Raw genomic sequence first — 40690 nt, forward strand, 5'->3', positions numbered from 1 at the left:
ACTCCGGCCGAAACCAGGATTCCGCTTCCTAGCAAGAAGAGCGGCAAAGTTGCCCCGGTCTGCGGTAGTTGCTTACCGTCCGACTTGTTGGCAATCACAGTTTTCTTAACGATCTTAGAATTATGCTTGTCCGCTGCCGGAGCTGGTACTGGTCGTGTTTGCGATCCCGGTTGCGGTTGTGTGTCCGGCGCAGGTTGCGGCTCGGGTGCCGGCGTAGCCTCCGTCATCACTTGCACGGCGGGCACTTGTGCTAAATCGCCGGCGGTCAAAGAATTACCGCTGACCACCGTAATCGTTGGTGCGGCGCTAACGGTTTCCCCGCCAACCTGGGAAGGCTTTACTTTGTAGGTAAACACTCCTTCCCATTTTCCGTCTTTCACCGTGCCGGTTAGCGCCTGTGCCTGTACCTCACCGGCGCTAGCGGTGTGGGTTATTTGCAAATTCTGGTCAACGCTTGGCGCCTGCGGGCGGGGTTGCGAATTCAAATCCCACCTGGCATACATGTCTTGAATACCGGGGTCGGCATGCCACAGCTCCAGCTTGTTGGCCTCCGCCACCATCGGGCAGCTCACTATTGCCTTACCCTGTGCGGGTATTGTTTCCGGCGTCATAGTGCACTGCGCCTCTACCGGTGCGCCGTCTTTGGTGAGTAATACGCGATAAGCTTTCGCCGTATAGTCTTCGGTGGATATTTGTACACTAAAACGCGGGGGAGTAACTGGTAATTGCGTCGCGCTCACGCGATAAGTGAATTCTACTTCCGCCGTATTTGCAGGAACCTTCTTAATGCTTTCCCCAACTACCTCTGCGCTAACTTCTCCCCACGGCTTTGCTGCACCGTCGTTTTGGGTGGGAACATAGGTCGCCTGCACTTTGTAGAACGAAGATGGTCCACATTTGATGCCGCTATCGCATTTCAGCGGATTCTCTACCGCTGACGCTGTAGTCACACCGAGCGGGAACAGCAGTGCGCTCAAACCCAGTGCAGTCAATATTCTAGGCAGTTTTTTCATCTACAGAAGTCCTTCGGTCTACTTAGGTTAGGCTTACCTAAATAGACTAAAAAAGAAAGGCCTATTTGTCCAGTAATGGTAGTCATAAAACTCTAAGCGAGTTGCTTGTGGGGCGCCAAAATAATGGCTCGGTAGCCGATTTGGCTGGTAGTTATTTATGACGATGCCGTCAGCGCGATTCCCAAATACGCCAAGATGCAGGAACCGCACGAGGTGGTTAGCGCGTAGGCTAATCCGCTAGCCGCGTCCTCATTTTTCTCAGTTCCACAACAGCTTGGCTGGCGGTGGAAAGAGTAGTGAACCCGCCGCGAATCCGGTTCCAAGTAGCTGGTCTACCAGCTGATTGGCTGCATTTGCGCACTCGGGAAGTGGGGTGCTGGCGGGCAGATTAAGGCTTCTTCGGGCGAATGGAAAACGAAATGTACTACGGATACAAATGGACAAGCGCGGTGGGACTAAACCTATATCTATCAGCGGAGATGGAGGGATTCGAACCCTCGAGGGGCTATCCACCCCAACTCCCTTAGCAGGGGAGCGCACTAGGCCACTATGCGACATCTCCAATGTCAAAGCACCTCCATAGTTTAACGGACAGCAAGGTTAGCGGCAAAAACTGTTCGCGTGCATCCGGTCACTAGCTCCTCGATGCCAAGGTTGCTCAAAACTTCCAGAGATTCCGCTCCCGACTGGCAAAACACCAATTCTGGAGGGAGTATCTCGCCTCTGTCCCATTTCCAGGGTTTAAGACCCCCGGCGTACAAAAATCCGAAATGCCTAACATGATGAACATGCACAATGACCACCAGCCGCCTGACCGGCAATCGCGAGGAGGAGTGCCAATACCTGCGCCCTCACCGCGATCAGCGCTAAAGCAAGCCGCGCGGCTAACCGGTCCCGTGGGCATGGGGTATCTGCCGCTGGGAATAGCTTTCGGTGCTTTTGCGGTTACCCAAGGATTCCCTATTTGGCTGACTATTTTATCGGCTGCCATTATCTATGCCGGCTCGATGGAGTTCACTGCGGTCTCCCTCATCCTAGGCGGGATTGATTTATTCCAAATCGCCCTCACCACCCTGTTCGTGAATTTTAGGCATGTGTTTTACGGACTAAGTTTCCCGCTACGCAAAATAAAATCCGGCCCCGGGCGCCTTTATGTAATCCACTCCCTAACCGATGAAGCCTATGCGCTCAACGCCTCCCACCTGACAGATAAGCGCCTAACCGGCCCGGTAGTGCTCTCAATCAATCTGCTCTGCCACTTTTACTGGGTAGGCGGGGTAACCGTGGGTGCCTTCGTGGGCAAAGCTCTACCCTTCGACACCGATTTCCTAGGGTTCGCCCTGCCCGCCCTGTTTGTCACCTTGGCAATAGATGCCTACCGGCAAAGCGACTATCCGCTGCTAGGGTTAGCCGCGCTGGCATGTGGTTTAATCGGCGCGATCTGGTGCGGAAAATATATGCTCATCACCGCGCTTTCGCTTTTCACCGTGGTCGTTTTGCTGCATTGCGTCTGGGTAATGCGCCGCACTCCTTCCGGGAAAGAGGGTGCCTAACATGAACCCTGCAACCTACCCCTACGCCCTCGGTGCTATCGCCGTGATCTGGGCAGTGACCTACGCTTTGCGAGCTTTCCCCTTCGTGGCACTGCGCGGGAAAGAAGAATCGCCGCTGGTACGCTTGGTCGCCACCAGTATGCCGCTGGGAGTAATGGTAATCCTGGTGGTTTATGCGCTAATGGACACGGATATTCACTCGGTAGCCTCCTGGGTGCCCGCGGCTGGCGGCATTCTAATAACCGCTGCTATCCACTGGAAATGGTCAAACGCGATGGCATCTATCGTGGCAGGTGTCGCCAGCTATTGGGCATTAGGGATGCTGCTGGCATGAGGGCGCGACTGGGTTAAAACACCGGGGACAGCCTCCGAAACTCGCCCCTAAACTCGCCCTCGCCGGCGCGGCTACGCTTAAAGCGTGGAAAGGTGCCGACCAGAACTCAAGGGGACTAGGGTAAAAATACGCGGGGTTTTAAGCAGCAAGGTTTGAGGAGGTAGATTTGTCGCGCACATTTACCTCCTTCAAATACCACAACTATCGGCTCTGGTGGATGTCCAATATATTCGCCTCCACCGGCCTGTGGATGCAGCGGGTAGCCCAAGACTGGGTGGTGCTGATGGTACTCACCGACCAATCCGGTTTTGCGGTCGGGGTGGTCACTGCGCTCCAGTTCCTGCCCCAATTGTTGCTGTCGATACCTGCCGGAATGGTGGCAGACCGGTTTAATCGGCGCCGCATCATCCAAATCTGCCAATGCATAGTTGCCCTTAGCGGGCTCATAACCGGGATTTTGCTGCTCACGGGAGTCGCTGCCCTCTGGCATATCTATCTAATCGCTCTGGTAACCGGAGTTGCAGACTGTTTAACTTCGCCCGCGCGGCAGGCTTTCGTCTCCGAACTGGTCACTAAGGAAGATCTGCCCAATGCGGTGGGGTTAAACTCGACCGCCTTTAACTCGGCGCGCTTGATCGGGCCAGGTTTGGCCGGTTTCATGATCGCCGGAATCGGTCCGGGCTGGGTTTTTATTGCCAACTGCGTGCTGTTTATCGTGCCAGTTCTGGGCCTGGCGTTTATGGACACCACCAGGCTGTTTAGCCGGGAAAAAACCTCTCGCACCCAAGGAATGATGCGCGAAGGGCTGCGCTACGTGCAAAACCGTACCGATATTAAAGCCATCATCGCGATCCTTACGGTAGTGGGTGCATTGGGGATGAACTTCCAGCTCACCCAAGCGGTAATGGCCACCCGAGTATTCGGTAAAGGTGCAGGTGAATACGGTCTACTAGGGTCGATTATGGCGATCGGCGCCTTGGCGGGAGCTCTACAAGCTGCCCGGCGGCGTCAGCCACGCGTTTTTACCGTGGTGGTCTCGGCGGTGCTATTTGGAATCTTAGAGGGCGCGCTCGCGTTAGCTCCCACCTACGAAATCTTCGCCCTCCTGCTGATTCCCACCGGATTCGTGATGCTGAACCTGCTTACCAGCGCTAACGCCACTATCCAAGTTTCTACCGATGAAGAAATCCGAGGACGAGTACTTTCTATCTATTTCCTCTTCTTCCTGGGAACCACCCCGATTGGGGCGCCAATAATTGGCTGGGTAGCCGAACATTGGGGGCCGCGGTGGTCACTAGGAGTCGGTGCCCTCGCTTCGCTGCTGATAGCGATAGTAGTAGGGATTTGGCTGTGGCGACATTGGAAGGTTGATGTTACTGTCCGCGCCTCTCGCCCCTTCCTCACCATTGAAGGGCCGCGCGAGCGGGCAATGAGGCGCCGGGAGGAACGCGCCGAACGCCAGCGGATAATGGATCATCAGTCACGCGACACCGGAAACTAGGGAGCAGGGGACGCGCGGACGGAGATAATACAACGCCGCTGACTTCCTATACCCCCCAAAAAACTGAGGGGATCCGCGCCAGCGGAGAAAAATTGAGGAAAAGTACGCGAAAACCTCATAAGTTTAGGATTTTCATACTCTAATTTCAGTTTTCCTGCCGGTTGCGCTTTGTTAACCCGCCGGTAACTTTAGATTGTTAGCTTCCAGGTGAAAGTTAAAAATTCTCATCTGAAGGGAGCTAATCCCGTGACAAAAACTGATATGCCTCTGCAAGAAGAAGCACCGCTGGGGCAGCTAACTTTTTTCCAAAAACTGGCGAAAAGAGATGTGTATTGGCATTTGGCTTTCGGCGGTCTGCTCCTGGGAAGCGCCATTTGGTTTATTTTTTGGGCTTTCGATTATGTAGGGGAAACCGATCAGGCGTTACTACTGGTGATCACTATTGCGTTTGCGGTGTTCATGGCTTTTAACATCGGCGGTAACGATGTGGCTAACTCCTTCGGCACTTCGGTCGGTGCCGGAACCCTATCGATGAAACAAGCCCTGGTGGTAGCCGCCATCTTCGAGGTTTCGGGAGCGGTAATCGCCGGGGGAGAAGTAACCGACACGGTGCGTTCGGGAATCGTAGACCTTTCTGCCATCTCGAATCTGCAAGCTATGGACTTTGCGTTAATAATGACATCTTCGCTGCTAGGGGCGGCAGTGTGGCTGTTAGGGGCAACTCGCATGGGATGGCCTGTTTCTACCACCCACTCGATTGTAGGAGGAATCGTCGGCGCCGCCCTGACCGTGGGCTTTACCACCCACACCGGGGGCTGGAACATGGTGCAGTGGGGAGGCATCGGGAAAATTGCGATCTCTTGGGTACTATCTCCGTTGCTGGGTGGGGTAGTTGCCTACATTTTGTTTAAGGCAATTAAATCTTCGATCCTGGTTTACAATGAACGCGCTGATCAGCGCTTACGTGAAATCAAGCAGGAACGTGCGGATCTGCGTACTCGCCACAAGGCCTGGTTCGAGCGGCTCAATGAAATCCAGCAGGTTTCCTACACCAACGCGATGGTGCGCGATGCCACCACCATGAATCTGGGTGACTACGATCCTTCCGACCTGGAATCTGACTACTTCAAAGAATTAGAACGTATCAACCGCGAAAAAGATGACGTCAATGCTCATAAGGCGCTAGATACCTGGGTTCCGTTGCTGGCCGCGTTCGGCGCCATCATTATCGGCTCCTTGATGCTGTTCAAAGGGCTAGGAAATCTGCATATTAACTTCCCGATGCTTGGAAATCTCCTGATCCTGGCAATGCTGGCAGCGGCAGTTTGGATGGCAGTATTTATCCTTGCGCGTTCCCTCAAGCGGCGAGATCTCTCCCGCTCAACCTTCCTGTTGTTCTCTTGGATGCAGGTCTTTACCGCATCCGCGTTCGCCTTCTCCCATGGATCGAACGATATTGCCAACGCTATCGGCCCCTTCATCGCGGTACTCGATGTGCTGCGCACCAATGGTATTTCTACTGAAAGCGCAGTTCCCGGCGCGGTTATGCTTACCTTGGGAATCGCGCTGATTGCGGGACTATGGTTCATCGGACGCTACGTGATTAAGACCGTGGGGTCCGGGCTCACTGAAATGCACCCAGCCTCAGGATTTGCGGCAGAACTGTCTGCTGCGGCGGTAGTTATGGGCTCCTCGCTGCTGGGGCTACCGGTTTCCTCTACCCACATCTTGATTGGCGCGGTGCTGGGAATCGGGATTGTTAATAGGGCAGCCAACTGGTCTTTGATGAAGCCTATTGCTCTGGCCTGGGTAATCACCCTGCCGGCTGCCGCGATTATCTCCGCGATTACAGTCAGCGTATTGCGAGTGATTTTCTAAGCCGGAATCTGACCCTAATCGACCAGGCACACCTGAGGCTCGCCCTTTAGGTTGTACCTGGTCGAAGCGGTTTTTGGGCGAGGTGCAGATAAAGAATAACGCGAAAAAGTGCCCCCGAGACGATTCGAACGTCCGACACCCGCTTTAGGAGAGCGGTGCTCTATCCCCTGAGCTACGAGGGCGCAAGGCGGCCGTCAGCGCCTCAGCCAGTCTAGGATAACACTGGTTAAGCAGCCTCAAAACTGGCGCCAGGTTCCATCAGAAATAAAAAGGACGTGATTAATGTCGTTTTCGGCCTATTAGGGCATGGCAACCAGGGCAAACCCCGCCTGTCGCGTATGGTGGCATCGTGAGCTATAACCCGGAAACAGAGATGACCACAGCGGAAAACGTCAATAGCGAAGTAGAAGTGGATCAAACTGCCTCTAAAGGCCGTAAACAGCTGGTAGAAGAAATGCTATCGCGCTGGAATGACAGGCTGGAGCATACGATCGCAGAGGAGACCGCCTCCGGATATTTAGAGCTGTCTGCCGCCCACCCCGGTGGCTTGGCGCAGCTATACGGAGGGCGACCGACTCGGTTATCTAATCTGGTGCGGGAACCGCGGGCCCTGTCTCATTGTCGGATTCGCGCCCGCGAAGTGCTCTCTGCCTCCCGTGATCGAGAGTCCCGGTACGGTAGCGCCCCCGTTTATCTAGCGATTGGCACTGCCTCGTGGCGGCAGGGGGGAACTTTGGGGGCAGCTTGGGAGCGTGCCTCCAGCAAAGCGGAATCCTCGGCGACGAAATTGTCAGCCACCGCCGCCACCGCATTGGATATTGAAAATACCGCTTCTAGCAGTGAAGATCCTAGCGAGGAACCTGGCGCAGATAACGCGGTTTACGATATTGAAAAAGTACGAGCCAGCGAGCCGCGCACTATCACTGGCCCGGCGTTACTTTGTCCAGTGGAGCTTTCTCTTACCGCTGATGAGGACGTGTTGATCACTCTGGATAGCGCGGTAGCGGTGTGGCCACCCCTGGAAGCGGCACTGCGAGAAAAAGGTGAACAGGCAGAAATCGTATCTATTTTGCAAAGCCTGCAGTCAGAGGTAGCGTTTAGTCCCACTAACGCTCTGCACGAATTGCGGCGCCTGGGATTGCGGCATCTGCTGGGATTTGACCTCTATGATTCGCTCACCGTAGGGCAATACTTGCATCCTCTATCCAACCTGGTAAAAGACTTTTCGCTCAATCAGGACTTGCTGGAACAATCTGAGGTGACTGCGGCGCTTTGCGGAGATGTAGCGGCTGCGGGCGCGGTGCTATCGCCGCTTCCAGAACCGGTATTGACCGACCGGGATCCCCTGGCTGAACATGGGGTGGGCGACCTTGACCCCGCACAGCATAACATTCTCGATGCGGTCGCTTCCGGGGCGAACCTGCTGCTAGATGCGCCGCCAGAATCAGAAAAAACCTCCACCGTGGCCGCGATTTTAGCTGATGCTGCCAGCGCGGGACGCACTATTGCCTATGTGCCGGGGGCAGGGCGGCGCCTGCATCAGGTATTGGGATATTTGAACCGGTTGGGACTAGAGAGTCTCACCCTGGATTTGTCGAACCGGAGCCGTTGGCGCGATATAGTACCGGCCAAGTTGCTGGAATCCTTGCATGCTCCCGAACAATCACCGGATCCAGCAGCCGATGAGGCCACCCTGAAGATGCGCGAGGAACTGACGCAAGTACGTTCCCAATTGGGTGGATATATGGAACAGCTACATCGCAAACGCGATCCCTGGCAGGTGTCCGCCTATGATGCTTTGCAGGTGCTGGCCGATTTAACCTCCATGAAGCCCGGGCCACGCACCAAAGTGCGCTTTGATCTGGAAACTTTGCATCACATCGCCTCCGACGGCGCTAAACGTGCCCAAGAATTGCTCAGCCAAGCCCAAAAAGAAGGGATTTTTTCGCAAACGCGAGCGACCAATCCCTGGCATTCGGTGGTGATTTCCTCCCCGGAAATGGTTGATACCGCAGTTGAGGGGGTTAGCCAACTAGCGGGGCGAACGTTGCCACAGGTGCGGACAGATATTGACCGCGCTCAGAAGGAAACCGGGTTGCGACGGGCCGAAAATCTTAACCAGTGGCATGACCAGTTACGGATGCTGGATGGCTTGCGCGAAGCTATGGACGTGTTTAAGCCCCAGATTTTTGAGCGTTCGGCTGCCGATATGGTGATCGCTACCGCCACCAAAAAATGGCGTAAAGAGCGCGCCCTTAACATGAAAGAATCCCAGCGGCGCCGGTTAATAAAACAGGCTAAAGATCTGGTGCGTCCGGGCCGCAAGGTAGAGGACCTACATCGCGAACTAATCCGGGTGCAGCAGCAGCGGCGCATATGGCGAGAATATTCTCCCGGTGGGGGTTGGCCGGTGCTTCCGGGACGTCTCGACCAGATGCAAAAGGCCGAGGAGGCGCTGCGCACCCATATCAATCGTCTGCAGCCCTTCTTCTCTACCGGTTTCGGTGATTTAACCGAAATGCCTCTCGACGAGCTCGCCAGTTTGATGGATAGCCTGTCTAAAGATGAAAAGGGCGCAGAGCGCCTGCCCCAGCGAGTATCGCTGCTAAAAGAACTACACGATTTAGGGCTAGACGAACTGGTAGAAGACCTGCGTGAAAGGCGGGTTCCTTTCGATCTAATCCCTACGGAACTAGATCTTGCCTGGTGGGCATCAGCGTTGGCAGAAATGCTGCGTTTAGATGACCGCCTGGCCCATTTCGATGGGGAACGTCTCAGCGAGCTTTCGACGCGACTGCGTGAACTCGACCTCGCCCAAGTCAACTCCTTGTCGGCGCAAGTGTTGCACCAGGTACGCCAGCAGATAGCCAAACTAGTAGAATCGCAGGCGGAAACGGCCTCGGACCTGGAGCAAGTACTGGACGCGGCGCGCACCGACCTGCCAGAAGTTATCGGGCAGTTCCCGATTGTGGAGCGGCTGCGGCCTATTCGCGCGATTCCCCCCGTACTGGTGCCCGCGATACTTGGTAATGACCATCCCGTGGATTTGCTGGTATTAGACGGAGTGGAAAATACCGACTTAGCGGAAGTCATTCCCGCGATTGCGCGCGCAAAACAAGTGGTAGTCGTAGGGGATGTTCGCCGCAGCGAGCAAGGAACCATCTCCGAGTTCGCGGGAATATTCCCGCAGTTAACTGCACCTCCTACCCGGTCACGGGTAAATGAGTGGGTGGCTTCTTTCCTAGCAGATCACGACTATGGCCGGGACGTAATGCCGGTGACGGTACCGCGCCCGTCCCGCCCGGTAACTTTGACCGTAGTAGATGGGCGAGGAATGCCTGCCCCGGGAGCGCACTGTGTCGAAACCTCTCCGCAAGAAGTCGAGGAGGTAGTGCGGCAAGTCTGCCTGCATGCTCAGTCCCAAAGCAAGGAGTCTTTGGGGGTGGTAGCTTTGACGGTCAAACACGCCCGGCGGATCAGCGCCGCGATCATGAGTGAAGTTGCCCAGAACCCGCAGCTAGACAAATTCTTGGGTAGTAATCAAGAGGAACCGTTTGTGATTGTAGATGCGGCCGGGGCGGCTGGTTTGCGCCGCGATCACGTGATTTTATCGGTAGGGTTTGCTAAGACTCCTCACGGCCAGGTCCTACATGACTTCGGAGTTATTTCCGCAGCCGAAGGGACAGCGCTACTGGTAGACGCAGTTTCTATGGTACGTAAAGAGCTGTCACTGGTTTCGTCAATGGATCCGGAAGCTATCGACCCGCAGCGACTACATCATCCTGGCTCGCAGATGCTCTACGATTTGCTGCAGGCGGCCCGGGCCGAGGCGCAAACCGTGGGACCGGTCGAGGCCGCGCAGGCGATGGATGAGGAAGAATCCCAGCCTGATCGGCTGTTACTCGATTTAGCGGAACGGCTCTACTCGGTGGGGCTAACCGTGATTCCCAACTTGGGGCCCAAGAACGGTATGCGGATTCCGCTAGCCATCGGACATCCTGACTATCCCGATGAACTACTAGTGGCAGTCCTGACCGATAACCCCGACTATGTAGCCGAGAAATCTTTGCGGCGGCGCGAACGTCATTGGCTGCAGCGGCTGAAAGAATATGGATGGGTGGTAAGTATCGTTTATTCCACCGCGGTGTTCATGGATCCTGCCGCGCAGGCGCAACACCTGCTTGACCTGGTCGTTGACGTAGTAGAAGAACGTAAAAAAGCACTGGCAAGACGGCAGGCAGCAGCAGCTCCCGCGCCTGCTCCCGCTTCTGCGCCCGAGCCGACAGCAGCGCCCCTTCCTGCTGCCTCCCCGGTTTCTGCGGAAGAGGAGCGCATGGAAGAACGTGGCGTAAAACGTCCAGCAATATCACGAGGTTTGCCGTTAACTGCCTATGGTGATGACCAGCTAGATGACCTGCTCGCCTGGATCCGTTCCGACGGCAAACAGCGCGACGTGGATGAGGAAGTAGATTTGCTCTTCGGAGAGCTAGGTTTGCGGCGCCGCGACAGCCAAGTGGACACGATCCTGAAGAACGTAGTTAACCGGAACCATTAATCATGAAACATCCGGCGGTACGCACCTACTCGCAGGTGGATCGGTGGCGCCTCCGCGAAGGCAAACCCACCTCCTGGCAGGAAAGCGCAGACCCCATCCCGGATCAAAGTGATCGTCACGAAACTGCAGATCAGGGCCCCGAAGTAGATTACCTATCCGAACTCCCGCCCCACTGGCGCGAACATAACCAATAACCCCGATCCAGATTTTTCTTCGGGGCCACCGGGGTACGCGGGGGAGAAGTTTTTCCTCCCGCCCAAGAATTCGGAAAACGTAGCGGCGTTTTCCGAATTCTTATGCCCACCGCGCCTGCTCGGATAAAACTTCTCCCCCGCGCAAGGGTCGCGGCCGGGAAAAGATACGAGAGGGGCTTGACCTGCGCAGCAGGTCATGGGGTCCCCGGAGTGCTTTTACCGAGCCAGACCCGTGCCGGATTAACTATTTTGCGAGGCGGATTTTTCGGATTGTAGCAGGTCGCGGATTTCGGTTAGCAGTTCTACTTGGGGATCTGCTTTGGGGGCTTCTGCCTCCTCATCGGCCTTAGCTTTAGCGTCGCGTACGCGCATTAGTTTATTCATCGGCACAATGATGCAGGTGTAAATCGCTAGGGCTACTAGCAGGAAGTTCACTAAGGCAGTGATAATTGCACCCGGCTGCACGGTGGCGCTGCCCAGGTGGAACTCCAAAACGTTATCGAAATTGGGCTTGCCCACCAGTCCGGCGATCAGGGGATTAATGAACTTATCGACAATGGCGGTGACTACCGCCCCGAAAGCAGCACCGATAACCACCCCTACTGCCAGGTCAATCGCATTACCCCGGGAAATAAATTCTTTAAAGCCAGCAATGAAACCAGTGTTTTCTTTACTCATTAGTCCTCACCTATTTGTATTAACCAGTCCTGGCCAATTGTAGCGGTTCTGCTTTGCTGGCTTGAACCAGGCGCCCAGCCTCTGTAGGTTGAACCGCAACCTCAATGGTGGCAGCGGTCTGACCCCCCGTCAAAGACCCGCTAGCGGCACTGACCGATAACACTCGCGCGGTGATTTGAGTGGAGTCTCCTTGGTTCTCCGTAGCTTTTTGCGTCTCGCTACCGGGAATGCTTTTATCGGTGTTTGCGCTGTTAGTAGCGCTAGGAGAGCTCGCTTGATCATCTGTGAGGAAGAAAATCACTTCATCACCGGCGCTTGCCAGGCTTTGATCACTTTCTCGCAAAGGCAGCGCCAATATCACTTGCCCTTTATAGGCATGGCGCGAAAATGGGGAGGTAGACAACAGCGCTGGAAAGAGGACGGTACCGGATGCGATCGGGACAGCGCTCCGCTGTCCGATTACTTGGGAAGGTTTCTGGTAAGCCCGGGGTGGTAGTGCCGCTATGGGTACCTCTTTTACTGTTACCTGATCAGCGCTAATGATCGTGCCGGGTGGGACAGTGGTGGCTGTAACTAGCAGAGGTTTAGTGGCAACTTGGGGTAGCACCAAACGTAGTAGGGTTACCGCCACCGCTACTGCGGCGGCTAGGGCGATGGTTCGCCGCCAGCGCCAGAGGAACTCTCGCATAGCCTGATTATTATTCCGGGTAGCAGCGGCAAGGACTCTCCAGATAATCCTCCGGAAAACTGGTTGATTATGTTCCCTTGGGGACAAACAAAAATCTAAGCTCGTCCTCTTTTATTCTGTACCTAGCTTTTGCAGCCGTCCTGAGGACGTCAGTACCTGGTCAACGGGATGATCGTGAGGTTCCCGGGGGAGCGTCCCTGCCTGTAAAACCTCCCAGTCATGTACCAGTGCAACCAGTTGAGGACGGGTAGAACAAGTCGGGTCACAATGCGACAAAGCCTGATCGTACCAACCGGCTCCTCGCCCCAAACGCATCCCCGTCCTATCTACTGCTAAAGCAGGCAAGAAAATAAACTTTAAACCCAGTTTTGCCAGGTCACCACAATTCATTTCTTTTGAAACCAGCGGCGGGTGCGGGTAGAAACGCCGATAAAGGGCACGCGTGTGTTGTACCGGATCCAGCTGTCCCCAACGCGGCTGCTCCAGATCGCAGGGAACAACTAGTTTGAAACCGGCGGCCAAAACCGCTTCGTTGAGCAAAAAAGTTGGAACTTCGGTGTCGAAGGAAAGGTAACTGGCCACCATATCGCCAGGTTTTAAAGAATCCAATAGGGGCTTAGCTGCCGCCAACACCTCCGATTCTGCCCGGCGGCGTTGATTAGGTGAAAACGTTAGGCGACGCCGGTCGAGGAATTTTTGTCGCAATGTCGCTTTAGTAATCACAGAGCCCATAAATCAATGATAGACGCTTGTAGGTTTGACTCCAGTCGGCTTTTCGCCGCTCCTGGGCCGCCGCCGGCAGGTAACCTGGGAACAGTATCAGACTCAGGAGGACGAATGCGCACGGTCGCAGAACATTTGAATACTTGTCTTTCCCTAGTGGCACCCCTAGATCCCCTGGACGTGTTGCTTACAGACGCGGTGGGGTGTGTCCTAGCCGAGAACGTAAGTGCACCTTTCGATTTGCCCGTTACTGACCAGGCAACTTTGGATGGTTACGCGGTGCGTTCCCAAGATGTGGGGGGAGCGGGCAAAATGCGCCAGGTTTACCTGGACGTCATCGCGGAGGTCAAGGCAGGGGATGCGGAACCGTGCACCCTAGTAGAAAATAGCGCAGTCCGGATTGCTTCGGGTGCGCCCTTGCCAATGGGCGCCGACACCGTGGTTCCCCTAGAGGAAACCGACCAAGGCAGTGCGCGGGTCCAGATCCTAGCTGCCCCCAGCAAAGGGAAGAACATTATCCGCCGGGGACAAGACGTAAGTGCTGGCACCTCGATTTTACGTGCCGGGTCGCGTATCGGGTCGCGGCAGGTAGCGCTTCTGGCGGGAGTGGGACGCCTCCGGGTGACAGTGCGGCCTCGGCCTCGGGTAGTGATCTTGTCAATCGGAGATGAACTGATTGAGCCGGGAAAACCGATTCGCGCGGGCGCGGTTTTCGACGCTAATGGGCATGCCCTATCTTCCGCGGTAGCAGATGCGCGTGCCGATACTTTCCGAGTATCAGCGGTCCCCGATGAGCAAAGCAGACTTTCGCAAACTATTGAGGACCAGCTATTACGGGCAGATATTATTATTACCACCGGCGGCCTTTCCTATGGCAGTGCCGATACGGTTAAAGAGGTGCTTGCGCCCTTGGGGACTGCGCGCTTCGATAATGTGGCGATGACTCCCGGCAAACAACTCGGCTATGGCACAGTCGGGGAAGGTACCCCGATTTTTTGTCTCCCCGGAAATCCGGTAGCTGCCCAAATTAGCTACGAGATTTTCGTGCGTCCCTGTTTGCGTCATATGGCTGGATGGGAAGAACTTTATCGTCCTTCTCTGCGGGCGCGGGTGGATCGCGGTTGGCGTTCCCCGGCTGGCAGACGCCAGTTTGTACCGGTGAAAATCGTGGGTGCTCCCGATTCTGGTTATCGCGCCCGTCTTACGGGCGAGCCAGAGGACCTGTTACTGTCCGCGATGGCCAGAGCAAATGCCTTGGCGGTCATTCCGGAGGCGGTTACTTCGGTTTCTGAGGGCGACTATTTCCACTGCATGGTGCTAGATTAGGGCACCGCGTTGCTTTACGAACGTTTCACTTTTCGCCATCGGCCGCGTCGGTGCGCGCAGCTAGATAATCCGGTAGCTCGTGGCCTGATAAAACCGGGGAATCCGCCGGTTAGACAGCTGTCTGTGAGGGAAATGGATGCGCAGGACCATCGGAAGGCAGCGCAGGTGCGGGCCGATAATCAGCGCTGGTTGGCACCGTGGGAGGCGTGTGCCGCCCCCGGATATCTCCTAGAAGATATGGAGCTGGAAGCTTTTATTCGGCGTAGTGCCCGCCTAGTGCGTAAACGCCGTTACTACCCATTTGCAGTTTGCGTCGGCGGGAAACTGATAGGGCAAGTAACGATTGGCGATATTTCCTTGGGAGCCTCGCAATCTGGAAACCTGGGCTACTGGGTAGCGGAGGAATATAGCGGACGCGGAGTGATTACCACCGCGGTGGCTATGGTGTTGGATTTATGTTTAGGGGCGCCCCTTTTGCATCGGGTAGAGATCAATCTGCGTCCTGAAAATAAAGCTTCGCTTCGAGTAGTGGAAAAGTTGGGACTGCGTTTCGAGGGACGGAAAAGTAACTTCTTTTACATTGCGGGAAAATGGGCTGATCATCTCGGGTATGCAGCTACCGCTGAGGAAATTCCCGAGGGCGGGTACGTGGCGCAATTAGAAAAAAGAGCGCGGCTAAAGGCTAGGGGGCCGCGAGAACTGCCGGACGAAGCTAGTTATTAGTTATTTTGGGTATTAACCCTATTTTGGTTCAGCTCATTCTCCGCGTTATAGCTAACGTGAGATCGCTTAAAAATCAGTTTTAACCGGGGAAAAATATAGAGAAAAGCAAAAATAAAATGTTGCTATTGGTGCGGTTGTTACGCATGTTGCATTTTGTCAAAATTTAATAACTTTCCCTGTTCAACACGCCTTTATGAAGAGAGAATCTAACGCCTAAATCCCCTATTTTTAATATGTGGAGTTTATTGGATTGGCCTTACCGGTATTGGTATTGATTCTCGGGGGAATCTACCTTCCCCTCTTAATCGACACCAAGCGTCGGCAAGCTCAATCTCATGGCGATGACCGTTTCAGCGCAAACTTGCGGGTGCTCGACACCCAACCCGACACCGAAAGACGGCAGCGCTACAGCGTAAACCCCCCAGTTTTAGGAGGAACTATGCAGCGACCAGTAGCCCCAACTCAGCGTGACCACAATGAACTGATGGCCGCCAAGATTAACCGGGCGCGCCAGATTGAGCGGCGAGCGGAAGCTGCCGGCCGTCGCCTGACCTTACTGACGGTACAATTCGCGGTGGGGATGGTGCTAGTGACGGCGGGTGCGGTAAGCCTGCTGTCCTGGTGGTGGGCACTGATTCCGCTAGCGGCTATAGCGGGGACACTGGCATTGGGGGCGCAAGCTGCCAAAGTTGGTCGCGAAAACGATCAGCGTGCCCAGGAACGTATTCGCGCCCTCGAGACTCGTCCTGCCAAAGGACATCGAGTTAGCGCCAGCGAAAAGAAGTTCGCGCAAATGCAAGCCCGCTCCGAGCGCACTGTGCACTCTGACAGCGCGGAAGAAAGCGAAACCAACGTGCAGGAGGCTGCTGGCGAGCTCGAAGAGCAAGCAGCCAGTGAAAACTTGGGGCAGCAAGTGCTAGGAAAACTAGCTGCTGCTGCCCGGCGGGCGGCCACTTTACGGGAATACTTTGTGATTCACGAGGACGAAGCGGAAGAGCGACCGGAAGCAGAAGCGAGTGGGCCTGCTCGGGAAAGCATTGTCGATGACTCGCCCCGCCAGATTGAAGTTAATGCTGAAAGCGCCACCACAGTGGCCGCGGAGGATGAAGACACCGTTGCCGCTGACGAACAGGTAAACGAATTGTCTGTAGACGTGACAGCAACGGAGGTTATCACCGCGGACATTGATGAAGACGCTACTGATGAAGCAGATTCCCCAGTAGTATCCGACCGCGGTAAGGCGGAGGCAGAAGATTCAGCAGGTGCTGACCACAGTTGGGCTCCCACGCCGATGCCGAAACCGACATACGCCCTAAAGCCGCGGCTAGCGCGCCGGGATGTAGATGCTTCTGAGCTGCTCGCGGAGCATTTGGCGGCGCGGGGGAGTACCCCCTACCGACCTTCGCGTCCGCTCCCGCACACCGAAGAATCCTTAACCACCGCGCAACTGGTGGCGCAGAGCAAACCGGTAGATGTGGAAGCTATTTTGAATAGCCGCCGGGTCGCCAATTAATAACTAGGCAGGGAAAGCCTTAACGGTAGTCTCGCGCGCCGAAAACATCGGTGCCGATACGCACCAGGGTCGCGCCTTCACTGATCGCGATTTCTAGATCCCCTGACATTCCCATCGATAGTTCGCGCGCATCCTGTCCGCGTCCTCCGGCATTAACCGTGCGATCGCGCAGGTCGCGTAAAATCCGAAAAGACTCGCGAACCCGCTCTTCATCAGGGCTAAGCGCCCCGATAGTCATAAAACCGCGCAGGCTAAGCTGCTCCATTTGCAACACTTGCTGAGTTAGCTCCCAGGCGTCTTCTGGGCTAATTCCCTCTTTGGAGGCTTCGCGCGAACAGTTCACCTCAATAAAACAAGGCAGAACCCGCTCCGGATAGTTGGCCTCCAGGCGGCGCTCTAACCGTTGGGCAGTTTTTAGAGAATCCACCGTTTCCACCAGGTCGCACACTTCAAGGGCGGAGCTAATCTTATTGCCCTGCATACGACCAATAATATGGACTTCCGCCCCCAGGTCTGCGGCCCGCACTGCCTCGTTGGTAGCTTGTGCTTCCTGTACATGGTTATGTCCCAGCACTACTGGCAGGCCACGTTGTTTCAGTTCCTTAGCGGCGGCAATAATCTGTTCGCTAGTGCGGGTTTTCACCGCCAACTCTAAAGTAACTTCGCTACGTTCTCGTCCGGCCTGTTCACAAGCCTTAGTAATCCGTTGGTCTACTTTTTCGATCCCGGTTGCGATATCCATAGCTCCCACTCTAGCGGGCGCGGCAAATCGGTGCGGCTATCGCTAGCGGGTATCTAGGCAATATCTCCGTAGGCTACCAGGTAGGGCTGCAGCTGCCCGCTCTCATCAAGTTTCGTTATATCCAGGGCAAATAGCATTCGCCATTCCCAAAGTCCGCTGCCGTCATCCACTTCTTGCAGCAAGGCCCAAACCTTATTGCCGGCCAGTAAATCGCTATCGGGATCAAGGTAGCGGGAGAGCAGTTCCCGCGCCTTTTCGCCTTCGCTAATCAGCGCATGGCTACTGGCGCGCGCTCCCTGATCTAGAGACAGATCATCATAGCGTTCCCAATAGTCATCCAGCAGAGCCCCGCGATCCTCATCGGACCAGGCATTCCCATCGGGATGTAAATCTTGACAGTCCTGAAGGCGGGGCAGGCTATCGAAAGCTACTGCCTCTACCCGCTGCCAGGCAGCATTGCGGAACTGGCGGCGCAAAGCGAAAGGATTAGCACTGGGTAGATGATTTTCTCCGCTCCCAAAGGCGGGTTCTTCCTCGGCTTCCTCCGCGTGGCTCTCCCGTCGTTTCCCACTGGCCAGTGCCTCCCACTCATCTAGCAGCGAGGAGTCCACCCCTTTAACCGTGTTTCCCAGCCAATTTAATAGCTGGTCGAAGTCCTCGTTCCGGCGCTCCGGCGGCACGATTTGTCCCAGAGCGCGATAGGCATCGGTCAGGTAGCGAAGTACCACGCCTTCGCTGCGCGCCAACTCGAAACGGGAAATGAATTGGGTAAAAGTCAGCGCATTTTCTACCAGGTAGCGCACTACCGATTTGGGGGAGGGGGCAGAACCGTAAACCCAAGGATTAGAGTGGGCAAAAGTCTTAAACGCGCCCGCAATCAATTCTTTCAATGGCTGCGGCCAGGTAGTTTCCTCGAGGATTTCTTGACGCTGGTTGTATTCCACGCCCTCCGAACGTAACTTTTGATACACCTGGTCGCGCTGGGCTTTTTGCTGGGCAATCAGCACCTGGCGGGGATCCTCCAACACCGACTCCACAATCGAAACTAAATCCAGGGCGTAATCGGGGCTACCCGGATCCAGTAAATCCAAAGCCGCCAAGGCAAAAGGCGATAAGGGCTGGTTAAGCGCGAAATCTTCCGGCAGGTCATGGGTGAGCACTAGGCGCCCGAGCTTCCCCGCCTTTTCCGAAGGCAAATGCCTAACTACTTCCGCCTGTTTCAAAGAGGAATAAACCTGCCCTAAACGGCGCAGGTGGGGGTTGGATTCCTGCGGAGCATCGTGGTTATTGCGTGCCAACCACAGCAAATGCTCTCCGGCGTCGCGCTTGCCGGAAAGCACATTAAGCGCCAGGGAATGGTCGATCCGGAAATGGGAGCGCAGCGGCTCTGGCTGGGCGGTGACCAGGCGTTCAAACGTAGACCGTCCCCAGGAAATCTTCGGTTTTTGATTGTTTGTCGAGGGCGCACTCTTACGTTTTTGGCCCTTCGCCGCCAACTTCTTGGCCTCGATCACCTCGGGCGGTGCCTGCACCTCCACAAACCCCATCGTGTCAAACCCGGCACGCCCGGCTCTGCCCGCAATTTGGTGAAACTCGCGCGCCGTAAGGTGCCGCCGGCGTCGCCCATCGAACTTGACTAGGGAAGTAAACACCACGGTGCGGATAGGAACATTTATCCCCACTCCTAAAGTGTCAGTTCCACAAATAACCGCCAGCAACCCCTGCTGAGCGAGCTGTTCCACCAGCAGGCGATAACGGGGCAACATACCCGCATGATGCACCCCCACTCCCAGGCGGAGTAGTCGCGACAGAGTTTGTCCGAACCCCTTGGTGAAATGGACTCCCTTTAACTGGGTAGCGATTTTTTCGCGCTTTTCGCGATCCAGCAGATTAGCGGAAGCCAAGCCGGCGGCGGTTTTCACCGCATCATTTTGGGCGAAATGCACCAAATAAATCGGCCAGCGTCCCGCTTTGACCAGGCTTTCTAGTAAGTATTGGGGATCATCCTCGCTATATTCCATCTCTAGAGGCACCGGGCGCTCCGCCCCGTCCACCAATGCCACTTCCCGCCCGCTGCGGTCTTTCAAGTCCCGGATGAAAAAATCTACGTTTCCCAAGGTTGCCGACATTAACACGAATTGCACATTCGGCAGTTCCAGCAGCGGCACCTGCCAGGCCCAGCCCCGGTCAGGGTCGCCATAAAAGTGGAACTCATCCATGATTACCACCCCGGCATCCAGGTCGGTGCCATCGCGAAGCGACTGGTTAGCCAAGATTTCTGCGGTGCAACAAATAATCGGCGCCTCCGCATTTAGAGAAATATCGCCGGTAATCATCCCCACGTTGCGCGCCCCAAATAGCTCCACTAAGTCAAAGAATTTCTCTGAGACCAGGGCTTTTATAGGGGCGGTGTAGTAGGAACGCTGATCTTTAGCCAGCGCCGCCAAGTGTCCCGCTAAGGCGATCATGGATTTGCCTGAACCGGTAGGAGTCGCCGCAATCACGTGGTTTCCCGAAAAAATTTCGGTGGCCGCTTCCTCTTGATGCGGATACAGCGCCCGGCGGGTGGAGGCCGCCCAATTGGTGAAGCCGGCGAGGACTTCTAAAGGATCGTTTAACTTCCCCGCGTCCTCTAAATCGTCCAACAGCTGATTTAGGGGGGCAATACTCATGCGGCTATTGTAACTAGCTTCCGCAGTGTGGACACGTTTGCATCAAAACGTCCTCCCCGACTGTCCTAATAGGGACGCCCAAAATAGTCTTGGGCGGATGAAAGGACAGAAATAACGTGGATCAAGCCGCCGCAATCGTCAAGCAAATAGCTGATGCCATCGCCCTCTACGCCGAAATTTGGATCCTTATCGGCCTGGGGATCTTCTACACGGTGATTACCCGGGGAGTGCAATTCCGCTTCTTCCGCCACATGTGGAAAGTGGTTTTCGCTTCCCGCCAGGGTTCGCAGGGAGGAATCTCCTCCTTCCAGGCCTTCACTATCTCCCTAGCCGCTCGGGTAGGGGTAGGTAACGTGTTTGGGGTGGCAGCGGCCTTAATCATCGGCGGTCCGGGCGCGATTTTCTGGATGTGGATAGTAGCGCTAGTGGGGATGGCCACCTCTTTTATGGAATCCACCCTGGCACAGATTTTCAAAGTTAGGAACGAGGACGGGACTTTCCGGGGCGGCCCGGCCTACTATATGTGGCTAGGGCTGCGTAAACGTTGGTTTGGTTCCATTTTTGCGATTATCGCTATCGTCACCTGCGGTTTCGTGATTACTTCTGTGCAGTCCAATGCGATTGCCGGCTCGATTATGGCCACTCTGGGCACGACTGAAGCCCAGCAGGGAGCCCATTCGGCGATTATCGCGGTAATCTTGTTCGTTTTCGCAGCTCCGATTATTTTAGGAGGAATCCGTTCGGTAGCACGAGTAACCGAATGGATGGCTCCGATTATGGCTGTGGTTTACGTGATTATCGCCCTGATTATCTTGGTAATGAACATCGGGCAGATTCCGGCGATCTTGGCGTTAATCGTTAAAAGCGCCTTCACTGGCGGGGCACTCGGAGGCGGCGTCGGCGGAGGAATCTTCGCTGCCCTCATCAACGGGGTACAGCGTGGCCTGTTTTCTAACGAGGCCGGGCAGGGCACTGCCCCCAACGCCGCAGCTACCGCTACGGTTTCCCACCCGGTGCGTCAGGGCCTCATCCAGTCGCTCGGAGTTTTCGTAGACACCATCATCGTTTGTTCCGCCACCGCCATCATCATTTTGAGTGCCCCCAAATCGGTACTAACCGGTACCGATCCCTCCCAGGCGGCCTCTTTGACCACGGTGGCGGTAGCTTCCCAGCTGGGGGGCTGGTCAACCTACCTAATGCTGCTGATCATCTCGGTATTGGCGTTTTCTTCGATTATTGCCGCCTACGTTTACTCCGATGTAAACATGTCCTTTGCTACTACCAAGCCTTGGGCTTCTTGGCTGGTACGGATAGTTTCCGTGGCTTCAGTGGTCTTAGGAGCGGTGGTTTCTCTGCCGCTGGTGTGGAATGCGGTCGATATCGCCATGGCAGTTATGACTATCACCAACTTGATTGCGATTACTCTGCTTTGGAAGTGGGCTGCCGGTGCCTTGAAAGATTACTCGGCCTCACGGCGGCGTGACCCGCAGACGGTGCCAGTATTTGTGGCCAAGAACAACCCCTATCTGCCTGGAGACCTGCCCACCGATGTCTGGAATGAGAAGGCGGGCGAGGCCCCAGCAGCTGCTGAGGTCTAGGGCCTGCGGTGGTTATAGAAATAAGTGACTTAGTTTTCAGGTTTTCGCTTATTTGAAACCCTAAGGCAAAATAGTGGCTATGGAACAGACCCCGATGACAGTACATTCTGATTTCACGCGGCTAGACCATTTTAAAGCCTGGGCGGTACACGCTTTTACCGCCTCGGCAGTAATCTGGGCTGGCTGCGCGGTGCTGGCTTTGATGCGCCATAACTACTTACAGATGTGGGGTTGGCTGGCGATTAGCCTAATCGTTGACGGTCTAGACGGCACCTTCGCCCGACGTTACCGGGTAAAAGAAGTGGTCCCCTGGTTCGATGGCTCTTCGCTCGACCTGATAGTCGACTACCTGACCTGGACGTTTATTCCCGCTATTTTCATGTCCCAAACCATAGTTTTTGCCCCGGGAACTCCCGGTAAAGGAATAGACCTAGTGGTGACGGAAGTGCTGATGGTGGCGGTTTGCGTATCCTCTATGTTTTGTTACTGCAATAAGAAAGCAAAAAGTTCCGATAACTATTTCGTGGGGTTTCCCGCTGCTTGGAATATCGTGATCTTGTATCTGTATCTGGTAGCGCTGCCCTGGTGGTTCAATCTAGTGATTGTGCTGCTCTTTATTGTTTTAACGCTTTCGCCGCTCACTTTCTGTCACCCCTTCCGGGTGGAAAAATTGCGTTGGCTAAATATCTTGTCGGTAGTTATCTGGCTGGCCTGCATCATTTGGCTGACTATCTACTTCCCGGAGCGCAACCCGCTTATCTGGTGGGCATGGTGGATTAGCGGCATTTACTTTATTGGCAATGGCGTGGTGCGTACCTTCGTCGGTCCGCAAGCAGTGCGCAAGCAGCCGGTGAGTAATCGCTGAAGATCTTAGTTATCTCGAGTTCCGCGACGTTATTAAGAATTTTAGCAAGTAGCGTTCCCGGAGATATTTCGAGCCTTCGACCAAGAAACCGGAAATGATAAATAAGACCACTATTACTATCACGTAGGTGGGGTAGTCTTTTCCGGTCATGGCGAAATATACATAGGGGGCGGCGAAAGTAATCGCGGTAGTAAACGTACCTACTATCCGCACCCACGTGCGTTTCGCGGTAAACATGGCTAATACTCCCCAGGTGTAGGGGATAGCGGTCGCAATATCCATCGTCCAGAGCACTAACAGCGAACCGTGGAATTCTTTAACCAGGGTTACCGGCAAAACCCGTAAGCTGGAATAGGTTATTACCACCAGATAGGCCAACACTTTGGGGTCAGTAAACCATTTAGCCAAGCGGGAACGCCGAGTTTGTTTAATCCCACAGGCCCGCAGCGCCCCCGAAATCTCGGGCGGCAGATGGGTGGCATCAATTCCCAAGAAGGCCTGACGTATCCGCTGCCTGGTCAGGGGATGTAAATCTTCCCAGCGATCAATAATCGCTCCTACCAGGTTATGAGGATCTAGCATCCAAGGGCGCCTAACATCCTTCTCCGGATGTTCGCCAGAGGGAATAGAGCTGACTAGGCGTTCGCGATATTCCATGCCATCGGGATAGTGGGCAGTATCGACTATTCTTCCAGTGCCGAGCAGCCGGGAGAGGAAGGCGGCCTCACTCCTGCTGCCTCCTCCTATCCAAATACTCAGGGCGCGTTGTAAATCTGCGCGTAGCTGCCCTAAGAAACGTTCACCTTCCTGCGTGGCTAGAAACTGGTCAAAGGTTTGTTCCGGGAGGGAAAATAACCAAGATACATCGCGGGTGCAGCCCCGTCCTAGTTCAGAAACGCGATGCAGGCCGGCACCGCGGCAAAGGACCACGGGATCGACGGCGTATTCAGATACCACGGCGAGATCGGTGAGCTTTTGCCCATTTTTGAAGGAGGAATCGATCATCGCCATGCTCTTAAGTCTATGAGAATTCCAGAATTTACGGTCTTTACGCGACAAGAAAGAAAAAAATGGTCATACTAGAGATATGAAGGTTTTAGTAACGATCGCCTCCAAGCATGGAGCGACAGAAGAAGTTGGAAAAGTCATAGTTGACGAAATGGAAAATGCCGGTCTGGAAGTAGACCTGGAAAAACCAGAAGAAGTCTACAGCCTAGATGGATACGGGGCGGTCGTTATCGGCTCTGCGGTTTATCTAACCAAATGGATGGATAATGCCACCGATTTTTGTCGCCGCTTCGCTTCGGAGTTGCGTCGTACCCCGCTATGGGCATTTTCGGTAGGCCTGTCAGGAGTACCGCAAGATAAAGTCCAAGACCCCTCCCGGGTGGGACCGGTGCTGTTGAATATCGACCCCAAAGAATATGTGACTTTCCCGGGTAAACTCGATCCCACCGAGCTGTCTTTGCGGGAACGTACAGTGGCACGTCTAGGCGGTGCAGTCGAGGGCGACTTCCGTGACGACCAGCTGGTGCGCGACTGGGCGAAAAAAATAATAAAAGAAATCAAGGCCTAGGTTTTCTACCGCCTTTAACGATTGTCCGCAACTGTCAGGACTACCGGGACCCCCGGTGGCTCCGACAGCTGCGGACAGTGTTTTTGCCCGGCAGAAGTTCGGGCTTATTCCTAGACATTTATCTGGGAAAATGCCGATTTAGTTGTCCTGTTCGTGTCGGGCCAAGAACTCATAGACAATCGCGTCATCAACTCCGGGGAACGCTCCCGGCGGCACTGCTGCCAGCAGATGGGAATGGGTTTTGACTTCCGGAAAGGCTTTCCCATCCCATTCATTAGCTAGGCGCGGCTCTGGCAATCGGCAGCACCTCGGGTCGGGGCAAGAAGAGGCAAGCCGGTTCTTGGTGTCGCGCCCGGCGAACCATTTGGACTGAGCAAAGGGAACGCCGATTCCAATCGAGTATTTTCCGGTAGAAGTTTGTACGATCTGAGCGCTACAAAAGAAGGTTCCCATCGGGGTATCGGTGTATTGCCGGTAGGGGATCGCCGGGTTTTCTTGTTTGAATGCCTGCATAGAGGCGTATTTTCTACAGATTAGCTGCCCTTCAATCGCCCCGGAGACGTCCTCGGGAAATCTAATCCCGTCATTGGCGTAGATTTTGGTGAGCACTCCAGCAGGGGATACCCGGTCGAAATGTAAACGGATCCCCAGATGGCGGGTAGCCAGATTAGTGAAGCGGTGAGCTGCGGTTTCATATCGCACCCCGTAGCGATCTACCAGCGCCCCTACTTCTAGTTCCCGCGCTTTCTTCGCCTGTTGCAGCAGGGCCGCTACCGGTTTTTCTGGCAGTAAAATAGCGGCGGCGAAATAGTTAGCTTCGATGCGTTGGCGTAAGAACTCTCCAAAACTGTGGGGAGTGTCGTGTCCGAGGGCCACCCCCGCAATTGAGCGCAACCCTAGGGAGCGCACATATTTTTCACCCGGTTGATTAGGGCGCAGATAGATCCGCCGATTCTTTAGATCCCGGATGGCCCGGGTAGCCGCTGGTAAATCATCGGTGCGAATCAGGGCATAACCGAGATGCTGCACTATCCGCTCCAAATCACCTTCCGCTCGCGGACCATTTTCCATACCTAGAGAGCCGAGAATTTCGGAGGCCACGGTTTCAATTTCGGCCAGGTAGTTATCGCGGGCTCGCATCTCTTCTCGCAACTTTCGGTTTTCGGCGCGAGCTTTTTCGGGGGTTCCGGCATGGATTTGACGGGAAGCAACCAGCTGACGGTGTAAACCTACGATGACTCGCAGCGCATCGGTAGAAAGGCGCGAAGAGGGGGCCAGTGCGGGAAGCTGTAGTTTTTGATAAAAGGATTGTTCCTGGTAGCTGGCTAATTCTAGTTCCAGAAGCGAGCGTTCGTCGGGAGCTGTATTTTCTAACAGGTAGGAGGGGGAAACCCCCAGAGCCTGGGCAATTGTTTTCAGAAGAGAAAGGCGGGGCTCTCGTTTTCCGTTCTCGATTTGCGAGATGAGAGAGGGAGCGCGGTCTACCGCGGTGGCTAACTCTTTCAGGGTTAGCCGTTTTTCTCTGCGGGCGTGGCGGATCCGGGCACCAAGCAGTGCTGAAGCGGAGAGAGCCGGTTTTTCTGTTTCCCTAGCCATAATTTCCTCACATTTTTACATAGTGTGAAATTCTTCAATAGTTTACCCAAGTTTAGTAGAGATCGAGAGATTGTATAGCGCAATACTCGAAATACGTCCTCGTTCGAGGCGTAGGTCAGAAAAGGCTCAAATTCTAGTTCTAGAGGAGAACACCATGAGTACTGCAGAAGAAATCCAAAAACGAGCAGCCGCTATTCAAAAGGAATGGGATACCAATCCTCGCTGGAAGGGCGTTGAGCGTCCCTATTCCGCCCAGCGGGTAGCCGAGCTGCAAGGCTCCGTTATTGAAGAACACACCCTGGCTGAGCGGGGTGCACAGCGGCTGTGGAAGATGTTGCACGAAGAAGACTACATCAACGCCCTGGGAGCTATCACCGGCAATCAGGCAGTACAGATGGTGCGGGCAGGACTAAAAGCTATTTACCTATCAGGCTGGCAGGTCGCGGCCGATGGTAACACCTCCGATAACACCTACCCCGACCAGTCCCTATACCCCTATGACTCCGCCCCCAAGATGGTGCGTCGCATCAACAACGCCTTCAAGCGTGCCGATGAAATCACCTGGTCGGAACATCAAGATGTTGACTTTGACTGGTTTGCCCCGATCGTAGCCGATGCTGAGGCGGGATTCGGTGGCGCCCTCAACGCCTACGAACTAATGAAGAACATGATTAAGTCCGGCGCTTCTGGGGTTCACTACGAAGATCAGCTGGCGGCAGAAAAGAAATGCGGTCACCTGGGCGGGAAAGTTTTGATCCCCACTTCGCAGGCGATTCGTAATCTAGATGCGGCTCGTCTAGCGGCGGATGTGCAAAACACCTCCACCTTGATTGTGGCGCGCACCGACTCACTGGGCGCTAACCTGATCACCTCCGATGTTGACGAACTGGATCGCCAGTTCCTAACCGGTGAGCGTTCTGCCGAGGGTCACTACTACACCAAGGCCGGTAAAGAGGTAGTGATCGCGCGCCTGCTCGCCTTTGCTCCCCACGCCGATCTGGTATGGGTGGAAACCGCTACCCCGGATCCCGAGCTGGCTCGGGACGTGGCCGAAGCAGTTAAGGGCAAGTACCCGGACAAGATGCTGGCCTACAACTGCTCGCCCTCCTTCAACTGGAAAGCCAACCTGGATGATCAGCAGATTGCCTCCTTCCAGAAGGATCTGGCGGCTATGGGCTACTGCTTCCAGTTCATCACCCTGGCTGGCTTCCACCAGATCAACTACGGCATGTTTGACCTGGCCAAGGGCTATGCGCAGCGCGACATGAGCGCCTTCGTAGAGCTGCAAGAAAAAGAGTTTGCAGCCGAGAAAGATGGCTACACCGCTCACCGTCACCAGCGCGAGGTTGGCGCCGGTTACTTTGACATGGTAGCCACCGCCATTAACCCCGAATCGTCAACTTTGGCGATTAAAGGATCTACCGAAGAAGCCCAGTTCTAGACCAAAAGGCATAGGAAAGAATGAATAACCATACTGATATAAAGGAAGGGAAGGTCGAGGTTCGCTACCCCCAGCACGAAGATCCGGGGACTAACCTCACCGACCGTTTCGACGAGATTTTAACCGATGAGGCCTTAGAGTTCTTGCGCCAGTTGCAGCTACGTTTTGGTGCCACCCGCGCAGAACTACTAAAGGCACGCCATGATCGGCGTCAGCGCCTGACTAACGGTTACTTGCCGCACTTCCTCAAAGAAACCAAAAATATTCGCGAGGACGATTCCTGGAAGGTAGCCCCGATTGCTCCCGGCTTGGAAGATCGCCGCGTGGAAATCACCGGTCCGACTGAGCGGAAGATGACCATTAACGCCCTGAACTGTGGGGCGAAGTGCTGGCTGGCTGATATGGAGGATGCTAACACCCCGCATTTCACCAATGTGATCGGTGGCCAGGTGAACCTCTATGACGCGATTCGTCGCACCATTGAGTACACCAACCCGGCCAATGGTAAGCATTACCAGCTAAATGAGGGCGAGCTGCCCACCATTATCGTGCGTCCGCGCGGTTGGCATCTGACGGAAAAGCACATCCGGGTGGGGGGACATTCCTCTTCCGGTTCGCTAACCGACTTTGGTCTGTACTTTTTCCACAACGCAAAAGAGCTGATTAAGCGGGGTAACGGTCCCTACTTCTATCTGCCGAAGATGGAAAGCCATTTGGAGGCACGCCTGTGGGCAGACGTGTTCAAGTTCTCGGAAGAGTACCTGGGGATTCCTCATGGCACCATTCGGGCTACCTGCCTGATTGAAACCATTATGGGAGTATTCGAGATGGAAGAAATCCTCTATGAACTGCGGGATTACTCTTCCGGTTTGAACGCGGGGCGCTGGGACTACATTTTCTCTGCGATTAAGAAGTTCCGCGACTCCGGCCCCAGCTGGGTGTTGCCGGATCGTTCCGATATCACTATGCAGGTTCCGTTTATGCACGCCTACACGGAGCTGCTCGTCAAGACCTGTCACAAGCGCGGTGCCCACGCGATCGGAGGAATGAGCGCTTTCATTCCTTCTAAAGATCCGGCAGTTAACGCCGAATCTGAACGCAAGGTTCGTGAGGACAAGACTCGCGAAGTCGAGGCCGGCTTTGACGGTTCTTGGGTGGCGCATCCGGGAATGGTTGGATATGTACGCGAAGTTTTCGATAGCTACCTTCCAGATCGCCCCAACCAGGTAGATCGGCAGCGCGATGATGTAAACATCACCGCCAAAGAGCTACTCGACTTCGCTTCTACTCCGGGCGCTATTACCGAGGCGGGGGTGCGCACCAATGTGGCCGTGGGGTTGCGTTACCTGTACTCCTGGCTAGGTGGAAACGGGGCGGCCGCTATCTACGGGTTGATGGAAGACGCTGCGACTGCGGAGATCTCGCGTTCTCAGATTTGGCAATGGCTGCGCTACCAGTGCGAACTAGATGATGGGCGCAAAGTTACCCAGCAGCTGGTAGAGGAACTATTTGCCGATGAATACGGTAAGTTCCTGGAAGAGGTCGGCGAGGCCGGTAAAGAACGGGCAGAACAGTCTGCGCGGATCTTTAAAGAGGTTTGTTTGCAAGGCGAGTTCCCGACGTTTCTAACGGTTCCGGTCTATGCCAACGAGTTGGAGTAGACCCCAGCCAGGAACTCGCTGAAGAGCCTAAATGATTTTGATTGATCATTTTAGGCCGGGAGCCAAAATAAAATAATTTACTGACCGGTGACCGGCGGGGAGAAAACTCCCCGCCGGTCATTTTATTTTAAGTATCTCTAGTCACATACATGCCTCTCAGTTATGCATAACTATTCATTACTTGATATAAATATTCACTATGAAGGTTTCAATTATTGGTGCTAGTGGATTTGCCGGAGGAGAGATCCTGCGGATAGTTGCGGCGCACCCCGCCTTTGAGGTTGACCAGCTATGCGCGTCCTCTTCGGTAGGGAAAAAGCTAGGGGAGTTTCATCCCCAGCTTCCCCAGTTAGCCCAGCGGGAACTAACGGCGGTAGATCCGGCAGCGCTAAAAGCAAGCGCGGCGATTTTCTTGGCGCTCCCGCACGGCCAATCCGGGAAAATAGCGGGGCAGCTGCGTAAAGCCGGGGTGGAAAGCCTGCTGGTAGACTGCGGAGCCGATCATCGCCTTACTTCCCCGGCAGCCTGGGATCACTACTATGGCGGCAAATACCACCAGGCCTGGACCTATGGAATGCCGGAACTGCAGAGCTGTAGCGGCCCATCTCAGCGCGAGCAGCTGAAAAAAACTAAACAGATAGCGGTTCCCGGATGCAATGTTACTGCCGTTACCTTGGCCTTTCAGCCGCTGGTGGCCGCGGGCTTGATAGACCCGGGCGATATTGTGGCCACCTTGGCGGTGGGATATTCGGGAGCCGGAAAATCGCTAAAACCACATCTGTTGGCCACCTCTGCCCTGGGAAATGCCCAACCCTACGCGGTAGGGGGAACCCATCGGCATATCCCCGAAATCGCCCAGAATTTTGCGGTCAACAGCGGAAGAAACGCTAGCGACTACAAGATCACCCTCACCCCGGTGTTGGTGCCGATGTCGCGGGGAATCCTGGCAACCGTAACCGCTAGTGCCACCGAAAAAACTTCCACGAAGCAGCTGCACGCCCTCTATCGGGATTTTTATCAAGAAGAAAGCCTTATCCAGGTTCTTCCCGCTGGTATCTGGCCGCAAACCCAAGCGGTGACCGGGAGTGCGAATGTGCAGGTGCAAGTGGCGCTAGATCAGCGTTCCGGAAAAATTATTGCCCTCAGCGCCCTAGATAACCTGGGGAAAGGAACCGCACAAGCGGCAGTGCAATCGGCTAACTTAGCGTTGGGCCTGCCAGAATATACCGGCATTAACCAGATCGGAGTTGCCCCGTGAAACCAGATAAAAGCCTGCAAGGCGTAACTAGCGTACCGGGATTCAAAGCCTGCGGAATCGCCTCCGGAATGCGCCGCAGCGGACGCAAAGACTTGGCGCTCGTCCTCAACACGGGAGCAAATCCGGTGGCAGCCGGGGTATTTACCTCTAACCGTTTTGCCGCCGCGCCCGTACTTTACTCGCGGGCAGTGCTCAGTAAAGGGGCGACCGGGATGCGCTCAGTAGTGCTTAACTCCGGTAGTGCGAATGCCTGCACTGGGGAAAGCGGTCTCAAAGATGCGGTCATCACTGCGAAGGCAGTCGGGGACGCCTTCGAAATCGATCCGCGGCAAGTGCTGGTGTGCTCCACCGGGATGATCGGGGTGCCGCTGCCGATGGACAAAATGCTTTCCGGGATTGAAACTGCGGCCGCCAACCTGAGTGAAGAGGGCGGCGCTGATGCCTCTTGGGCGATTCTCACCACCGATAACGAACCCAAAACTGTTCACTACCAGGCGGACGGTTATCAAATCGGAGGGATGGCGAAAGGGGCAGGCATGTTAGCCCCGGCCCTGGCCACCATGCTTTGTGTAATCACCACCGACGCCCTCTTAGATGCCGAAACCGCCCAAAAATCCCTAGAAGTTGCCTGCGCAAAAACCTTTAACCGCCTGGATTCCGATGGGTGCATGTCCACCAATGACACCGTGATTTTGCTGGCCTCCGGGGAAAGCGGGCAGGCGCCGAGCGGATTTAGCGCGGCACTGACTGAAACTTGTGCCCAGTTGGCGCGGAAACTCGCTGATGACGCCGAAGGCGCGCAGCACACCGTAGAGATCGCAGTCACCGAAGCCGAAAGCGAAGCCGGGGCTTTGATCGCGGCGAAAACTATTTCCCGCTCAAACCTGGTTAAGACGGCAATCGCCGGGTGCGACCCCAACTGGGGCAGAATCGTCTCTGAACTGGGAACCGTACCCGAAAGTGTTTGCCCCTATGACCCCACGCAGGTGTCGGTACTGTTCAACGGGGTGCAGGTGTGTAAGGACGGTGCCGCCTGGGGGAACCGGGAAGACGTCCCCTTTGACAGTCGCGACGTGCATTTAGAGGTGCGCCTAGGGGCAGGAAATGCCCAGGCCAGCGTACTAACCAACGACCTCACCCACGAATATATTCATATCAACGCGGACTATTCATCATGAGTGTAAAAAACCTATCTGCCTGGGATAAAGCCGGGATACTGCTAGAAACCTTGCCTTGGCTGCGCGAGTACTCGGGCTCCCGGGTTGTCATTAAGTATGGCGGCAACGCCATGATTTCGGAAGAGCTCAAGACCGCTTTTGCCCGGGACGTTATTTTCCTGCATGAATGGGGGATTGAACCCATAATTGTGCATGGCGGCGGTCCCCAAATCGGCGCTATGCTCAAAACTCTGGGAATCGAGGCTCCGTTTGTTTCCGGTCTGCGAGTCACCAGTCCGGAAGTGATGAAAGTGGTGCGGATGGTACTCACCGGGATGGTGCAGCGTGAACTGGTTTCCCTGCTTAACGAAACTTCGATTGCGGCAATCGGAATGTCCGGGGAGGACGGGGCGTTCCTAAAGGCAGTTAAAAAGAGCGCTAGCGTAGAGGGAAAACCGGTTGACCTGGGGTTAGTTGGAGAAGTGACCGCAGTAGATCCCGGACCAATAGAAGACTTACTGCAGTCCGGGCGGATCCCGGTAGTGTCCTCGATTGCGGTTAATCAAGATGACCCCACCCAGGTGTTGAACATTAACGCCGATTTGGCGGCTGCTGCCGTTGCGGGAGCTTTGGGAGCGAAGAAACTTATCGTCCTCACCGATGTAAAGGGGCTCTATCGTAACTGGCCAGACCCCAATACTCGGATTTCGCAGATAAAAGCCAGTGAGGCCGCCGAACTGTTGCCTACCCTAGAAGCGGGAATGCGCCCCAAAGTGCAAGCCTGCATTCAGGCCTGTCAGCAAGGAGTACCCCGAGCCACCATTATTGATGGACGGGTGCCGCACTCGATGCTGCTAGAAATCTTCACCGATACCGGATTTGGAACCATGGTGAAGGGAGATGACTATGAATAACGCTGAATGGATAAGCGCCTACCAGGAAAACCTGTTAGGGGTTTTCGGGCAGCCGCAGGCCTGTTTTACCCACGGTAAAGGCACCCGCGTGTGGGACGCCGATGGCAAAAGTTATCTGGATTTGCTGGCGGGGATCGCCGTTAATGCCCTCGGGTATGCCCATCCAGAAATAGTGAAGACTATCGGGGAGCAAGCCGGCCGCTTTACCCACGTTTCTAACTTTTTCACTACCCCCCAGCAGGTAGAGGCCGCGGAGGCGGTAAAGAAAATCTGCGCTGCCGGTTGGCGGGGCCAGATAAGCGAAAAAATCAAAGCCCAGGCGCGAGTGCTGTTCGTGAACTCCGGTACCGAAGCCAATGAAGCTGCCTTGAAAATGGCGCTGGCTGCCCAGCCGGGAGGGCGGGCAATTGCGCTGAAAGGGGCATTTCATGGCCGCACCCTGGGGTCTCTTTCACTGACCTATAAAGCTCCCTACCGTGAGCCCTTTGCTCCTTTCGTGGGGCCCACCGAGTTTGTAGAGGCTTCGGTAGCAGGCATCCAGGGGGTGGATCCGGAAGGAATATCCGCGATTTTCCTGGAACCGCTGCAAGGCGAAGCGGGAGTGATCCCCTTAGCTCCCGAAGTTTTAGCCGCCGCGCGCCAGCTCGCCGACCAAACCGGCGCTCTGTTAATTTTTGACGAAGTGCAAACCGGGATGGGCAGGTGCGGAAAATGGCTTGCCCACCAGGGGATTTATCATGATGGAAAAGAAATAATCCCGGATGTGGTGACCCTGGCGAAAGGCCTAGGTGCCGGAGTGCCGGTAGGGGCTTGCGTCGCGATGAACCAGCGTGCCGCCAGCGTCCTAAAACCGGGAAGTCATGGCACCACTTTCGGAGGAAACCCGCTGGTAACCTCGGTAGTGGCGCGCACCATCGCCCTGATGGAGGAACTGGATTTGCCAATTCGCGCCGCCAAAGTTGGGGATGCCTGGATGCGGGCGATCGCAGCTGCCCAAATCCCAGGAATCAAGGATACCCGGGGGCAAGGACTGTTGCGCGGCCTCGTCCTCGAAAAAAATGTTGCCCCGCAGCTTGCAAAGGCGCTGTTTAAGGCCGGGTTTATTGTGAATGCCCCGGCTGCCAACATTATCCGTTTGGCGCCGCCCCTAATTATTGAACTTGAAGAAGCAAAAACCCTGATACCGGCGTTAAAGGAAGCGCTCGCGCAGGTAGAACTAGACCTAGAAAAGGAGAATAACCATGAGTAAAGATCGGGTAGTACTGGCATATTCGGGCGGATTGGACACTTCGGTGGCCATCGGCTGGATCGGGGAGCAAACCGGTAAAGAGGTGATCGCTTGCGCCGTTGACGTAGGGCAAGGCGGGGAAGACCTGGAGGTAATTCGCCAGCGCGCCCTCGATTGCGGGGCAGTAGATGCCTATGTGGCTGACGCGAAAGATGAGTTCGCCGAAGAATATTGCCTGCCTGCAATCAAAGCTAATGGTCTTTACATGGATCAATATCCGCTGGTGTCGGCGCTTTCTAGGCCGCTGATTTGTAAACACCTGGTGAAAGTAGCCAATAAGTTCGGCGCCGACACCGTCGCTCACGGTTGTACCGGAAAAGGCAATGACCAGGTACGTTTCGAGGTTTCGCTGACCAGCCAAAATCCGGAGATCAAATGTATTTCGCCGGTGCGAGACCTGGCGCTAACCCGGGACGTGGCAATTAAGTACGCCGAAGAACACGAGTTGCCGATCGAAACCACTAAACATAACCCCTTTTCCATTGACCAGAACGTGTGGGGACGCGCGGTAGAAACCGGATACCTGGAGGACCTATGGAATCCGCCCACTAAAGATGTCTATGTTTACACCGATGACCCCGCCTATCCGCCAGTGCCGGATCAGGTAGTTATTAGTTTTAAGCAGGGCGTTCCGGTGGCTTTGGACGGACAAAAAATGTCAGTTCTGCAGATTATTCAGGAAATGAACCGCCGGGCTGGCGCCCAGGGGGTAGGCCGCCTGGATATGGTGGAAGATCGCCTGGTAGGGATTAAGTCGCGGGAAATCTATGAGGCTCCCGGCGCAGTGGCACTGATTATCGCCCACCAGAACCTGGAAAATCTGACCTTGGAGCGCGAACAAGGACGCTTCAAACGGCAGGTAGAACAGCGCTGGTCAGAACTGGTTTACGAAGGGCAATGGTATTCACCGCTCAAAGGTTCACTCGATGCTTTCGTAGAGGACAGCCAAAAATACGTCACCGGTGATATTCGGATGATTCTGCACGGCGGACGGGCAGTAGTTGACGGGCGGCGCTCCGAAGTCGGCTTGTATGACTTCAACCTGGCGACCTACGATTCAGGAGACAGCTTCGACCAGTCTCTCTCGCGCGGATTCATTGGAATCTATGGGCTCTCAACCCAGTTGGCAGCGGCGCGGGAACAAAAAGAAAGCAAGAAATAATATGAGCGAGCAGGTATCGCTATGGGGAGGACGCTTTTCGGGCGGCCCTTCCCAGGCTTTAGCGGCACTTTCAGTATCCACCCAGTTCGATTGGCGCTTGGCGCTCTATGATTTAGCTGGTTCGCGCGCCCATGCCCGGGCGCTTGCGGGAGCCGGTCTGCTATCAGCGGAAGAACTATCACAGATGCTGGCGGCTCTGGGGCGGCTGGAAGAAAAAGTTAAAAGCGGTTCCTTCACCCCGGACCCCGGTGACGAGGACGTGCATACCGCCTTAGAAAGAGGGCTATTAGAGGAGGCCGGAGGGCATTTAGGAGGGAAACTGCGCGCTGGGCGTAGTCGCAACGACCAGATCGCCACCCTCATCCGGATGTACCTGCGGAACCAGGCACGCGCCCTCGCGGAGCGAATCGTTGAGGTCGCAGAAGCTCTGTTGAGCCAAGCGAAAGCTGCCGGGGACACGGTGATGCCTGGGCGCACCCATATGCAGCACGCCCAGCCAGTATTGCTTGCCCACCAGCTCTTGGCTCACCTGTGGCCCCTGCTGCGGGACATAGAGCGTCTTCAAGATTGGGATCGGCGCGCCGCTTCCAGTCCCTACGGATCCGGGGCGCTCGCGGGCAACACTCTGGGGCTAGATCCGGTGCAAGTGGGGAAAGACCTGGCCTTCGACCGGGTAGTGGAAAACTCGATTGACGGAACCACCACCCGCGACGTGGTAGCCGAGTTTGCGTTCATCTGCGCCCAAACCGGGATTGATATTTCCTCCCTCGCCGAAGAAATAATCATTTGGAATACCAAAGAGTTCGGGTATGTCACTTTGGACGATGCGTTTTCTACCGGCTCGTCGATCATGCCGCAAAAAAAGAACCCGGACGTGGCGGAACTGGCGCGGGGCAAAGCCGGTCGCATGATTGGCGATCTAACCGGCCTGCTGACAGTCCTAAAAGGGCTACCCTTCGCCTATGCGCGCGACCTGCAAGAAGACAAAGAACCAGTTTTCGACCAGATCGACACTTTAGAGGTCTTGCTGCCTGCCGTCAGCGGGATGGTAGCCACTATGAAGATCGACTACGGTCGCCTAGAAGAACTCGCTCCCCAAGGGTTCTCGCTGGCCACCGATATAGCCGAATGGCTAGTGGCGCGAGGAATGCCCTTCCGGCAGGCACATGAAGTATCCGGCGCTTGCGTACGTAAATGCGAAGAAAACGGGATAGAACTAGCGGATTTGAGTGACGAGCAGTTCGCCGCTATCGATCCGCTGCTGACTCCCGAGGTGCGAAAAGTGCTCAGCCCTGCTGGTTCGGTGCGGGCGCGTGCTGGACGCGGAGGGACGGCGCCCGCGCAGGTCGCGCGGCAGATCGAATCCGCCGAGCAGCAGATCGCGCGCATCCGCACCAATTTCGCCGGCAAACACCTGGAATTCAAATAGTTCCTTCCCTGTTTCCGCGCGTGCGGGCGGATTTTGCCTCGCGCCCCGAAATCCGGAAAATGCTCTGGCATTTTCACGGATTTAGTGCCCGAAGCCTACCCCTCGGCATAAATCCGCCCACACGCGCTCAGCGAATTCCTCCAGTCGCATCTGCTGCAGGGAGTTTTTACTTTTTAATCCCGTCGTTGTTTTCCGGAAATCGGTTGCTTGCGCGCTAGAGGAATAATTCAGCCTACTGGCAACAGGGACGATCTTTCGGTCGGCGCGTCCCTTGTTGATTGTGATACGAACACACTTCGCGTCTGCTCGGATAAAACCTACCCCCGCGCTCAAGCGATTCTTTCAGTCAAAACTTTTCCGCCCGCACGTTTTCACAAAAGTGCTTCTTCCTTGCCATATCTGCTGTCGGGTGTTCTTACTTTTTAATCCCGTCGTTGTTTTTCGGAAACCGGTTGCTTGCACGCTAGAGGAATAATTCAGCCCACTGGCAACATGGACAGTGTTCAGCTGGCTACGTACCTTGCCGATTCTGATGAGAACGCGGTCGCGTATAGAACTTGTCGGTAGGTATCCGCATGTACAGTAACTGTTTCGATAGCTTGTTGCCCGGGGGAGAAGTTTTATCCGAGCAGACTAGGAGGGCGTAAAACTTGGGAAAGCCTGGGCTTTTCCAAGTTTTTGGGCAGGAGGAAAAACTTCTCCCTCGGGCTAGGGGAGGAAAAACCTAGCCCTTGCGGGTACTTGCGAGAAAACTAGCGTCTGCGCTCTGCGTTTTTCAGGAAGGGCGGAGGATGGCGAAAGGGTCGGTTACCTGCAGGGTGTGCTGGGTGAAGCGGAAACGGCGAGCGGGGCGGCCGCCTTTGGTGCCGGGGGCTTTACGCTGACCGGTGGGGGCGAGCTGCCCGCGGCGAGTTAATACCCGCTGCAGATTAGTAGGGGAGACTTCATGCCCCAAAGCGGCCTGGTAGAGGCGGGTTAGTTCTGCCATAGTGAAATCCGGGGGCGCCAAGGCGAACGCAATATTGGTGTAGGAAAGTTTCGCCCGCAACCGGTCGGCGCCCTCGGAAATAATATCGGCATGGTCATAAGCCATCTTCGGTAGGTCGTTCACCGGCACCCACTGGGCATGGGGAGGAATTGCGGTAGTCACGTGGGCAGGCACCAGCCCTAAATAGGCGGTGGCCACGGTACGTTGACTGGGGTCACGGGAGGGATCAGAGCGGGTCCCGAGCTGTTCCATATAGGAAAGTGCGGCAATATCCATTTTTTCGGAAAGATGGCGAAAAGCGCTGGCACCTAGAGTTTCTTCCGGTTCTAAAGGACCGGAAGGGAGGGCAGGAAAGCCCTGAAAGGGGGCGTGTTCCCGGCGGCTAACCAGCACCATTAGCTGCGGGGAATCTCCGCGGATTTGCAAGACTACGCTGAGTGCCTCATGCCGGTAGACGGCAGCTCCTTCGGCGTCTCGCAATTGGGTTCTCACAAAATCTTATGGTAGCTTAAATTTTAGTTTTCGACTATTAGGCGAAAACTAAAGAAGTTACCTCGAGAAGGAAAGTTTCCAAGATGAAACAACGTATTAAAGGCTGGTTATCGCTATTTTTCATTGATGCTATGACCGGTATGGCGCACGGGCTGTTCGCCTCCCTGATTATCGGCACCATTATGGTGCAAGTAGGCGGTTTCATTCCGGGAATCATCGGACGAGGACTGGTACTGGTTGGCTCGGTGGCCTCAGTACTTACCGGTGCTGGTATCGGGATGGGGGTAGCGCACCGCCTTCATGCCTCGACCTATGTGGTGGTAGGCACCGGTCTGGCGGGCATGATTGGTGCCCACGCCGCCAAGATCTTGAGCGGCGGAATCGTAGATGGTCTTTCTATGCAGCTGAAAGGACCAGGCGAACCCTTGGGCGCGTTTATCGCCTCCTTTGTGGCAGTCGAGGTAGGTCTGCTGGTTTCAGGTAAAACCCCGGTTGATATTTTGGTTACCCCCTTTGTTACGGTTACCAGCGGCGCTATCGTAGGTCTGGCCATCGGGCCAGGCATTTCACAGATGATGACTGCCTTGGGAGCCATCATTAACTGGGGAACTGAGCGTCAGCCTTTCCTAATGGGGATTATCGTGTCGGTGCTGATGGGGATGATCTTGACGCTTCCGATTTCGTCGGCAGCCTTGGGGATCGTGCTGGGATTATCCGGCCTGGCAGCCGGGGCAGCGACCGTAGGATGTAGCGCCCAGATGGTAGGTTTCGCCGTCGCGTCCTATCGGGAAAATAAAGTTTCCGGCCTAATCTCGCAGGGCATCGGTACATCCATGCTGCAAGTCCCCAATATTATGCGGCATCCTTTAATCTGGATTCCCCCCACTTTGGCTTCTGCGATTCTCGGTCCGATTGCCACCATGTTGTTCAAGATGGAATCTAATGCGGCCGGCTCCGGAATGGGAACTTCCGGCCTGGTAGGACAGATCATGACTTGGAACGTCATGGGGCCGACCACCTCCTGGCCGGCGCTGCTGGGAATGATTCTGCTGCTGCACTTCATTGCGCCCGCCGTTCTCTCCCTGCTCTTTGCGGAGTTCATGAGGAAGAAGGGTTGGATCAAAGACGGGGATATGCTGCTCGAAAAATAGGAAGTGTTCCGGATAGGAGGCAAACCGCCAGCCGTGTCCGTCGGTGGGTTAGACTAAGCCGAGAAGAGTAACACCGTATTCACCTCAGAGGGTGAGCGGCGGGTTTAACCTGCAGAAGAAAGGAATATCGTGGCCGATATTATTGATGAGCTGGAATGGCGGGGTTTACTAGCCCAGCACACTGATCTCGCGAAACTGCGGGAGGCACTTGCCAGCGGACCGGTCACCTTCTATTGCGGTTTCGATCCCACCGCGGCTTCCCTGCATCATGGGCACCTGGTGCAACTGCTGATGATGCGGCATTTACAAAAGGCCGGCCATCGTCCTATTGCCCTGGTTGGGGGAGCTACCGGCTTGATTGGGGATCCCCGGATGACCGCCGAACGGCAGCTGCAACCCAAAGAGGTAGTAGCAGGCTGGGTGGAACGCCTGCGTGGACAAATCAGCCGCTTCCTTGATTTCGAGGGCGATAACCCGGCGATCATGGTTAACAATATGGATTGGATCCAGAACCTGGGAGCAATCGAACTCCTGCGTGACTTGGGTAAAAACTTCCGGATGGGCACCATGCTGGCCAAAGATGCGGTGGCACGGCGCCTGAACTCCGAAGAAGGAATTTCCTACACTGAGTTCAGCTACCAAATCTTGCAAGCCTATGATTTCCTGCAACTATATCGGCGCTATGGCTGCACCCTGGAGACCGGAGGTAACGACCAGTGGGGCAACCTAGTGGGTGGCATGGACCTAATCCATAAGGTTGAGGGCAAAGATGTTCACGTAATGACTACCCCCCTGATCACCAAGGCCGATGGCTCCAAGTTTGGAAAATCCGAGGGCGGGGCGATTTGGCTAGATCCGGAAATGCTATCGCCGTACGAGTTCTACCAGTTCTGGCTGGGAGCCGAGGACGCGGACGTAGTTAGGTTCTTGAAGGTATTTACTTTCCTGCCACGCGAAGAAATTGAGGCGCTAGCGGTGGAGGTAGCCGAGCGTCCTCATAAACGGGAAGCGCAAAAGGCACTGGCTGCAGAGGTTACCCGCCTGGTACATGGGCAGGAGGCTCTTGACCAGGTGTTAGCAGCTACCGCAGCCCTGTGGGGTAGCGGGGATCTGCACCAAGTGGATGCCAAAACTCTAAAAGGCGCAACCTCCCATTTGCCTAGCGCGCAGGTAGAAATCGGGAAAACTAACCTGGTAGATCTGCTGATTGCGGCCGGTTTCGAGAAAGGACGCGGTGCGGCGATCCGCACCATTAAGAACGGCGGAGCCTATCTGAATAATCAGAAAATCACTGACCCCGATCGGATTATTACTTCCGACGATATTTTGCCGGGCTCGCTGGTGCTTTTCCGGAAAGGCAAACGGAATCTAGCAGCCGCTCACCTGCAGTAATAGCCTTTTATTGGCAGTGTGTGAGAGCTCACCGCTTTTCAGTTTGAAGTTTTATAAACGGAGTAGGTAAGTTATTACCTGTTGCCCCGGCAAGGAACTCCGGTTCCGGGTCAGTGGGCAGGATTGTTTGACTTAGTATTTAACAGATAAAAACTGGTTTTATGGCCTGTTTCACTTAGAAATAAGTTGCGAGCCAAAAATCCAATCTGTTAGACTGAGACTCGCGCGTTTTTCGTGCAGGAACCTTTACTGATCGTTTTTGGTTGGTTTGTGGTTTGGTTGTTTGTGTTCTCGATAGTGTGTTTTTTTGTTTTGTTTGTGTGGGATTGACTGGGGTGCCTGGCTGTTTGGTTGGGTGTTTTGGTTTTTCTTGTTTTTTGTTTTTTTGATGCTGATGATTTTGGAACGTTTTGTTTTTTGATTGTTGGTGTTTGTTTTTGCTGGATTGTTTTCTGGCTTGAATCATTTTTTTGGTTTTTGTTGGAGAGTTTGATCCTGGCTCAGGATGAACGCTGGCGGCGTGCTTAACACATGCAAGTCGAACGGGATCCAAAGGGTGCTTGCACTTTTTGGTGAGAGTGGCGAACGGGTGAGTAACACGTGAGTAACCTGTCCTTTTCTTTGGGATA

31 protein-coding genes, 2 tRNA genes and 1 rRNA gene (1 of these 34 cut by a window edge) are annotated in these 40690 nt (G+C 55.1%); 23 read left to right on the forward strand and 11 right to left on the reverse strand.

Annotation, left to right across the window (positions count from 1 at the left end; translation table 11 throughout):
- Both AC1EKS_RS07435 and AC1EKS_RS07440 read right to left on the reverse strand, forming a co-directional pair.
- Positions 1 to 1013 carry the 5' portion of a hypothetical protein gene (locus tag AC1EKS_RS07435; RefSeq protein WP_481008514.1) on the reverse strand. Its footprint begins 25 nt before the window's first position, so only the first 1013 of its 1038 coding nucleotides appear in the window; it begins with the start codon at positions 1011 to 1013; its stop codon lies off the left edge, out of view.
- 474 nt (positions 1014 to 1487) lie between these two features.
- Positions 1488 to 1575, reverse strand: a tRNA-Ser gene (locus tag AC1EKS_RS07440).
- 208 nt (positions 1576 to 1783) lie between these two features.
- Here AC1EKS_RS07440 and AC1EKS_RS07445 point away from each other — a divergent pair.
- The 4 genes from AC1EKS_RS07445 (at position 1784) to AC1EKS_RS07460 (ending at position 6279) form a co-directional block, all read left to right on the forward strand.
- The gene (locus AC1EKS_RS07445; RefSeq protein WP_481008513.1) at positions 1784 to 2566 is read left to right on the forward strand and encodes an AzlC family ABC transporter permease; all 783 of its coding nucleotides are present in this window, start codon (positions 1784 to 1786) and stop codon (positions 2564 to 2566) included.
- Position 2567: 1 nt separating this feature from the next.
- A complete protein-coding gene (locus AC1EKS_RS07450) occupies positions 2568 to 2900 on the forward strand; it encodes a branched-chain amino acid transporter permease (RefSeq protein WP_481008512.1) in 333 nt (110 codons plus the stop codon).
- Between the two features lie 166 nt (positions 2901 to 3066).
- Positions 3067 to 4401, forward strand: a complete 1335-nt coding sequence (locus AC1EKS_RS07455) for an MFS transporter (RefSeq protein WP_481010340.1) — start codon at positions 3067 to 3069, stop codon at positions 4399 to 4401.
- A 246-nt stretch (positions 4402 to 4647) separates the two neighbouring features.
- Entirely contained in the window at positions 4648 to 6279 is a 1632-nt protein-coding gene (locus AC1EKS_RS07460) for an inorganic phosphate transporter (RefSeq protein ID WP_481008510.1), read from the forward strand.
- A gap of 109 nt (positions 6280 to 6388) precedes the next feature.
- Here AC1EKS_RS07460 and AC1EKS_RS07465 read toward each other — a convergent pair.
- Positions 6389 to 6461: transfer RNA gene (locus tag AC1EKS_RS07465), tRNA-Arg, on the reverse strand.
- 191 nt (positions 6462 to 6652) lie between these two features.
- Here AC1EKS_RS07465 and AC1EKS_RS07470 point away from each other — a divergent pair.
- Positions 6653 to 10834 carry a DNA helicase gene (locus tag AC1EKS_RS07470; protein WP_481010342.1) on the forward strand — a complete coding sequence of 1394 codons (4182 nt, stop codon included), beginning with the start codon at positions 6653 to 6655 and terminating at the stop codon, positions 10832 to 10834.
- A gap of 2 nt (positions 10835 to 10836) precedes the next feature.
- Complete coding sequence (locus AC1EKS_RS07475) at positions 10837 to 11028, forward strand: hypothetical protein (RefSeq protein ID WP_481008508.1); 192 nt, start codon at positions 10837 to 10839, stop codon at positions 11026 to 11028.
- Between the two features lie 240 nt (positions 11029 to 11268).
- On the opposite strand, the gene mscL is transcribed toward AC1EKS_RS07475, so the two are convergent.
- The 3 genes from mscL to AC1EKS_RS07490 form a co-directional block, all read right to left on the reverse strand.
- Positions 11269 to 11706 (reverse strand): large conductance mechanosensitive channel protein MscL, encoded by a 438-nt coding sequence (gene mscL / locus AC1EKS_RS07480; protein ID WP_481009670.1) that lies wholly within the window; start codon positions 11704 to 11706, stop codon positions 11269 to 11271.
- A 19-nt stretch (positions 11707 to 11725) separates the two neighbouring features.
- Positions 11726 to 12394, reverse strand: coding sequence for an SAF domain-containing protein (locus AC1EKS_RS07485; protein ID WP_481009669.1), 669 nt, complete (start codon positions 12392 to 12394; stop codon positions 11726 to 11728).
- 111 nt (positions 12395 to 12505) lie between these two features.
- Positions 12506 to 13126, reverse strand: coding sequence for a 5-formyltetrahydrofolate cyclo-ligase (locus tag AC1EKS_RS07490; RefSeq protein ID WP_481009668.1), 621 nt, complete (start codon positions 13124 to 13126; stop codon positions 12506 to 12508).
- A 105-nt stretch (positions 13127 to 13231) separates the two neighbouring features.
- On the opposite strand from AC1EKS_RS07490, the gene AC1EKS_RS07495 reads away from it, so the two are divergent.
- The 3 genes from AC1EKS_RS07495 (at position 13232) to AC1EKS_RS07505 (ending at position 16679) form a co-directional block, all read left to right on the forward strand.
- Positions 13232 to 14443, forward strand: a complete 1212-nt coding sequence (locus AC1EKS_RS07495; protein WP_481009667.1) for a molybdopterin molybdotransferase MoeA — start codon at positions 13232 to 13234, stop codon at positions 14441 to 14443.
- A 123-nt stretch (positions 14444 to 14566) separates the two neighbouring features.
- On the forward strand, positions 14567 to 15166 hold the full coding sequence (locus AC1EKS_RS07500; RefSeq protein ID WP_481009666.1) for a GNAT family N-acetyltransferase: 600 nt from the start codon (positions 14567 to 14569) through the stop codon (positions 15164 to 15166).
- 235 nt (positions 15167 to 15401) lie between these two features.
- Positions 15402 to 16679: a hypothetical protein gene (locus AC1EKS_RS07505; protein ID WP_481009665.1), complete on the forward strand. Its 1278-nt coding sequence runs from the start codon at positions 15402 to 15404 to the stop codon at positions 16677 to 16679.
- A 19-nt stretch (positions 16680 to 16698) separates the two neighbouring features.
- On the opposite strand, the gene AC1EKS_RS07510 is transcribed toward AC1EKS_RS07505, so the two are convergent.
- The gene (locus AC1EKS_RS07510) at positions 16699 to 17421 is read right to left on the reverse strand and encodes a YggS family pyridoxal phosphate-dependent enzyme (protein WP_481009664.1); all 723 of its coding nucleotides are present in this window, start codon (positions 17419 to 17421) and stop codon (positions 16699 to 16701) included.
- Between the two features lie 53 nt (positions 17422 to 17474).
- Positions 17475 to 20093 (reverse strand): DEAD/DEAH box helicase, encoded by a 2619-nt coding sequence (locus tag AC1EKS_RS07515; protein ID WP_481009663.1) that lies wholly within the window; start codon positions 20091 to 20093, stop codon positions 17475 to 17477.
- A 116-nt stretch (positions 20094 to 20209) separates the two neighbouring features.
- Here AC1EKS_RS07515 and AC1EKS_RS07520 point away from each other — a divergent pair, with 116 nt between their 5' ends.
- Positions 20210 to 21691: an alanine/glycine:cation symporter family protein gene (locus AC1EKS_RS07520; RefSeq protein ID WP_481009662.1), complete on the forward strand. Its 1482-nt coding sequence runs from the start codon at positions 20210 to 20212 to the stop codon at positions 21689 to 21691.
- Positions 21692 to 21764: 73 nt separating this feature from the next.
- The gene (locus AC1EKS_RS07525) at positions 21765 to 22556 is read left to right on the forward strand and encodes a CDP-alcohol phosphatidyltransferase family protein (RefSeq protein ID WP_481009661.1); all 792 of its coding nucleotides are present in this window, start codon (positions 21765 to 21767) and stop codon (positions 22554 to 22556) included.
- Between the two features lie 9 nt (positions 22557 to 22565).
- Here the strand turns inward: AC1EKS_RS07525 and AC1EKS_RS07530 are convergent, their stop codons facing one another.
- Positions 22566 to 23567 (reverse strand): hypothetical protein, encoded by a 1002-nt coding sequence (locus tag AC1EKS_RS07530; protein ID WP_481009660.1) that lies wholly within the window; start codon positions 23565 to 23567, stop codon positions 22566 to 22568.
- A 76-nt stretch (positions 23568 to 23643) separates the two neighbouring features.
- Here AC1EKS_RS07530 and AC1EKS_RS07535 point away from each other — a divergent pair, with 76 nt between their 5' ends.
- Positions 23644 to 24132: a flavodoxin domain-containing protein gene (locus AC1EKS_RS07535; RefSeq protein ID WP_481009659.1), complete on the forward strand. Its 489-nt coding sequence runs from the start codon at positions 23644 to 23646 to the stop codon at positions 24130 to 24132.
- Positions 24133 to 24270: 138 nt separating this feature from the next.
- Here the strand turns inward: AC1EKS_RS07535 and AC1EKS_RS07540 are convergent, their stop codons facing one another.
- Positions 24271 to 25728, reverse strand: coding sequence for a helix-turn-helix domain-containing protein (locus tag AC1EKS_RS07540; protein ID WP_481009658.1), 1458 nt, complete (start codon positions 25726 to 25728; stop codon positions 24271 to 24273).
- Positions 25729 to 25882: 154 nt separating this feature from the next.
- Here AC1EKS_RS07540 and aceA point away from each other — a divergent pair, with 154 nt between their 5' ends.
- The 8 genes from aceA to argH all read left to right on the forward strand — a co-directional run bounded on the left by aceA (position 25883) and on the right by argH (position 36038).
- Positions 25883 to 27169, forward strand: a complete 1287-nt coding sequence (gene aceA, locus AC1EKS_RS07545) for an isocitrate lyase (protein WP_481009657.1) — start codon at positions 25883 to 25885, stop codon at positions 27167 to 27169.
- Positions 27170 to 27189: 20 nt separating this feature from the next.
- Positions 27190 to 28830 (forward strand): malate synthase A, encoded by a 1641-nt coding sequence (gene aceB, locus AC1EKS_RS07550; protein WP_481009656.1) that lies wholly within the window; start codon positions 27190 to 27192, stop codon positions 28828 to 28830.
- A gap of 199 nt (positions 28831 to 29029) precedes the next feature.
- A complete protein-coding gene (argC, locus tag AC1EKS_RS07555; protein WP_481009655.1) occupies positions 29030 to 30088 on the forward strand; it encodes an N-acetyl-gamma-glutamyl-phosphate reductase in 1059 nt (352 codons plus the stop codon).
- A gap of 68 nt (positions 30089 to 30156) precedes the next feature.
- Positions 30157 to 31266, forward strand: a complete 1110-nt coding sequence (argJ, locus tag AC1EKS_RS07560; protein WP_481009672.1) for a bifunctional glutamate N-acetyltransferase/amino-acid acetyltransferase ArgJ — start codon at positions 30157 to 30159, stop codon at positions 31264 to 31266.
- Positions 31263 to 32159 (forward strand): acetylglutamate kinase, encoded by an 897-nt coding sequence (argB, locus tag AC1EKS_RS07565; RefSeq protein WP_481009654.1) that lies wholly within the window; start codon positions 31263 to 31265, stop codon positions 32157 to 32159. The genes argJ and argB overlap by 4 nt, the downstream gene beginning before the upstream one ends.
- A complete protein-coding gene (locus AC1EKS_RS07570) occupies positions 32152 to 33408 on the forward strand; it encodes an aspartate aminotransferase family protein (protein WP_481009653.1) in 1257 nt (418 codons plus the stop codon). The genes argB and AC1EKS_RS07570 overlap by 8 nt, the downstream gene beginning before the upstream one ends.
- On the forward strand, positions 33395 to 34609 hold the full coding sequence (locus AC1EKS_RS07575; RefSeq protein ID WP_481009671.1) for an argininosuccinate synthase: 1215 nt from the start codon (positions 33395 to 33397) through the stop codon (positions 34607 to 34609). Before AC1EKS_RS07570 ends, AC1EKS_RS07575 begins: the two co-directional genes overlap by 14 nt.
- Before the next feature lies 1 nt (position 34610).
- Positions 34611 to 36038 carry an argininosuccinate lyase gene (argH, locus tag AC1EKS_RS07580; RefSeq protein WP_481009652.1) on the forward strand — a complete coding sequence of 476 codons (1428 nt, stop codon included), beginning with the start codon at positions 34611 to 34613 and terminating at the stop codon, positions 36036 to 36038.
- Between the two features lie 775 nt (positions 36039 to 36813).
- On the opposite strand, the gene AC1EKS_RS07585 is transcribed toward argH, so the two are convergent.
- The gene (locus tag AC1EKS_RS07585; RefSeq protein WP_481009651.1) at positions 36814 to 37518 is read right to left on the reverse strand and encodes an NUDIX hydrolase; all 705 of its coding nucleotides are present in this window, start codon (positions 37516 to 37518) and stop codon (positions 36814 to 36816) included.
- A gap of 83 nt (positions 37519 to 37601) precedes the next feature.
- On the opposite strand from AC1EKS_RS07585, the gene AC1EKS_RS07590 reads away from it, so the two are divergent.
- The 3 genes from AC1EKS_RS07590 to AC1EKS_RS07600 form a co-directional block, all read left to right on the forward strand.
- Positions 37602 to 38669 carry a PTS sugar transporter subunit IIC gene (locus AC1EKS_RS07590; protein WP_481009650.1) on the forward strand — a complete coding sequence of 356 codons (1068 nt, stop codon included), beginning with the start codon at positions 37602 to 37604 and terminating at the stop codon, positions 38667 to 38669.
- 129 nt (positions 38670 to 38798) lie between these two features.
- A complete protein-coding gene (gene tyrS / locus AC1EKS_RS07595; RefSeq protein ID WP_481009649.1) occupies positions 38799 to 40061 on the forward strand; it encodes a tyrosine--tRNA ligase in 1263 nt (420 codons plus the stop codon).
- Between the two features lie 477 nt (positions 40062 to 40538).
- Positions 40539 to 40690, forward strand: a 16S ribosomal RNA gene (locus tag AC1EKS_RS07600); the annotation flags it as partial.

The organism is Varibaculum sp. C0165D1, assembly GCF_056590355.1.

Coding starts and splice junctions, on each gene's coding strand:
- AC1EKS_RS07445 (WP_481008513.1), top strand. CDS start 1,784: ATGCCTAACATGATGAACATGCACAATGACCACCAGCCGCCTGACCGG.
- AC1EKS_RS07450 (WP_481008512.1), top strand. CDS start 2,568: ATGAACCCTGCAACCTACCCCTACGCCCTCGGTGCTATCGCCGTGATC.
- AC1EKS_RS07470 (WP_481010342.1), top strand. CDS start 6,653: ATGACCACAGCGGAAAACGTCAATAGCGAAGTAGAAGTGGATCAAACT.
- AC1EKS_RS07475 (WP_481008508.1), top strand. CDS start 10,837: ATGAAACATCCGGCGGTACGCACCTACTCGCAGGTGGATCGGTGGCGC.
- mscL (WP_481009670.1), bottom strand. CDS start 11,706: ATGAGTAAAGAAAACACTGGTTTCATTGCTGGCTTTAAAGAATTTATT.
- AC1EKS_RS07485 (WP_481009669.1), bottom strand. CDS start 12,394: ATGCGAGAGTTCCTCTGGCGCTGGCGGCGAACCATCGCCCTAGCCGCC.
- AC1EKS_RS07490 (WP_481009668.1), bottom strand. CDS start 13,126: ATGGGCTCTGTGATTACTAAAGCGACATTGCGACAAAAATTCCTCGAC.
- AC1EKS_RS07495 (WP_481009667.1), top strand. CDS start 13,232: ATGCGCACGGTCGCAGAACATTTGAATACTTGTCTTTCCCTAGTGGCA.
- AC1EKS_RS07510 (WP_481009664.1), bottom strand. CDS start 17,421: ATGGATATCGCAACCGGGATCGAAAAAGTAGACCAACGGATTACTAAG.
- AC1EKS_RS07515 (WP_481009663.1), bottom strand. CDS start 20,093: ATGAGTATTGCCCCCCTAAATCAGCTGTTGGACGATTTAGAGGACGCG.
- AC1EKS_RS07530 (WP_481009660.1), bottom strand. CDS start 23,567: ATGGCGATGATCGATTCCTCCTTCAAAAATGGGCAAAAGCTCACCGAT.
- AC1EKS_RS07535 (WP_481009659.1), top strand. CDS start 23,644: ATGAAGGTTTTAGTAACGATCGCCTCCAAGCATGGAGCGACAGAAGAA.
- AC1EKS_RS07540 (WP_481009658.1), bottom strand. CDS start 25,728: ATGGCTAGGGAAACAGAAAAACCGGCTCTCTCCGCTTCAGCACTGCTT.
- aceA (WP_481009657.1), top strand. CDS start 25,883: ATGAGTACTGCAGAAGAAATCCAAAAACGAGCAGCCGCTATTCAAAAG.
- aceB (WP_481009656.1), top strand. CDS start 27,190: ATGAATAACCATACTGATATAAAGGAAGGGAAGGTCGAGGTTCGCTAC.
- argC (WP_481009655.1), top strand. CDS start 29,030: ATGAAGGTTTCAATTATTGGTGCTAGTGGATTTGCCGGAGGAGAGATC.
- argJ (WP_481009672.1), top strand. CDS start 30,157: ATGCGCCGCAGCGGACGCAAAGACTTGGCGCTCGTCCTCAACACGGGA.
- argB (WP_481009654.1), top strand. CDS start 31,263: ATGAGTGTAAAAAACCTATCTGCCTGGGATAAAGCCGGGATACTGCTA.
- AC1EKS_RS07570 (WP_481009653.1), top strand. CDS start 32,152: ATGAATAACGCTGAATGGATAAGCGCCTACCAGGAAAACCTGTTAGGG.
- argH (WP_481009652.1), top strand. CDS start 34,611: ATGAGCGAGCAGGTATCGCTATGGGGAGGACGCTTTTCGGGCGGCCCT.
- AC1EKS_RS07590 (WP_481009650.1), top strand. CDS start 37,602: ATGAAACAACGTATTAAAGGCTGGTTATCGCTATTTTTCATTGATGCT.